The sequence below is a fragment of the Vibrio sp. Vb1574 genome (assembly GCF_033338675.1).
The window spans coordinates 1-55,852 of record NZ_JAWOTC010000029.1; the positions used below are offsets into that span (position 1 = coordinate 1).

Genomic DNA, 55,852 nt, shown 5'->3' on the forward strand with positions numbered 1-55,852 from the left:
AAACACCAACAAAAATGCGCTAAAAATAGCAACACCCATCAACCTAAGTTCATGCTTTACCAACTGCTTTTTCATTACGGCTCCTAACCTAAATGGTTGTCTGCCCATGATTGAAACACAGCTTCGGTATCGTCCACTGATACAGTTTGAGCAAAAAACAGGTAAACAGTTGGCTAATGAAGTAATTCTCCGACCGTCTTCACGGCTTGTTCTAATTCATCATTTACAGGTAACGATGTATTAAGCCTCAGGTAGTTCTCATAATTTGGAGCGATAGAAAACAACTGACCAAATGCTACAGTGATGTTCGCTTCCAATAACTTCTGATAAATCGCTTTTCCGCACTTTGTTTTCGGCAGTTCTATCCAAAGAAAATAGCCGCCTTCCGGTTGCGTGTAACGAATCGATTGGGGAAAGTACTTATCAACCAGTTCAATAAACGCCAATTGCCGCTGCTCAAGATTCTTTCGCAGTTTTCTAAGATGGCTATTATAACTATCGTTTTGCAAGTAATGCGCGATACCCTGCTGGATTGGTGCACTGCCTGACAACGTCGAGATAAGTTGCAGCTTTTGAAGTTGCTCATTGAAGCGTTTGTTTACCACCCAGCCCAGCCTATAGCCAGGGCAAAGGCTTTTTGAAAATGATCCACAATGCAACACGCGCTCTTGTGTATCAAAAGCTTTAAGTGAGCTTGGCTTTTTTTCAGAAAAATAAAGCTCTGAATACACATCATCTTCGATCAAGTACACATCGTATTTGTCAGCCAGTTCGACGATACGTTGCTTCTGCCCGTCACTTAATAAGGTTCCTGTTGGATTGTGAAAGTTAGTCATTAACCAACATGCGCGAACATCATTGCCGGCAAAAGTCGCTTCAATTTGATCCACTGAATGTCCAGTTAACGGATCCACCGTTATTTCTATCGCCTTTAGACCTAAACGTTCAATCGCTTGAAGTGCGCCATAAAACGTCGGTGATTCAACTACAACAGTATCTCCAGGCTGGGTCACGGCCTGAAGGCTCAAATTCAATGCTTCTAATGCGCCAGAAGTAACGACAATATCATCATGGGTAAACACCATACCTTGTTGGATGTACCGTTGAGCAATCAAACGGCGTAGAGACTCACAGCCCGGCGGCAAGTTATCCAATAACGTCTCTGCCCCCATCTTCCTGCCTGAGCTGGCTAGGTTGCGGTTTAGCGCTTCTAATGGGAACAATGCAGGGTCTGGAAACGCGGAGCCAAACTTCACCGCATTCGGTGAGGCCTGATTTTTGAGGTAGTCGTAAAGTTCATCGTTGATGCTGGAGCGATAAACGGAAGTGGCTGGAGAACTCGGTTCGAAGCGGTCCAACTCCGCAGTCACAAAGTATCCAGACTGAGGTTTCGCTGCGACCCAACCTTGTGCTTCGAGCAACTGATAAGCTTGTAATACCGTACCTGCGCTGACAGAATGGTTTCGGCTTGTTACACGCACTGATGGCAGCTTTTCCCCTGCTCTCCATGTATTTTGCTGAATCTGCGTTTTGAACAGCTCAGCCAGTTGACGGTATCGGTTCATGTTTCCCTCATTTCACTTACAGCCGCACCATAGCATACTTCGCGCCAGCATTCTGATATGGGAGTATTCAATTTAGCAACGTAATTTATCAAGCTTATCAATAGATATTTCAGCCACGAAGTGAGCGTTTATATCCCATACTTTGACTGTTACACACATATTGCCTCACATCTTTGCAATACCTAAAAGCCAAGGTTTTACGTTGGACTGAGTGCGTTAAACTCACTTCGAGCTACGGTCTTTAAATCAGGAGGAAGCGATGAAAGTTTTTACAATGGACGATCTCTCGTATCGCGGAAAACATAAAGGTGTACATAGTTGGGACCATCCTGGCAGTACCACCCCTTATTATTGGCATCCTGATTGGCTGCATATCGCTGAAGATGCTTTGGGTGAACACAAAAAGGCTGACCTTGAAGTCCCTGATGGAGAAACAGCGACAGAAGAGCATGCAAAAGCGGCGATTCTCAAACACTTGAATGACGAGTAGTTTAGGCTCTATCACCGTTCATGAATAGCATTAGGTAGGCGAATCCATCGTTGTATGCTTTAAACACAAATAAAGCTAAAACCTGCCAAATAGTAAATTCTTCTGAATGAGAAGTACGCATCTTCTATAGCGTTCAAAGGGCAAAATAAGTCGATTGTTATCACATTAATTTTCATTACATCTGTTACATTTAAATAGTAATGGTGATGCACACCTCAACTCATGGATTATGAGAGAAAACAATAATGGCGAAATACAACGAAGAAGATATTAAATACAAAGGTGAATCCAACGGCGTACATTCTTGGAGCTCTCCTTCCGGCCAACCTTATTACTGGCATCCAGATTGGTTACACGTTGCAGAAGATGCGACGGGTACGCATCCGAAGCAAAAACTTGAAGTTGAAAAGACAGAAGTACCAACCGAAAAGCACGCGTTAAAAGCGATCTTAAAGCATATGAACGACTGGGCGACTGAAAAACTTTCTTCTAACCCTGACATCGAAACCAATGCGGTTGAGTCGGAAATCAATCTGAAGAAATAACCCCAACCGATATCCATACTCTAACAGTAAACGCTCCACCTTTGGTGGGGCGTTTTTGTCTCAACAAATCCTCACTAGACAATTATAAACGTGTTAACGCAAAGCACTGAATTGAAACGATTGGGATGTGTGCAAAACTTCTCCAACCATGGCATAAATGCCCTTCAAACTCTGTGCCTACCAAACGTTTTCATGGCAAAAACTTTAGTTATGTTAGAATTCTGTTTCAAATCGCAACTTTTTTAGGTTTTCTTTTCAGTAACGGTTGTAACCAATATTGCTGAAAGGTATAAATGTTAGCACACCCCTTCGATTAACATGGATGAAGATTATGTTTGAAAAAGTAGTTGCCGCTCCGGCTGACCCTATTCTTGGCCTTACTGAAGAGTTTAAAAAAGATGCTCGCGCAGACAAAATTAACCTTGGCGTAGGTATTTACAAAAACGAGCAAGGCGAAACTCCCGTTCTTGCGACAGTAAAGAAAGCTGAAGCAGCACTTGTTGAAACTGAAAAAACCAAATCTTACCTAACCATCGAAGGCACAGCAGAGTACGGCATTGCAGTGCAAAAACTGCTTTTCGGCTCTGATGCAGAAATTGTAAACGAAAAACGCGCTAAAACAGCTCAAGCTCCGGGTGGTACTGGTGCACTACGTGTTGCCGGCGAGTTTATTAAACGTCAACTAGGCGATGTAAAGATCTGGATCAGCAACCCAACATGGGCGAACCACAACGGCGTATTTACTGCTGCTGGTATCGAAACGGCACAATACAGCTACTACAATGCTGAAACAAAAGACAAAGACTTCGATGCGATGCTAAATGATCTGCAATCTGCATCTGAAGGCGACATCGTGCTTCTACACGGCTGCTGTCACAACCCTACAGGGATCGATCCTACGGCTGAAGAATGGGAAACATTGGCGAAACTTGTCGCAGAGAAGAAATTGCTTCCTCTGTTCGACTTCGCCTACCAAGGCTTTGCTAAAGGTGTGGAAGAAGATGCTGCAGGTCTTCGTACTTTTGCTAAATACAACAAAGAAATCCTAGTCGCGAGCTCTTTCTCGAAAAACTTTGGCCTATACAATGAACGCGTAGGTGCCTTCACGTTAGTAGCTGAGTCAGAAGAAGTCGCAACAACCGCTTTTTCTCAAGTTAAAGCCATTATTCGCTCTATCTACTCTAACCCACCTGCACACGGCAGCGCTGTCGTGACTCACATTCTTGGCAACGCCGAAATGCGTGCGGAATGGGAAGCTGAAGTAGCAGAAATGCGTGACCGCATTCAAGAAATGCGTGAACTGTTTGTAGCGACACTAAAAGCAGAGGGTGTGGACGCAGACTTTAGTTTCATCGAACGTCAAAATGGTATGTTCTCTTTCTCTGGTCTTTCTAAAGAGCAAGTTAACCGCCTTAAAGAAGAGTTCGGTATTTACATTGTCGGTTCTGGCCGAATCAGTGTTGCTGGTATGACGAAGTCAAATATGGGCCCTCTATGTAAAGGCATTGCAGCGGTTTTATAATCGACTGTCGCATACTTTATTAAAAGGAAAGGTCAGCATAAGCTGACCTTTTTTGTTTTAACTTAACGCCAAAAACGAACCCGTCCGATCTAGTAGACAAACTTCAAACTCAGCCCTACTTCATTGACGTAATCTGAGCTTTCACCGCTGTAATCAGTATCTCTAAACTGATAAAAAAGACCAGTGCCGATGACTTTATGCCATTGGTAGTTAAGACCGATCTTAAAATTGTTCTCATCAACGATATCACTACGGTTCAACTCCACTTCAGCTGTCGCAATAAGCTTTTCACTGAGCAAGTAATTCACCCCAACAGTTACAGCTTGAATCAATTCGCTATCGGAAGACAACGTATTATCCGTTTTGTCGTCCGTCGCTTTCGCTTTGATTGCGCCTATTCCATATAGCCCGTAGATATCGAATTGCTCTGTAACTCCATAACGGTAACCACCACCAAACAAAAGGCGGTCAATGCGAAGAGTAAAATCATCCGGATGGAAAAACTGCGCTGAGTAATCAACATTAAACAACCAGTTCTCAGTAAACAAATAGTTACCACCGAGTCCAACTGTGGTCGCATTAGAGTTATCTAACCATTCTTCGTTTGTCGTTCCGGCACCAACATCCAAATGAATGTGTTCGTACCCAAATTTTTCTGCTTGGTGCATGACCGCTGCGCTTGATATCGCCGGCAAAGCAGCTAAAGAAACAAGCAATAAATTTCTCACCATTCGACTTCCTTTCATGAGAATTATCTAAACACTGTATTCCATCGCCTGAGCTACTTGGCTCAAGAAGAATAGCTTAATCTAAAGACGTGATAACGATCTGAAACAGCCAAAGAGCTAATCAGTCATCACGAAGAAAACATATCGACGACGTCTTTTTCAATTGAGGTGACCATATAGTAGTAAAAATGAAGCTCCCTTATCGTGCGATATGTCAGAATCTTATGACTGAGCACGAAAATCGCGGTTCAGATAAGACTCTGTTTTAAAACTAAGTTAAGATTACTTTATTATTTGCGAACTAAAAGGCGCCTTCGATGGATGCAGAACTTCTCGAGATTTACAACTTTCTCGCCAAGTATCCCCCGTTCAATGAACTCCCTGAAGAAACACTAAACAAGGTGACAGAGAGTGTCGAAATCTCGTACTACCGAGAAGATACCCCCATCATCCATTTTGGAGACTATATCCAAGATTTATACGTGGTGCGAAGCGGTGTTGTTGAAGTTTATCGACGCAAAGGTGAGCTGTATAACCGCCTTGACGAAGGTGACCTATTTGGCCAGATGGGCATGCTCACCAATAACAAAGTCCGCTTTCCGGTAAAAGCCATTGAGGATACCCTGCTCTACTGTATTCCTGGTGACATTTTCCAAGAAATTTACGATAACTTTGATTCCTTTGCGGATTTTGTTGAAGTTGAAAATAGCGCTCGTTTACGCCAAGCCATTTCAGAAAACAAAGACGCCAATGACCTGACGACGTCGAAAGTGAAAACCTTGCTGACTGGCGATGCTCATACGATTGATCGTGGTCAGACAATCCAGCAAGCCGCGCAGCAAATGGCGAATGACAACGTATCGGCTTTACTTATCGTCGACCCAGATTTCGTTCGTGACGAAGACGATCCACAGTCCCCAGTACTTGGTATCATTACTGACCGTGACTTGTGTACCCGTGTGTTAGCTGAAGGTTTGTCCCCACAGGACGATGTGTCCAATGTGATGACCACGGAGGTCATGTCTCTTGACCACAACGCTTACATCTATGAAGCAATGTTAACGATGCTGCGTTACAACGTACATCACCTACCAGTGGTAAAAAACCAATTACCAATCGGTATTATCGAAACAACCGACATTGTTCGTTATGAATCTCAGAATTCGTTGTTGTTGGTGAGTAGTATTTTCCAACAACAGACTATCGAAGATTTAGCCGTTGTTGCCGAAGAAGTGAAAAGCAGCTTCGTGCGTCTGGTCAATGAAGATGCCAACTCTCACATGGTGGGTAGCGCGATGTCGGTCATTGGCCGAAGCTTCAAACAGCGTCTGCTAGAAATGGCAGAAGAAGAGCTTGGCCCACCGCCAATTCCTTATTGTTTCCTTGCACTTGGCTCAATGGGGCGAGATGAGCAACTGTTGGTGACTGACCAAGATAACGCCATCATTCTAGATGAGACCTATCAAGAAGAGAAACATGGTAAATACTTCGAAGCCCTAGCAAAATACGTCAGCGATGGGTTAGATGCCTGTGGCTACAAATATTGCACAGGTGATATTATGGCAACCAACCCACTATGGCGCATGACTCGTTCAGAGTGGGAAGAGTGTTTTGCTGACTGGATTGATAACCCGAACCCGAAAGCACTACTCAACGCCTCCATCTTTTTCGACTTGGATGGTGTCTATGGCCGCTTAAAATGGGCAGAACAGTTAACTAGCTTTATTGTTCGTCGCGCTCGAAAGAACAACCGCTTCTTAGCGTGTTTGGCTCGTAACGCACTAAACAGAACACCACCTCTAGGCTTCTTTAAAGACTTCGTGATGGAAAAAGATGGCAGACACAACAACTCCATCAACCTCAAACGTCGCGGTACTGCTCCTCTGGTCGACTTAATTCGTGTTCACTCTCTGGCAGTTGGCTCACGTGCACAGAACTCGTTTGAGCGTCTCGACGACATCATTGACGCTGGCATTTTGCCAAAAGGTCGAGCACAAGACTTAAAAGACGCGTTAGAGTTTATTTCCATGGTGCGTATTCGTCACCAAGCGACGGATGTGGAACTAGGCATTGATCCTGATAACAATATCGAACCAGAAAACCTCTCTGAGTTTGAACGTCGCAACCTAAAGGATGCATTCCAGATCCTAAGCAATGGTCAAAATTTCCTTAAGTTCCGCTACCAAGCGAACAAGAGCTTTAAGTGAGGTTTAGCATGATTAAAAAGCTCTTTCAGAGGCCAACCATTCAGTGGCCAACGAAGTTTGAACAAAAGCTGGAGATGGCGAAGGATGAGAATTTAATTGCGTTTTATAGCAACAAGCCGCCTGCTCCAGAAACACCGTTATCTGAGGTGGAGTTCGTGGCGTTAGATTTCGAAACGACGGGTTTGAATCCTGAAAAACATGACATCATTACTATTGGTTTGGTGCCGTTTAACCTGAAGCGAATTTTCCTACGTAACTCGCGTCATTGGAAGGTACGTCCACAGCGTGCACTCGATGAAGATTCAGTCATTATACACGGTATTACTCACAGCGAATTGATCGATGCACCTGACTTAGGCGATATCTTAAGCGAGCTGCTACCATGCTTAAGCGGGAAAATCATTGTTGTTCATTACCGTCGTATCGAGAGAGAGTTTCTGGATAAAGCGCTCAAAAGCCGTTTAGGGGAAGGTATTGAGTTTCCTGTTTTAGATACGCTGCACCTTGAAGAAACGATTCAACAGAAACGTTCAGGCTCTCTCTGGGAGCGTTTAAAAGGGAAAAAACCAGAATCGGTTCGGCTAGCGCAATCTCGACGCCGTTATGGGCTGCCAGACTATACGCCTCACCATGCATTAACCGATGCAATTGCTACCGCAGAGCTACTGCAAGCGCAAATCGCCCATCATTACAGTGAAGAGCAACCCATCAGTGAGTTCTGGCTGTAGTATACTTCACGCTTAATAGCGATCAAAAAAGGAGCCAGATGGCTCCTTTTTACTTAGGTTGAGACAAGATTACAGCTTAAAGCGTTGAATCTCTTGTTCAAGTTCGTGTGATAGCTCAGACAGGTGAGCAGCTTGTTCTGCTGCTTGATGAGCTTCGACTGACAACTCGTTAGACACGTCACGAATACCTTCAGTGTTACGAGTGATCTCAGTGGTTACCGATGCTTGCTCTTCTGCTGCTGAAGCAATCTGCGTTGCCATATCACTGATACGCTCAACAGCAGTGTGGATTTGCGTCAAGCTCGCTGCAGCCGCATTGGCATCATCAACACTGGTATCAGCTAGACGACGACTGTCACCCATAATACCGACCGCTTTGGCTGTTGTGCCTTGTAGCATCTCGATAGTTTCTTGAATCTCTTGCGTTGAAGCATGAGTACGTTGGCTCAATACGCGGACTTCATCTGCAACCACAGCAAAACCACGGCCTTGCTCACCTGCACGTGCCGCTTCGATCGCCGCGTTAAGTGCAAGTAGGTTCGTTTGCTCTGCAATGCCTTGAATCGTTGATAGAATCGTATTGATGCTATTTCCGTGTGCTTCTAGCTCTTGAATCACATCAGTAGCAACTTGAACTTCTTGCGCTAAGTTCTGAATAGAGCCTTGCGTTTGAGTTACTTGGCTAGAACCATGTGAACAAGCTTGAACCGCTTCTTCTGAGTTACTTGCCGTGCTATCAGCATTACCTGCAATTTCTTGTGTCGCTGCTGCCATTTCGTTCACAGCCGTCGCCACCATGTTGATTTCATCTTGCTGGTAAGAGATACGCTGACTACGCTCCTCAGCTTGCTGTGCTGTCGTGCGTGCTTGCTCTGAAAGCGCAGAAGATACGTGGCTAAGCTTAGTAACCATTGTGTGCATGTTGCCAACAAAACGGTTGAAGTTTTCCGCCAGTTTACCTACTTCATCATCACTGCGTGGCTCTAGGCGTTGCGTTAAGTCACCTTCGCCAGATGCAATTTCTTCCAGTGCATTTGATACGCGGTTCAAGTCACGGAACAAGAAACCAACTAGCCAAGAAACTGCAAGAATAACCACAATCGTGATCGCCACAGCAGTGAACAATAGATCTCGTAGCAATACCGCATGACCTGCTTCTTCTGTTGCGCGATCCATTTCAATCGCAAACATCCAATGCGTACCAGGAACTTTATTGAAGTAGTAAAGCTTCTCTTTTCCTTTGATTACCGTATCTTCGATACGACCTTCATCGGCGGCACGCTCAATTGCCTCTTCTGAAAAATCTTTTAGAACACTGGTGATAGGCTTAAGCGTCAAGCTTTTATCTGGATGCGCTAAGAAGGTGCCTTCATTCATGTCGATTAGCATCGCATGCGCGTTTTCACCTGCATCTAAGTTAATCACATCGCTGATAAGCTGATCGATCAGCACGTCCGCACCAACAACACCAACAAACTGACCATTTTTCATTACTGGCTCAGCAATGGTCACAAGTAGTGCATTCGTGATTGCGTCTTGATATGCGGCTGTGATGATTTGCTTACCCGCGGCATCAGCATCCTTGTACCAAGGACGTGTGCGAGGGTCATAATCAGCACGGTTACGCTCCGGATGAGAGCGGTACATATCACCGTTTGGTGTACCAAGGAAGATGTCATCGAAGCCACCAGCCTTGCGAGCTTGTTGTAGGAAAGGAACAACGTCTTGCTCGGTCGAGTAGTCGTTGAACGCAGTGGCAATATCTTTACGGATATTGACCCAATCAGAAATTCCCTCTGACGCAGTAGTACTAAGACTTTGCGCACGTGAATAGACACCTGAACGAGTCTGATCAAATAATTGACCAGCCGACAACCAAGTAAGTGCTGTTGCCATCACAACAACAGCAGAAAGGCTTGCGCCTATAAGCTTTTGTTTTAATGATAATTTCATATTTATAGTTTTTTGAGTTGGGAGAACAGTTAAGGTGCATGAATATTACACACTTTTTTACGACTATTCACTAATTTTTAAAAAACAAAATAGCACATTAACTCTTTGTAAAATATGAACTTTCATGTGTCATTTTTTTGTCTCAAGCGTCATAAAAACCGCACAAAAAAAGCCAGCAAATTGCTGGCCTTTTGATTAATTGTTAGTCAGACGGTTTTATAAAATGCCGAATTACTGACGCTCAGTTCGCATACCCATCAATAAGCTCACACACATTGCAAGCAGAATGAAGGTAAATGGCAGTGCTGTAGAAATGGCACCGGCCTGAAGAGCTTGAACAGCCTCGGAGCCACCAATCCATAGCAGAGCAACCGCAATTGCACCTTCCATGAATGCCCAGAAGACACGTTGAAGTACAGGTGCATCGACTTTACCACCTGCCGTGATACTGTCGATAACAAGTGAACCAGAGTCAGAAGACGTAATGAAGAACACAAGTACCAGCACAACAGCGATGATAGAAAGCATGCTACCAAATGGAAGAACATCAAACATTTGGAACATAGCAAGTGATACGTCAGTCAAGCCATTTGTGCCCAGCTCACCTACTTTATCAACAACTTGCTCGATCGCAAGGCCACCAAATACAGACATCCAAACAACGGTAACCGCAGTTGGAACCAGCAGAACTGCTGTGATGAACTCGCGAACGGTACGGCCACGAGAAACACGCGCGATGAACATGCCTACGAATGGCGACCATGAAATCCACCAAGCCCAGTAGAACACTGTCCAGCCTTGGAACCAAGCTTCGTCCGTACGACCAAACGGGTTACTTAGTGGGATGATATTCTCTACATATGCCATAAGTGTGGTTGGAATCGAACCTAGGCTCGCCGCCCAACCGATAAGACCAACAAGGAGAAGTAGCAAGAACGCCACAACCATGTTGATGTTACTAATGACTTTAACACCACCATCGATGCCGCGTACGACTGAAACAACAGCAAGTAAAGTCACCACGGTAATAACGACGATTTGCAGACCTAGGCCTGGCTCAACACCAAATACGTGATGAATACCACTTGCTGCTTGCTGCGCACCTAGACCTAGGGATGTAGCAAGACCAAATAAAGTCGCAAGCACAGCCAGAATGTCCACAATGTGGCCAGCCCAACCCCATGCACGATCACCCAGAAGTGGGTAGAAGATCGAACGCATAGATAGCGGTAAACCTTTGTTGTAGGCAAAGAATGCTAAAGAAAGTGCTACAACACCGTAAATTGCCCATGGGTGAAGGCCCCAGTGGAACATCGTTGCACCCAGTGCCAATCTCGCGGCTTCTGGTGTATTTGCCTCAACACCAAGTGGCGTTTCATACCAACCGGTGAAGTAAGCGACAGGTTCTGCAACACTCCAGAACATTAAACCGATACCCATACCAGCTGCAAATAGCATTGCAAGCCATGACATAAACGAGTAATCGGCAACAGCGTCTTTACCACCTAGTCGGATCTTACCCATTGGTGAGACGATAAGCGCCAAACAGAAAATAACGAAAATGTTACCTGCAATAATGAACAACCAATCGAATGAACCAATAATTTTCCACTTCAGCCCATCAAGTGCCGTCTTTGCGGTATGTGCATCTAGAACTAATGCAGCGACAAGAAACAGCGCAATTAAACCTGCACTAATACCAAAAACTGGGTTATGAACATCAAAACCCCATTTTTGAACGTTGTCCTGACCTACCGTATAGTCGGTACTATCGATACTGTACTTATCTATACCCTTTGTCATCGTTCCTCTCTATTTTTGTAGTGTTTTTACGTACCAAACAAAAAAATCTTTCGAACACGATACGTTTTGCATTCCGTGAAGGCGCAAGATCCTATCATTTGACACGTTTTTGTCTATCTTTTTGCTATTAAAAAATCCAATAACTTACTTTTCACTACGTGGTTACGGCCTTTGATAGAACAAATCACTACTACAATAGTTAGACCACAAACATTTATTGCTATAATAATTTTAGCTCCTCTTATTTTGTCGAAAAGGCGCGACAAAATGGTATTGAGGACACGGCGTAAAATTGTAGAGGTAATTTTTGATTTCCCCCCTTTAAATAAGGGCGCATTTAAGTTAGTGTCGCCTCGATAAATGTTCCCTACAGACTGGATGAATAAATTGGAAAAGTACGAAGAAGTATTGGTCTCGATTCGTCAGATCATCCGCGCTATTGATTTACATTCTAAAAAGCTGAGCAAAGAGTCTGGATTGACTGCTCCACAGTTGATTTTGATGCGCGCTATCAATGACTTAGATAACGTGACGATTAAACAGTTGTCTAGCCACACTAACATGAGCCAAGCGACCGCAACGACCATTCTAGATAGACTAGAACGAGGCCAGTTTGTTGAGCGTCAGCGCAGTGTTCAAGACAAGCGTAAAGTGCATGCTGTACTTACGAGCAAGGGCCAAGAAGCCTTAAAACAAGCACCAACGCCGCTGCAAGAGCACTTCATTAATCGATTCCAAAAATTGGAAGAATGGGAGCAATCCCTTCTACTATCTTCCGTTCAACGCATCTCGACGATGATGAATGCAGAGGACATCGATGTTGCTCCAATGCTAGAGCTTGGTAGCATTACCAAAGCCGATTAGTTTCGCTCCCACGTGCTCGCTTTTTGCGGGCACTACTCTCCTACTCAGTCAACCCAGTTTCAAACGCATATTTTGCTAACTCTGCCGTCGAATGTAAGTCCAACTTGTGCTTAATGTTATGGCGATGCGTCTCTACCGTTCGATAACTAATATTGAGTAAAGTGGCGATTTTCTTGCTGCTGTTTCCTTGAGCAACTAATTTAAGTACCGCTTCTTCCCTGCGGCTGAGAGGATTCGTTTTTTGCGTGGCAGGCACCACTTCTTGGGTAAAGAGTGTTTGTGTGACGGATTCACAGAAATACGTCGAGCCTTGGTTCACCGTTTTTATTGCTTGCACCATTTTCTCGGCCGAGATTTCCTTGAGCATATATCCTACGGCACCAGCTTGCATGACCTTCATGATGTACTCGCGATTATCGTGCATGGTCAACATAAGTATTTTGCTCTCTGGGCGAGCTTCTTTAATTACACCAGTCGCTTCAATACCGTTCATTATTGGCATGCTGATATCCATCAATATGACGTCCGGTTGCAAGTGTTTTGCGACCTCTATCGCTTCCAAGCCATTACTTGCTGTACCCACCACTTCGATGTCAGGCTCTAACTCCAAACGAGCCATGAAGCCATCCAATACTACTTGATGATCATCGACAATCACTACACTAATCGGTTTATCCATAAACTATTTCATCCAAATTAAGCAGCACAGTAATCTCTGTTCCCAAGCCAAGCTCACTCATTAGCTCAAATTCACCACCGATGAACTCTACACGCTCTTGCATGTTCCTTAACCCAATCCCTTGTTGGTGCACTGCATGGTTAACCACAAATCCAACCCCATCGTCACGTATGAGTAATTGCAGCATATTGCCCATTTTTTGCAAAGTAACCGTTACTTTTTTCGCTCGCGCATGTTTTTCAATGTTATTCAAAGACTCCTGAGCGACGCGATATAGCGTCGTTGCGACTTCCGAAGTCAGTTTGTGCTGCTGAGTATCGAAATTGCTCTCGATATCAATCCCAGAATGGGAATGAAAATCCTGTAGCAAGGTCGTCAGTGCTGCTTCTAAACCGATATCATCGAGGGCGCTTGGACGGAGCTGATGAGAAATATGCCGCACCTCATTTATCGCGGTGACGAGCGATCGTTGTGATTTATCTAAGTGGGATTTGAGTTTTTCGTCTTCAAGTCTATGACTCATTAAGTCTAAATGACATTTACTGGAGACTAACAACTGATTGATTCCATCGTGCAGTTCTCGCGCTAAATGCTTTTTCTCATCTTCTTGGAACATCACGGTTTTATGTGCCAATTCTTTCAGGTTCTTATCAGCGAGGCGATGCTCGTGCAGATTGATCGCCAAAGTGAGAACAATGATTACAGCAACGGTCACCGCTAAGATCACGACGACTGAGAAAAATGTCGTTTCGATATTTTTGTTCACTGCCGCGCGCATATTGGCGACTTCTCGGCTGACATCCTCAATATACAGCCCAGTCCCTATCATCCATTCCCACTTATCGAGCCATGCAGCGTAACTAAGCTTAGGGACAACTTCACCTGTAGATGGCTTTTGCCACAGGTACTGATGAAATCCACCACCTGATTGCGCTTGATACAATAAAGCTTCGATTAAGCGATCGCCATTTTCGTCTTCAAGATAGAGTAAGTTTTCCCCGACAAGCTCCGGAAGAACTGGGTGTACAAGGTTGGTACCATATTTATCATAAGCAAAAAAATAGCCGTCAGACCCATAACTCAAACGATTTAAAATCGCTTTCACACGCGTTTTGGCAACACTCTCTTCTAATGTCGGATCGTTGTAGATGTAAGAAATGGAGTCAAAAGCGACGTCGACCGTATCTTTCAGCGCCGCTTCTTTTGATTGGATCAGGTTTTGATGAAAGATCTCTACCTCCCTTTTGCCAAGGGTCTTGGTTTGATAGATAGAGATCCAGCTGATACTCGCTGACACCAATACCACGGGTATCAGTGTCAGCAGAATTAACTTTGCTTTGAGAGGCATCCCTTCCCTCCATGAAACGCTGCCTTTACAGCTTACTATCTTAGCAGTACAAACTAATCGATTGTGTCTGCATAGACATAATTAACAGCTTAACAACTTGTCTCAAAAGGTAAAAACTCTCAGTTCACAAAATCTCTTTATTATCGAGTGATTAACTCATACCGTAAAAACCTGGGAAAAACAGCAAAGACGTCAACACAACAATCTGAATCGCGATGAATGGCATCACACCTTTGTAGATATCACGCGTAGTAACCCCTGCTGGAGCGACACCTTTTAGATAGAACAAACTAAAGCCAAATGGCGGTGTGAGGAACGACGTCTGCAAGTTCATCGCAATAAGAATCGCAAACCACGTCATATTAATGCCCATCAATTCAGCGACTGGCGCAATAATTGGCACGATGATAAAACAGATTTCAACGAAGTCGATAAAGAAACCTAAAATCAGAATCACCACCATGGTAATAATAAGGAATCCCCACTTTTCACCCGGCAGTTCTAACATCCACTCTTCAACTAAATAATCACCACCAGTGTAGGTAAATGCCATTGAAAAGGCGGTCGCACCAAGTAAGATCGCAAAGACCATTGCGGTTACTTTAACTGTCTCTTTTGATGCATCATAAATCATCGACCAACTAAACTGTTTATACAATAGTGATAAAATAATCGCACCTGCACCCCCCAGTGCCGCTGACTCTGTTGGTGTTGCAATCCCTGCAAAGATGGAGCCCAATACCACGATGATCAATGCTAAAGGTGGCAATACAGCTTTCAGTGCGGTGAGCACTTCTTGTTTACGACTGATCGACTCATCGCGCTCTATCGCCTGTGCGGCTTGAGGGTTCAACTTCGCGTAGATGAGAATGTAGATCACATAGGCGCCAACAAGTGTAATACCGGGCCAGATCGCAGCTTGAAATAGGTCCCCTACCGGTACGCCAAGTACATCACCCAACAAGATCAACACGATAGAAGGTGGGATAATTTGGCCCAACGTGCCAGACGCACAAATAGTCCCACACGCTAAACCTTTGTCGTAATTGTACTTGAGCATCACAGGAAGAGATATTAAGCCCATCGCAACAACTGATGCGCCTACCACACCCGTTGAAGCTGCAAGCAATGCGCCAACTAACACGGTAGAAATAGCGATACCACCGCGAACGCCACCGAACAAACGCCCCATTGATTCTAGTAGCTGTTCAGCAAGCTTCGTTTTCTGTAGCACTAGCCCCATAAAAACGAACAGCGGTACGGCCATTAGCACCGTATTTTCCATAATGGACTGAATTCGATATGGCATAAAAGCAAACATCTCGATGCCTTCAGCCCAAACACCAAAAATCAGCGCGATACCACCAAAAGTAAAGGCAACGGGAAATCCCAATAGAAGCGCAAAGAGCGCAACAAAAAACATCACTATACCGATCATAATGACTTCCTTTTACGACTTACCGTTATTACCGGCATAGATGAGATGAGGGTTGACAATTTTGTTGATTGAATGAAGTAATAATCCAATACCACTCACCGCCATAAAGAAAAATGACAGCGGAATCATCGCTTTGATAATCCAACGATATGGTAAGCCACCTGGGTCACCAGACGTCTCGCCTAACGCGTAACTTTCCTTGGCGAAATCAATACCAAACCAAGCTACCAGTAGGCAAAAAGGGAATAAGAAAAATAGTGTGCCTATGATGTCGATGATGGATTGTGCTTTGTAAGATAAGCGTTCATAAAAAATGTCGACGCGAACATGGCCACCGGACTTAATTGCGTAAGGCACACCAAGCAAGAACACGGCAGAGAATAGATGCCATTCCATTTCTTGGAATGCGATAGACACATCATTAAACACGTAACGCATGACAACGTCGTACACAACGTTTGCTAACAACAAAATAAACAGGATGCTGGATAACCATCCGAGAAAATCGCTAAAGCGGTTAAATAATCGCTCAATATAAATAAGACTTCTCATTCCGAACTCCGTGGAACGTTTAGATGCGCTCCGCTATGGTGCGGAGCATTCATTATGAAGTTTTCTTGGGCTTCGATAGCAGGCTAAACCTCTTGGCATCGCCTGCTTCATAACGTTATTGTTGAGCTTGACTGTTTAAGTACGCTCGGTGCGAAATATCTGACCATGGTCGAACTTGATTCATATAGTTCGCTTGCGACTCTTGAATCTCTTTCGCCAAAGCATCTTTTTCTGCATGTTCTTTCAACAAACGATCGTTTGCTTCTCGCAACGCAGCTACGACTTCAGGTGGGAAATCTTTTACTTCAACATTTGGGTATTCAGACTTAATAGATGCCCAGTTTTTGCCGCTTTCGTGTTTCGATTGCGTGTACATATCGTAAGCGGCCGTTTTCATGGCTACTTGCAAAATCGCTTTTAGATCATCAGGTAGACGGTTCCAGGTGCGCTTGTTAACGAGGAACTGAAGCTCAGTCGCTGGCTCATGCCAACCTGTGTAGTAGTAAGGCGCGATTTTGTGGAAGCCCATACGTAGATCCAGCGATGGACCAACCCATTCCAAGGCATCAATTGTGCGACGCTCTAGAGAAGTATATAGCTCACCAGGGGCGATATTCGTTGGCTTGGCACCTAACTCAGCCAAAATCTCACCAGCAAATCCTGGGATACGCATTTTCAAACCCTGTAAGTCCTCGACGGACTTGATCTCTTTTTGGAACCACCCGCCCATCTGAGTATCGGTATTACCGCCAGGGAAAGACATCAAGTTATGTGGAGAGTACACTTTTTCCATCAGCTCCATACCACCGCCGTAGTAAAACCATGCATACTGCTCAGTTGGCAACATACCGAAGGGCATAGAAGTGAAGTAAAGTGTGTTTGGAACCTTACCCTTCCAGTAATAAGACGCTGAGTGACCCATGTCATACTGACCCGACTTAACCATATCAAACACCCCAAAAGGCGCTTTATGCTTGTTTGCGGAATCAATGCGGATTTGCAAACGTCCGTTGGACATCTCTTCCGCCATTTTGGCCATGTTTTTTGTGGTATCACCAAAAATTGGGAAATTAGGCCCCCAAGTTTCAGCAAGCTTTAAACGATAGACTTTTTCAGCAGCGTTTACAGAAGTCGCTGCGAGTGCCATCGCGGCAGCGACAGCGGTTGTTTTGAGCACTCGTTTTAAAGATTTTTGGATTAGACTCATCGTTCACGTCCTTTATCACCAAGGTTATTGTTGTCATCCATTTCATTAGGATTGGCTGTATTCGGTATAAAAGATGTAACAATGTTGTCTAATGCGAAATGGGCATGAACACGGAAGCGAGTGATTCATCAATAAGGCATTAGCCTAAGGTATTACGTACAAGTACGTAGGAAAACCGTCATGACAAAAGACTAATAATAGCAAAATCAATAAATTATATTTTTATCTATGAATAAAAATAAAAGACAATACTTACGTATTTTTCTGCCAAAAAATTTACATAGTATTTAAGAAAATGTGACAAACCACTTATTGGTAGTGTTAAAGTCAGAACTTAATGCATTATTTCCAATACCAAGATAAAAAAATACCTCGGCATCGGCCGAGGTATTCAATCTAGAACGGTAGCGGTAATTAAACTGCTTTGTAGATAACTTTGTTACCTGCTAACTGCTCTTTTTGAACTAGGTTTTCTTCAAGAAGCTTCTTTAGTGCGCCAGTAGCCCATGATGCCGCTTTAGTATCTTCTTGACCTGCAGCTAGACCGATGCCTTTAGGGTTAATACCTTCAGCATTCGCCATAACGATGTCTAATACTTGTTGTTGCTTAGGAGTAAGGGCAACATCAACTGTTTTCACTGCAGCTACTTTTTTATCAGCTACTACTTTCTCCGCAACAGCTTTTTCAGCAACAGAAGGTGCTACTGCTTTTTCCGCAACAGGCTTCACTGCTTTAGGTGCTGCAGCTAAGTTTGCTACTGTCGCTTTAATGCGTTTTTGCAGTTTCATCTGCACTTTACGCTTATGAGCAAGTCTCATTGAATATTTCTCCAGTTCACTGCATCTCAGCAGGGATGAAAATTTGAAGCGCGTTTTATACCAAAATTCACAAGCAATTTGTAGGTTTTAGCGGCGAAACGCGATGAAAAATGCGCTCAAAGCATAGAACGTCTACTATTTAATCAGATATTTTATGAACGGATTTATTGAATACTGGGTATAAAAACAGAGGTTTGTTTTATTTTAAATGCAAGTCAATGCACATAAAGCTGCCCACTCATTTTTGAACAAGTATTCGATGAGGTTATAAGCATGGAAACGCTGCACCTAACAAATTCACATTTCAAACCCGACTCCCCTATCAACAGAATACTTTTGTTGCTCGTTGCACTCATCACTTTGTTTTTGGTTGCCATTTCTCCGGGATGGAAGCAAGCCATGTTGTCGGTCATTTTGATGTCTGCAATCGTTGGTTTCGCCATCTTGATGATTAAGAAAAGCCAAGTCACTTTTACGCTGACAGCTTCTCACTTTCAGCAACACCTTTTTAAAGGAGGTTGGGTCGTCAGATGGCGAAATATTGAGTCAATCGGTATTTGTAGCTACCAACAGGAAGGCTGGCACCAACCGCTACCTTGGATCGGTATTCGTCTAAAACACTACTCACCCTACTTAAATTCAATCTGCCCTCGTATAGCGACTGAAATTCTCCTCAGCCAGCGAGCACTGCTTTACTTAGGCGCGAAACAAAATCAGTGTGAAGATAAGTTTGAGGATATGGTGCTTGACCCTAAACCGTATATAAACAGAGATGGGATTGAGTACAAAGGTTTGTTAGCGATGCTCGCCAACCGGATGAAGTATCAGAGAGGCTTTTATGGCTACGATCTATTTATATCAGCAAGTGATCTAGATCGTGAGGCTGAGGATTTTGTGGGACTGACTCGGCGATACTTAGCTGCCGCCGAGCCAGAATAATGCTTAGTACACGCACTTTTAGTAAAGCGGCATCTCGTCAGCAACGAACGGGTTAGTTTTACGCTCATGACCGAAAGTCGATTGAGGGCCGTGACCAGGGACAAACGTGACATCATTGCCTAAAGGCCACAATTTCTCTTTGATAGAGCTAATCAACGTATTGAAATCGCCTTGTGGGAAGTCAGTTCGACCAATGCTACCGTTAAACAAAACGTCACCCACAAACGCTAAACGCGCTTCTTCACTGTAAAGCACAACGTGACCAGGTGTATGACCAGGTGTGTGGAATACGTTCAGCACTTGATTACCAAAAGTGACAGTGTCACCCTCATTTAGCCATTGGTGCGGTTCAAACGCTTCTGTCAGTGGGAAACCAAACATTTGGCTCTGACCTTCCAAACCTTGCAACCAGAAGTTATCTGCCTTGTGAGGACCAACAATCTCTGTACCGCCAAGCAGTGCAGACAGCGGCTCCGTGCCACCTACGTGGTCCAAGTGACCGTGAGTTAGCACTAGGTTTACCACGTCAACACCCAGCTCTTTGATAAGCATAGCGAGCTGCTTTTCATCGCCGCCTGGGTCAACCACAATGCCTTTCATGGTTTCGTCACACCAGACAATAGAACAGTTTTGAGAGAAAGATGTTACTGGAACAACTTGGTATTTCAGAGCCATAGATAACCTATACCGAATAAATTTGCGTGAAAACTGCCGCAACTATGACACTAAGGCCTAGCGACTTCAAGCTTTGAACTGTGGGTAATCGACGACGTTCTGAGACTAGAAACCTTGTCTCAACTGGCACTACCAGGAACGAACAGCACCCGTATCGATATGAACAAAGTTACTGCCTGGATAATAACCCACGCCACCGGCTTTTAGGCTTAATGCAGCATCACGAACCGTTGAAAGCTTCACGCCGTCTAAACGGAAATCAATGGCCTTTCCTTCCATGTGCATGCTCTTTTTCGCTACACGAGAAGACCCGTTGCGCAGCGAGGCGTTAGTGGCAGGAGAACGGTAACCTGAAATGACGATCACCTCTGCTTCTGTACCAATTAACTTTTGAATTTGACTTATTTGATCGAACAAGCGTCGATCCATGGGATGAACCTCATTTCGTCGATGGTCTCGACAAAACTCATTCAGCCTTTGAAGTTCATCATTAATGTATCGTTTTCCATCGAAATAGCATGTTTCGAGGATCTCTCCAGTATTAAGATTGTTCATCGCCAGCGCACGTGGCTCGTCAGGGAGTGAAGCCCAAGAAAATGATGGCAGGGCAGACGCCAACACCACACCACCAGCGGTCATTTTAAGGAAATCTCGGCGGGAAAAGTTACGACTTACCATTTCAAAATACAGTGCTCAACAACTAGACAAGTCGTGGACATTAACCAAACACATTTGTCACGTCAAACGCATAAAACACTCCATCTTGATTTTCAGACGCAGTAATTATTGTTTAATTATTGAACGAAAAGAGAATTCTTCGTTTTGTAAATTTTCCTTAAAGATTTCAACTGCGGTGATCGTACTTATAGATATCATCACGGTAGTAAAGCGTTCCCTCTTCCAACCATGCTGTTTGATAAATGATGTGTACTTGAATGCGCTCTCCCAAAGGAACTGACGTGTTAGACCGACGAGAACTTTCTCGCTTTTTCGCTAAACGTTCTTCCAACCCCTGAGTTTTGAACAGAAGTTCTGCTAACTGGTCTGCATGTTCTACACGAACACATCCTGAGCTGAATGCGCGTCTGTCCTGTTCAAACAAGTTTTTACTTGGCGTGTCATGCAAATAAATAGCTTGTGGGTTAGGCATATTGAACTTGTACAATCCCAGTGCATTTTGTAAGCCCGACGCCTGTCGCATACGATAAGGAAATGTTCTCGGATTCACCGTTGCCCAATTGATGGTTGTAGGATCAATAATTTCGTTCGAAGTCCAAGACCGAATGATTTGAATGTTATGGTTAATCAAATACATCGGATTACGTTTTACTTTAGGAATAATGTCTTTAACCATGATAGTCCAAGGCACGTTCCAAGTTGGGTTGAGAATAACTGAATCCAGTGCTACCGACATGATGGGCGTTTTTCTTGATGCTCTCCCTACCACGACTTTAGACTCAAACAAGGGTTGACCGTCATGCCAATACGTGACTTCGTATCCAGGCACGTTAACAAAGACAACATTATCCCTTTCTTTCGACCAAATTCTTGAACGCTCAGAATTCAACGCCAACAGATGCAATCGCTCTTGAGGAGAAAAGTTGATCCATCGAATGGTATTCGGGCCGATAACGCCATCTTCTTTCAAACCATGAATACGCTGGAACTCTTTTATCGCAAGCTCTAATTGTTCGTCATATTCTTCAGTGACTAAATCCAAGTAAGAAACATCTACGCCTACGATCTCCATTCGCTCAATCAATAGGGGTCTGTTTTCTAATATATCGCCAACACGTGCTAGCCCAGTTTGTTGATAGGCAGGATATTGGTACTGAGAATGTTCCGATAGCGAAGAATAGGCGGAGTAGAAAGCATCATCTGTTTGTAATGGAGACCGGAGACTTGCCAAAAACTGACCAAGTTTGCCAACCGTAATCTCATTACTCAGAACCGATAAAGTATCGATGCTAGGAGCGGGTAACGTAACATGGGCTTTGTCTGTAAATAGCCAATTAATCCCTTCTTCGGGGAGTTGCTCAAGATAACTAAGGTACATCAAGAGTGAATCTGTCATCACTAAATCGAAGTCGAGATTATCTCCCTGCCACCTTACTTGGTTTATCCGGTGAAGTTGATTTTCGAATTCATCGGTGACATCCGCAAGTGCAACCAGGTTTACTTGAAAAAGAAACTGCTCAATATCACTTTCATTTTCCCAGTTCAAACGGTAATTGGTGCTTTGATACAGTTGATCAATCACCTCTGGATAATGGATCATTTTTTCTACAGACAGCTTTTGTACCGCTCCCTCTTGCTCGACTTGCGCTGAAGCTTCGAGAGAAACGACGGTGGAAAAGCTGCAAAACGGCACCAGAAGTGCCGTCATGATTAAAACCCTAGCAAACACTGAAATGATCCTTGCGCTACTTGCCATAATAAAAAGTATGGCAAATATCTCACAGCTTGCAGGTTTAAAATTAAGAATCTGATGCCGAAAACGACAACAAAACTCTCTATAAGTAATTACTCAATGATCTTTCTAGATAATTCTCGACCAATGGTTGTCCCATTGCACTCCGCTTGCGAAGGTACTTTTTGACTCCTCTGGTCTTTGCTCTACCACTTTTCCCGCCCCAGAGCTGACTCGGAACTCATCGCCATAGACCACAACACCAGAGGCGTCTGGTAACGCACTTAGCTCTACCAATTTGCCCGTAGATTTAGACCACATACCATAACAACTGCCCGGAGGGGAAGTGGCTAAGATCCATTCATCGGTTGCTGCAATACTCGCAACGTAGTGATTGAAACGCGCCCACTCTTCAGGCTCAGCTTGAAGATCTTGCATTTCACCACCACGCGTGTGCATGGCGATCAAGGCTGGATACTCGTCCGGCTCACCACGATATTGCTGACCACAAAGCACGGTTTCCGCACCATCATGAGCTAAATGGCGAATACTCAACTTATGATCCGGTAAAGACACTTGATCCAATAGCTCCCCTTCCTGTGAAAGGTAACTCAGACTCGGTCTCATGCTATCAAGATTGAGAGGTTCACGGCCGTTGGTGTGTACGCCACCGACGCCAATCGCTAATGCGCCATCAGGCATCATGATCACTTCATGAGGACCAAGACCAAAACCCGTTAACTCATCGATTTTTTGATATTGCTTCTGCACATCATAAACACCAATGATCCCACGACTTGTCCCCCTCTCCCCTTCTGTGGCAAATAGCAACGTGCCATCGTGGGAGTAAACGCCATGCCCATAGAAATGACGATTTGACTTTGCTAGTTGCAGTTTGATCATCTGCCCTGAGCGATAATCAAATACCATGAAGAAAGTACCTGGTCGACGACCAAAAACTACGGCGTGGCCTTGTTGGTTGGTTGCCACACCGTGACCACGCTCAGGAATCGGCAATGAAGATAGCGGCATACCATGCTCATCCGCCACCACCGCTGCATATTTATCTCGGCCAATGATAGAGCAGCCGATCAACGCAGGCTCACGTGAGCTTGTTGAAGAACAACCAAATGGCATCATAGGTGTAGCCGCACCGAATAGAGCGGCTTTCAGCAAAGTTCGGCGGGTTTGATCAGTCACCATCGGTTGCATTAAATCCTATAACTACGCCAAGCTCGATCGCCACTTCTTCGTGAATCAGGTACTTCAATTGCTCTAGCTTGTTGTATTGAGCGAGCACCATGCGATAGCCTTCTTTTGTTTGTAGTGCAGCAAACAAGCTCTTATCCTCTGGCCAAGTTTCTAACGCCATTTCAAACTGATGAACAACACGGTCTGCGAGATCTGCATGGCCTTGCTCTCTAAGTAGCGCATCTAGACCATTCCCGTTAGCAAAGTACAACGCTTCCATCCCTTGAAGGTTGGCTTTTAAGTTTGAAAGCGAGGTCTCTGAACGCCACGATTCTGAGAAATACGGGCGAGGCTTACCAATCTTCGCTAGCGGTCGGCTCAACTTCTTCATGCTGTATTCAAGCTGATTCGAGAGCAGTGAAATGTACTCAGACTCCCATTCCGTCATCTCTAGCGATTTCCAAGGGTTCTCTGCCCAAGAATCCGCGATGATCTGCGCTTTGTTATCGAGGTTTTCTGCAATCGCTACGCCTGTCACACAAGTATTGCTGTTGCTAGATAAGGTCGACGCTTTATCGTAAAGCAGCCATTCCAGAGCCCCTAAACCTTGCACGGTGACACTTTGGGTGGAGATATCTTCTGCACTCCAAGCTTGGTCAGATTTCGTCAATACAGACATTTTACGACCAGTAGTGTTCTTTTTATCTGGCCAAAACTGAACATTCCAGCTTTGCTCCAGCGCCGTAGCAGGGCCACGTTCTTGACCTTGTAATGCCATCCACGCAAGCATCGTTTGATGCCACTGCTGTTTTACTTGTGCATCATCCTTCGACTCTGATGCGCAGTAATCTGCGAAGCGTTGTTCAAGTTCTGTGGTTTGCGCTAAAAACGTCTGAGCTGATTGAAACTCGACCTCGTACACGCTTTGAGAAATATGACTTGTACTCTCAGGCTTGGCTGAGCTCGAACCGATGGTCGATTGGCAACCAACCAAACTTAACGTTGCGGCAATCGCACTCACTAATAGTGTTTTTTTCATGGTTGCTTCCTTATAGAGAATTCAGAAACGCAATCAATGCGTCACGTTCTTTTTTGTTCAGTGCTAAGACGTTTTGTTTCGCCGTTTCAGCTTCGCCGCCGTGCCACAACACCGCTTCCATCAGGTTACGAGCGCGGCCATCATGTAGAAAGTAAGTGTGTCCGTTTACTTCTTCGGTATAACCAATGCCCCATAGCGGTGCTGTTCGCCACTCGCGGCCGTTTGCTTGATATTCCGGACGGTTATCGGCTAAGCCTTCACCCATGTCATGCAAAAGCATGTCGGTGTATGGGTGGATAAGCTGCTCAGAAAGCGCTGGTAACTCTGGTCGTTTCGCCGTTTTAACACTGGTCTTGTGGCAGCTTTCACAGCCAGACGCAGCAAAGATTTGCTGACCAAGTTTCACGTTAGGGTCATTGACATTACGGCGAATAGGTACAGCTAAGTGCTGGCTGTAAAACTCTACGAAATCGAGAATATTTTCACTCACTTCTGGTTTGCCGCCATTTGGCATGTCGTCACAAATGCTTTGTTTCGAGGTACAGTTTTCATTTGGGAATAAATGGCTCGTAAGACCCACATCACCATTAAATGCTGCTGCATTTTGCTGCATTAGCGTCGGTTGTCCTGCTTTCCAGCCAAAACGACCAATCGAGAAATTGTCCCTCTCAATATCCCACACTTTATTTACTTTGCCTGAGATACCGTCTTTGTCGGCATCTTGTTCATCAGCCCAAGCAAGTAGCGTTTCGTCGGGAATACTCTCTAACAAACCAAGGCCGATCATTGGCGGTGCCACGCGTGCTGAGAACTCGGTATCTGGGTGCATATCGCCGTAACCCAGCTCGGTAATGTTCAAATGAGGTTTTCTTAGTGTCACCGTCGTACCGTCTTTAAATTTCACTGGGACATCGGTGTAAGTGATTTCGATTTTGCCTTCTGGCGTTTGATCTTGCAGGGCGAAATCTTGAAGCTGGCCACCATAAGTCGGCTCAGGTATGCCACCGTCTTTGATGTAGGCTTTCTTTTGTTCTGGCGTCATCGCAGGAATGCTTAAGCGCACTAACATAGACACGGCATGTAAATCATCTTTCTCTGGCGGATGACCACGACCGTCTTTGATGTGACAATTCTGACAACCATTGGTGTTAAAAAGCGGGCCTAAGCCATCACGAGCGTCTGTTGACGCTGGCGCTTGTACCCAAGGGTTGCGGAAAAAGCTGTTACCGACGCTAAAATCGAGGCGTTTGCTCATTGGCAAGTTAGCAGCAGGAAGAGAATAGGCATTCGCGCCGTCTTTTTTAACACTGGTTTTGCCTCCAGACTTAACATCGTAAGCCATGGCAGAAGAAGAAAGGATCGCGGCTAGCGCAGAAATTAGGTATGGCTTCATATCATTGCTCTACATAAACAACAAGGGTGATAACAACGAGCTCAAACGTCAAAAGGGCTCACAAAGAGCCCTTATTTATTATGGTTTTCTTATTAAAACTCGTGGTCAGCAGTATCAGGGCTTAGGCTGTCGATGCCGACAATGTTTGCCGCTCGCTCAATCGCACCAGTTTGCGCTACCAACGACATGATGGTGTCGTTTACCAGCGCGTTGCCTTGTGCGTTACCCGCCGCAATAAGTTGGTCAAAATGCTGGTTATTCTTCTCTGCAGAAGTCACTAGCTCACCAACTTGGCTAAGTGTTGTATCAAACTGCTTTTGAATGTCGGTCGCGGCTTTCTTATCTTTTTGAGCAACAAGATCAGCAATACTTGGACCAGATAGCTCTTTGCCGTTTACACCTTTGTATGTACCTGTGTAAACGTTGTAGATGCCTTGCTCGTTGTAGTAGTGAGAATTATGCGTGTTGTCTGAGAAACAATCGTGCTCGTCTTCAGTTGAGTTCGCTTCTAGTGCCACTTTCATGCGCTCACCCGCTAGCTCACCTAGAGAAAGAGAACCCATGCCGAATAGCATCTTACGTAGACCATTGTCCGCTGAGTCGTTCAGTAGCTCTTCACGGTAGTTACCTTTTACTTCAGCAGACCACTGCTTTTCCATCCACTCAAGGTCTTGAACCAGTAGATCAGCGGCTGCTTTTAGGTACTCTCCACGACGCTCACAATGGCCATTCGTACACTCAGAACCCACAACGAAATCAGTGTAAGCGCGTTGACCTGCGCCTGCGTTAGTGCCGTTTAGGTCTTGGCCCCAAAGCAAGAATTCAATCGCGTGGTAACCTGATGCAACGTTTGCCTCAGAACCACCTACTTCGTTTAAATCTGCTAGTAATTCTGGCGTAATTTTTGAAACGTCCAGTTTAGAAGCACCAATCTGCAGACTTGTGTTTGCGATGATGTTTGCAGCCGCACCTTCGTTACCCAATTCGTATTGGTAGTCCGCTGCTACGTAGTCGATCAGACCTTCATCAAGTGGCCACGCGTTTAACTGACCTTCCCAATCGTCAACAATCGCGTTACCAAAACGGAAAACTTCAGACTGTTGGTAAGGAACGCGAGAATCTAGCCAAGCTTGTTTTACTTCTTCAAGCTTTTTCGCTGATGGTGATTTTAGAAATTCGTCGATTTTTACATCAAGCGCTTTCGCTGTTGTTACTGAATCAGCAAACACAGCATGGGCAACGTCCGCGTAATGTTCGACTACTTGTTGTTTAGTTACTGTGGCAGCAACGGTAGAACCACTGGCAATGAGGAGTGATGCAGCAATAGATTGGACTAAAACTTTTTTTGCGTTCATCTGAAGCATCCTTGTTGAGCTTTTCAATTATCGTATTGGTAGTGCTAATTATTCTTATTTGCACTTTAGTCTCGAGATAATACAAATTTACAATTTATTTGCAACTCCAGATACAAAAAAACCTCATAAAAATGAGGTTTTTCACAGGCTTTATTGTCAGTTTTGTCTTTAGGATTAAACCTTTAGGTCATGTTTTCCGTGAGAGACTTTTGCCTTCAGATAATTTTCGTTGCCATCTTTGATATGTGCAGAGGTGTTGACAACCTCGCCAATTTCAATTCCGTACTCAGATAACTCACGGATTTTCTTAGGGTTGTTCGTCACAAGGCGGATCTTATTCACGCCTAAAGCTTCTAGCATTTGTGCTGCTTCTGTGAAATCACGCAGGTCATCATCAAAGCCCAAATGGTTGTTAGCTTCGTACGTGTTCATGCCCTGGCTTTGTAAGCGGTATGCATCGATCTTATTGTACAAACCAATACCACGACCTTCCTGACGGAGATACAAGATGATACCACCGGACTCGCCCATGCGATTGATCGTCTCTTCTAGTTGCTCACCACAGTCACAGCGTGAAGAGTGGAACACATCGCCTGTCAAACACTCAGAGTGCATACGAACTAAAGGCATGTCCTGAGTTTGGTCCGCTTGTTTAAAGATAATAGCAACATGCTCTTTGTCTGTCTTCAGACCATGGAAAGACAGAATTTCGGCATCAATGTTACTTTTTGCCCCGACTTTAAAATCTACTCTGGCACGTACTTCCGCCATATCTATACTCACTCGATTTATTGCTTGATGCGTTTTCGTTATTGCATTCATGGGATTTACTCGTTGCTCTTCAACTATGGGGACTGATACCGCATTTTGCAATATAGAGATCACAATTGAGGGCAGTTATCCACTCAAGACAGCAAAAGAGAACCACTCTCCAACTGAACAATTGTTATATTATAACAATTTAAAAAAACTACAATAAAAAACCCCAGACAAATTTTGTCTGGGGTTTCAAGAAGGTCGTTTGGTCTATCTTTTAATGGGTCTGACTGCGCTTCCAAACGGCGAGTTCAATCCAAACTGCTTCGAGTTCTTGGATTTCCTCGTCGGTCAACACGGCGAGCGTTGAAGTAACTTGAGGCAGGTTCGGTGATTGCAATGCACGAATCTGCGAATAGAAGTCTTTTTTAAGTTGTAATATAACTGAATCCACTGCGTGCACCTATTTCGTTCTTTTATTACTTATCCAGCTCAAAATTTTTATTTTCTTTATACTGGAAACTTCATAAATTCGGAAAAATGATAACATTCTGCTTGTTAAGTGCACAATTTATTTTTAATAGTGGAATAACGGTCACATTAAATACGCTTCACCATTCGGATCGAATATAAGACAAAAAAGATCAAAAATAGCACAGGAAAGATCCACAACAGCGCCGTGGAATAATTTAATGGTGGTTGATACAGAACAATATTCCCATAACGAGCAACTAGATAGTCCTTTATTTCTTGATCTGAGCTGCCTTCATTGGCCATCGTATACACTTTCAACCTCAGGTCTTTAGCCGCTTGTGCATTAGACTCGACAAGGTTTTGGTTTTGACACTGCGGGCAGCGTAATGTCTTGGCTAACGAGGTTGCACGCTGTTGCACTTCAACAGAATGAAATTCAAACAGATCAACATTCTGTTCTATATCCGCACTTCTCGTGAAAGGAGAAAATAGTATAAATAGGATTAAAGTGAGGAGAAGATTATTAAATCGAAACATTCAAGTATCCTGAAAATATATCGTTCCATTTATCTGCCGTTAGCTCTCCACGATATTTGATCAATATACGACCATTTGGATCAATCAAGTAAGTTTCCGGCGTTCCGATAACACCTAGCTCCACAGCGAGCTTTCCATTAGGGTCACTAATTACTTCAATATATGGATTTCGTTTAGAGCTCAAATATTCACGAGCGGCTTGTTTTTGATCTCTATAATTCAGCCCAATAATAGGCACACCGAGTTCTGCTAACTGCAATAATTCTTCATGCTCTCGTTTGCATACTCCGCACCAAGATGCCCAAACATTCAATAATTTATATCCGTCGCTTTTGAACAACTGCTCAGAAACCATGTCATCAGAGATCAGAGAAGTAGAGCGAAAATTAGGTGTCTCTAAATTTCGTTGTGGGGACAATTCAACATGTGGTCGCTCAGACAAAGCCACCGCAGTTACTACAGCAAACACGGCAACAGCCACAACGAGACCTGCGAGTTTAAGCGTATTTCTCGATCGCATTGATAGCCTCTCTCCTTTTCTTTAGGCCGGTTAATAGCGCACCAAACACAGCTAGTAGCCCGCCAGACCATATCCACCAAATACCTGCGCGGTACTGAACTTTAATCGCATAAGCATGAGTATCGACTTTGTCACCCAATGTCACGTAATAATCGCCATGCCATAGTGAACGAATCGCAGGCTCGGTCATATTCATCACTCGCACAGGGTAATGACGCTTTTGCGGGTTGAAATTGAGCATGCGGCCATCTTCCAAGTGCAAGGTGATCTGTCCTTGTTCCGCGGTGTAGTTTGGCCCCACCAGCCATTCGATACCATGATAATCGATAGTGATCCCCGCCCTTTGTTGAGAACTGCCGGGTTCGACACGTAAATTATGTTCATATGAGTAGTGACTGTTGAATACAGCTCCACTCACCGCCAGCGCAAAACCGATATGTGCCATCACGATTGGCATGAGTTTGCGCTTATTGGAACAACGAAACAGCATAACGAGATGCGCCACAATCACCCAAGTAGCCAATATTATGGTTAGCAATACTTCGAAATGCAGTACGTTCACTGAGAACATAAACCCGATCCCAGAGACTATAGATAACGCAATACTAATCGCGATATCAGTGCTTACACTCGGCACTGTGCCTTTTGTCCATTTCAGCAGCGGCATGAAAGCTAAGGCAATCAGAGCCAGTATGCTTAATGGCAAGATCAGACTATTAAAATAAGGTGCGCCAACTGAAATGTTTCCTAAACCGAGCAGTTGATAAACCATCGGATAAAAAGTGCCAAGAAAAACGATAGCAGTCGCAATAACCAGCAGCCCTTTGGCGATGTAAGCAGTGTAAGCTCGGCTCGCTAGAGATTGAAGTTTGAAGCGAGGGAGTTGTTCTCCTCGCAAAATCAATACGCCAAAAGTGATAATGACAAGCAAGCTCAATACACCAATCAGCACCAAACCTTTAGTTGGGTCCACCGCAAAAGCGTGCACTGAAGTCAGCACGCCAGAGCGCACCACAAATGTCCCTAAAATGCTTAGGCTGAACGTAGCAAACGCCAGTGCATAGGTGCTCCAAATTGCGCCTCTGTTACGTGTTGCGACAACACCGCTGTGCAACAAAGCAGTACCAGTAAGCCAAGGGAGTAGAGAAGCGTTCTCCACAGGGTCCCAAAACCACCAGCCGCCCCACCCTAGCTCATTGTACGCCCACCATGATCCCACCAAGATACCCAACGTGAGCGTTCCCCATGCAAAAAACGCTGCGCTTCGAGCAACCACATACCAATCGCTCATCGGTTGTTTACCCAATAGCGCTGCTAATGCAAAAGCTAATATTGCTGCGTAACCGACATAACCGAGATAAAGCAATGGTGGATGAATGATAAGCCCAACATCTTGCAACATTGGGTTTAGATCTCGCCCTTCCGACGCCAATACTTGGGCATACTCGAACGGGTTAAAGGTCATTAACGTGAACCAAGCAAATGTCGCAATAAGAAGGTTCATGATTCCTAAACAGTCACAAGTATATTGGGCGTTGAGCGGTGACTTAAATGCAATAAACGACGCCCATAAACTCAAGGTGACGACCCAAAACAACATGGAGCCTTGGTGCCCGCCCCAAGCGGCAGCAATCTTGAATGCTACGGGAAGTTGACTGTTGGAATGCGTAACAACATATTCCAACGCGAAGTTGTCTTGCACGAAGCAGACGATCAGAAGTGCTAAACAAATGAAGGAAGCTAAGCTAATGATGTGGGACATCGCGACTTGATGTGGCAATGTCGCCTTCTTACTCATAGCACGACGTAGCCAATGCAGCAACGATGCACAAGTCGATGTTACAGCCACCAATATCAGTAAGAAGAACCCTAGCTCAGCTTCCATTTATCCCCCTTACACTATGGTCATTTGACCGGCATATAGAATGAAAGTACGCAGCATAAGTACGCCAACCAAGCTCAACGTCGTGACCACAAAAACGTAACTGCCTTTGTGGCGCACTTCAGAAGGCGCCAACCAATTGAGAGTCAAAGGCGTTATCATGCCGATGAACACTACCCCACCCCAGAACCATTGAGCCCAGAATCCACTCGAAATAGCATTCCAAGCCGCGACTTCGTTCTGACCACCGCTGAAGATCAGTCCAGTAAAGAAAGTCACTAAGACAAACAGCTCAAACAATACTACTGGGCGTTCAAATCCGTGTACCCAAGACACACTTGGGCTGCTGGTCGACTCTTTAAACACCAAGATGCCGAACATCAAGCATGCCGCTGCACCCGAGGACAAACTAGAGAACAGGAACAAGATTGGCAGTACTGGATTGTTTAGCATTGGGTAAGTCTTCAATGCAGACAATAGAAAGCCAGTGTACGCTGCAAGCACGATGGCTAAGAAGCCCAAGAACAATTCAATTGCGTTGTTGGCTTTCCCCGCCTTAATCAAAATGCCATCGGCAAAATCCAACAGTTTGCTCGGTAACTTACCCTCACAAAAGCTGATGATTTGATGGCGGAAGATAACGCCGATCCAAACAAACAGCACCAGCATGTACACTTGGAACAAGATCACGCCCATCGACATCACAGACGTTGGGTTGTAGTAGATCATGATCTTCCAAAACTCTAAAGGCTTGGTTAAATGGAAAATCAAAATTGCCAACCCAGCAATGATGCCAAATGGCGCAAGCCAAGCCATAGCTTTCATGATGCCGTTGTTTGCGGGATCACCTTCAATCACTTTGCGTTTTAAATAGATAGAAATCATCACCGCACCTGCTGACATCCCAGCAAGGAATAAGTAAATCGCGATGATCCAATCCCAGACTAACGAGTCAAAGTGGAATGCACTTTCGAAGCCGTTCATGATGACACCTCTCCTTTGCTATGCGGAATTTTGTACAGTTTAGGTTGCGTACCTAAATGCGATTTATCGCGATAGACAACATGGCTTTCGATAGCTTTGCTCACCTCGCTAGTTGGGTCATTCAAATCACCAAAGATGAGTGCTTTTGTTGGGCAAGATTCCACGCAAGCTGGCTGTTTACCTTGCGCTAGGTTGGTATCACGGCAGAAGTTACATTTATCCGCAGAGTGATCGACTGGATTAAAGAAGCGCACTTGGTAAGGGCAAGCGGCAAGGCAATAACCACATCCGACACATTTCTCTTTGTGCACATCCACGATGCCGGTCGCTTCATCTTTGTATGCAGCGCCTGTTGGACAAACGTACACACATGGTGGGTTATCACAGTGCTGACAGGATTCGCGAGTAAACTGGTATTCCACATCTGGAAATTCGCCAATCGGTTCACTGCGATGAATTTTAAGTCGCGTTACGCCTTCAGGGACTTTATTTACTTCGCGACAAGCATCGGTACAAGCGGTACAGCCAATACAGGCATTTTCATCATGAACCATACCCATGCGTTTCGCTTGTTCACTGTTGCTGGCATAGAGAGAGGAGCTAACAACGGAAGTGCCTGCAACGCCTGTAGTTAAAATCAACGCGCCGCTGCCGGCTAAAAAGTTTCTTCTCGAACATTTCATGCTATCTCTCCTCTTCTTTGGCAAGTTCAGGTTCGACGGCAAATTCAGAGTGACAATCCACACACTGCTTGATCAGTTGTTTTCTGTCGTACGACAACGCTTTGGTTTTCGCTGCGTGTACATCGTGGCAATTTGAACAAGTGAGGTTTTTGGCGTGCACATCGTGCGTCCAGTGGCTTTCTCTCAGCTGTGTCGGTGCGTGGCAATCCACACATTGGCCGTTGGCTTTAAGAATCATGCTTGGATCAAGGAACACTTTGTCGTGTACCTCTTTCGATTGCGCGGCAGAAAACTTAATCACATCAGGCGCACCTTCACGATGGTCGGGACCAATGTTGCTATGGCAATTGGTGCAATTAAGTTGCTTCCCTTGGCTGAGTAGAGCTTGCGGGTCATGCGAAAGGTTCAGAGTCTCTTTTGCATCCTTATGACATTGCAGACACTTGTAGTCACGGTCACGGATCAACTCGACTTGATGACGCTCAGCTTGAGCACCTTCAATCGGCTCTGAAGAAGTCGCATGGGCGGCGATGGAGAAACCATAGATGGCAAAGACGAAGAGAAGTTTCAGCATTGTCTCTATGGTCAATTTTATATTGCCCATATTGTTCTTTCCTTAGCTCGATAATAATTGATAACTATTCTCAATTATTTATTTGAGCGACAATTAATTTCCTCTGAAGATATTTTTTAGATCTTCAAATGACATCAATTCTTATTTCGGAAAGCCACAACGCTAAACCTATATTTATAATACCTCTATTATTCATAAGGGGTAGAAACGCCTGCTCAAAAAGCGAACTAAATCACCCTATTTTTAAAAAGGTTAAAACCCAAAGCATTGCAGAACAATGACTTAACAACTACCACTTTAGAGGTATATAAATTCAAACATGACTGAGATCACTGGTGTAAATTGATCTAAAACAAGACAAGATTCACTCACTATTTCATCTATCCAATTAAGCAATATTATTAATCGTAGATCTCCAGTTCTTATTTGGAATAGCTCCTCACAACGCTGCTAATAAAAACGAATATGGAGATAACACTGTGAGCATAAAACACTGGATGAGCGCACCTATTGCGGTTGCGACCTTATTCGCCAGCCAATTATTTTTGGTTGACGCTCCGTTGGCGGCAGAAGAGAAGGATTTTATCGATCCTCGTAACGATGTCTTTGAACAGAACCACCCTGATCAATACCATTCTTGGAAAGCAACATCCGAAAGTGAGCACATTGAAGATGCTCTAAGTGAAGACCCAAACATGGTTATCCTGTGGGCAGGTTATGGCTTCGCGAAAGACTACAACAAAGCGCGCGGTCACTTTTACGCACTTGATGATGTTCGCCAAACCTTACGTACCGGCGCACCAACCGACGAGAAGTCCGGGCCTATGCCGATGGCGTGCTGGAGCTGTAAAAGCCCAGACGTTGCTCGCGTGATTGATGAACGTGGTGAAGACGGTTATTTCGAAGGTAAATGGGCACGCTTAGGCTCAGAAATCGTCAACCCTATCGGTTGTTCCGATTGCCACAACACAGGCTCTGAAGCCTTCAAGAAAGGCGAACCTGCGCTAGCACTGACTCGCCCATACGTCGAGCGTGCTTTTGATACTATTGGTAAAAACTTTGATGAACAGTCTCGCCTAGATAAGCAAGCATCGGTCTGCGCTCAATGTCACGTTGAATACTACTTCACCGGCCCAACTAAAGCGGTTAAATTCCCATGGGATATGGGCACCACCGTTAATGACATGGAGAAATACTACGACGCGTTGAATTTCAAAGATTGGACGCATGCCGTATCTAAAGCGCCGATGCTAAAAGCGCAACATCCAGGTTTCGAAACTTGGAGAGCGGGTATTCATGGTAAAAACAAAGTGGTGTGTGTGGACTGCCACATGCCTAAAGTGACCAAAGAAGACGGTACGGTGTACACAGACCACAAAGTGGGTAACCCATTTGATCGTTTTGAAGACACCTGTGCGCAATGCCATACCCAAACTAAAGAGCAGCTACAAGGCATCGTCTCGACTCGCAAAGCGCAAGTACTGAACATGAAGCTAACCGCCGAGAAGCAAATCGTAGCGGCACACTTTGAAGCAGGAGCAGCGTGGAAAGCAGGTGCAACAGAAGCAGAGATGGAACCTATCCTACAAGATATTCGCCATGCACAATGGCGTTGGGACTACGCGATTGCTTCTCACGGTGTTCACATGCATGCTCCTGAGGTAGCACTTGAAGTACTAGGTACTGCAGTTGACCGCGCTGCTGACGCCCGTACCAAATTGGTTCGTTTACTGGCAACCAAAGGCATTACTGACCCTGTTCAAATTCCAGATATCTCGACCAAAGCGAAAGCACAACAAGCACTGGGCATGGATATGGATAAGATGAACGCAGACAAGAAACACTTCCTAGAAACAGTAGCGCCAGAGTGGGATAAAGCAGCAGCTGAACGCGAAGCCACGTATTAGTCTAACTGGCAACGGTTAACTTATAGATACAACAAGGGGCGTACTGAACGCCCCTTTTCTTTCTTTATTATCTTTATCTCTTCATCCTGATTCTATCGAGAGACAAAAATCGAATGTACTAGCGACGAGGAAGCCTAGGTCTAGGTTGAATATTTGGACGTGCTTTAGGTATCTGCACATTTGGACGAGCAACTGGACGCTGGATCTTCGTTTCCGGTAATGCTTTTCTTTGTTGAACCTTTTCTTTCACCGCCTTGCCTTGTAAAGTCGCTGGTTCAATATGCTCCGGACGATTCTCCCATTGGGTTCGAATCTCTTGCTTTTGCTCGTCAGGCAGTGATTGCCAATGATCGTCAAGTTGGCGTTTCATGTTATCGATATTGGCGGACATATCGTCGTCTTTCCAATCTTCGATTTTGTCTTTGATGGATTGCTGTTGGTCTTCATCTAAACCATTCCACCACTCTTCCAGTTTCTCTTTGTATTCATCGTCGTTATCGCAACAGCCCGGATAGTAATAAATCCAGTAGTCGTCATGATCGTACCACCACGGGTCGTAGTAACCCGATGAATAATAAACCGTAGAGGAAGAGCCAGAATGATCGGAAGAGCTACAGCCCGCCAGCACAGAGCCGCACAGCAAAACCAATATGCTTAGTGCTTTATTTTTCATTCGTTGCCCACCTTTCCCTCTATTGCTTGTTAAATTGTACGCTTACAACAGCTCTTTTGCTTTGTTAATAGAGTTAATGATTTGCACCCTATCTAAATTTGGATCATTAGAATCTAATAATAGTACCCAGGCATCAATCGCTTCCTGAAATCGGAATGACAGAAAATGATCATTTGCGATCAAAGACAAAGCGGCTTCATTGTGCGGTTCTATCTGCAAAGCTTGCTCCAAAAGCAAGCTAACTTCTTGCGTCATTGATTGCTGGTGAATGTAGTACAAGGTCGTCGCTTTTGCGGCAAGTTGCGTGGCACTGACTGGCTCAGTCAGTTGGATCGCGTAATCAAAACAAATCAGCGCGCCATCAAATTCCCCCTCTAGCAGGTAGCCCTGCCCGAGTTGGAACCACAATTCAGCGTTGTTCGGATCTTCACGCAACTGGTCTTGAATCTCTTTCATGATGTCACGAGCAGTCATCATTCGTGACATTTCCGCTTGTATTGGTTTAGGCGGAGTTTGATGCAGCAATAAGAAACTGGCACTCGTCACGACAAGTACTAACAGGCAAAAGCCAAACCATTGAGCAGGTTTAACTTTTGATGCACTCAGTGATAAGAGTACGATAAACAGCCCCATCAGAGTGATGGCAGCGAAAAACCAAACAGACATAACACGTCCTGTAAACAAAGATAACGTCAGTGTACGCATTTCTTACTTTAAATGCGTTGATACAGATACAAAAAAGCCGAGCAACTAAGGCTCGGCTTTTCATATCAGGATAACGATGTAAGATTACTCTTCGTTACCTTCCTCTGCATCATCAGCAGCTGGAGCGTCTTGCTGCGTATTTTCGTCTGTTGACTCTAACGCTTCTGCATCTTCATCAGCAGGCAGCTCTTCATCATCAACTTCTTCAATACGTTGCAAACCAACAACTGATTCATCTTCCGCAGTACGGATAAGCGTTACACCTTGTGTGTTACGACCAACTTGGCTAACTTCACCCACACGAGTACGTACTAACGTGCCAGCGTCGGTGATCATCATCATTTCATCACCTTCAACAACCTGGATAGCACCAACTACCGGGCCATTTCGCTCAGAAACTTTGATAGAAACTACACCTTGAGTGCCACGACCTTTTGTCGGGTACTCGCTAAGTGCTGTGCGTTTACCATAACCGTTTTCTGTAACCGTTAGGATGTCGCCTTCGTGCGAAGGAACAATAAGTGATACAACTTGGTCATTTTCAGCCAGTTTCATACCACGAACACCAGAGGCGGTACGACCCATAGGACGAACACCTTTAAACTTGATCTCTGGCTGACCATTCTCATCAAGAACTGGTTTACCATTTTCATCAAGTACTGGAATCTCTTCTGCTTCTTTAAAGCGAACCACTTTACCCGCTTTAGAGAACAGCATGATTTCATTTTCGCCGTTAGTGATATCCACACCGATTAACGAATCGTCTTCACGTAGGTTCACAGCGATTAGGCCGTTTGAACGTACGTTTGCAAACTGGTTCAACGGCGTTTTCTTAACCGTACCGTCACCTGTTGCCATGAAGATGAATTTGTCTTCAGAGAATTCATCAACACGTAGAATCGCGGTAATGCGCTCACCTTCTTCGAGTGGAAGGATGTTTACGATTGGCTTACCACGCGCAGTACGGCTCGCTAGAGGCAATTGGTAAACTTTCAGGCGGTATGTTTTACCACGAGTAGAGAAACACAAGATGTTATCGTGGGTATTCGCCACTAGAAGACGCTCGATATGGTCTTCATCTTTCATCTTAGTCGCACTCTTGCCTTTACCACCACGGCGCTGTGACTCGTAGTCGCTCAGTACTTGGTACTTAACGTAACCACCGTGAGATAGAGTAACCACAACGTCTTCACGTGCGATCAGCTCTTCCATGTCAATATCATGGCTCGCAGCTGTGATTTCTGTACGACGAGCGTCACCAAAGCCGTCACGAACCGCTTCAAGTTCTTCACGGATCACTTCCATCAAACGCTCAGTGCTCGCAAGGATATGCATGAGTTCAGCGATTTCTTCTAGAAGTGTTTTGTATTCGCCAAGAATCTTCTCGTGTTCTAGACCTGTTAGTTTATGTAAACGTAGATCTAGGATAGCTTGTGCTTGTTGCTCAGTCAGGAAGTACTGACCATCACGAATACCGTATTCAGGCTCTAGCCATTCAGGGCGCGCAGCATCTGTACCAGCACGCTCTAGCATTGCTGAAACGTTGCCTAAATCCCAACCACGAGCGATAAGACCCGCTTTTGCTTCAGCCGGTGTAGGTGCCTTACGGATAAGCTCAATAATTTCATCAATGTTAGCAAGCGCTAGAGCTAAACCTTCAAGGATATGAGCACGTTCACGCGCTTTACGCAGTTCGAAAATAGTACGGCGTGTCACAACTTCACGACGGTGATCAACAAAGCACTTCAACATATCTTTTAGGTTGAATAGCTGTGGCTGGCCATTGTTTAGGGCCACCATGTTGATACCGAAAGTGGTTTGCAGCTGAGTCTGAGCGTAAAGGTTGTTTAGAACTACTTCGCCCACAGCATCGCGCTTACACTCAATAACAATGCGCATACCGTCTTTATCTGACTCGTCGCGCAGTGCACTGATACCTTCTACTTTCTTATCTTTAACTAGCTCAGCGATCTTTTCGATCAAGCGAGCTTTGTTCACCTGGTAAGGAATTTCAGTGACGATAATGGTCTCTTTACCATTCTTCTCCACTTCGATGTCCGCTTTCGAACGCATGTAGATTTTGCCGCGACCTGTTTTGTACGCGTCTACAATGCCTTTACGACCGCTGATAAGCGCCGCCGTTGGGAAATCAGGACCAGGAATGTAATCCATTAGTTCATCAATAGTGATTTCTTCATTATTGATGTATGCAAGACAGCCATCAATCACTTCGCCAAGGTTATGAGGCGGGATGTTGGTTGCCATACCTACTGCGATACCAGAAGCACCGTTAACCAATAGGTTTGGAATTTTAGTTGGAAGAACCGCTGGGATCTGCTCAGTACCGTCGTAGTTTGGTACGTAGTCTACGGTTTCTTTGTCTAGGTCAGCCAATAGTTCATGGGCAATTTTTGCCATTCGAACTTCGGTGTAACGCATTGCCGCAGCAGAGTCGCCATCGATCGAGCCAAAGTTACCTTGACCATCGACCAGCATGTAACGAAGCGAGAACGGCTGAGCCATACGTACGATTGTGTCGTACACAGCACTATCACCATGTGGGTGATATTTACCGATTACGTCGCCGACAACACGGGCTGATTTTTTATATGGTTTGTTCCAATCGTTGCCTAGTACGTTCATCGCGAATAAAACGCGGCGGTGTACTGGTTTTAGGCCATCACGCACATCTGGAAGAGCACGACCCACGATGACTGACATCGCATAGTCTAGGTATGAACCTCTAAGCTCATCTTCAATGTTTACGGGCGTGATCTCTTTAGCTAAATCGCTCATAGAGCCATTATCCCTCTATTATCTGATCGTAATTACGATACGTGTAAGGTGCAAAAATATAACACACAATTCATCACTTCGGCATCACTTTCCCTCTCCTTTTATCAGGTTGTGAGCTTGGTTATGAATCAAATGTCGAGAATTTGCACACTCATCCCATATCTTTCTGATTAGTGGTTATATTTCGGTCAATATTGAGCAAAATCGGACCCTTTACGCGGAAAAGCGAGGTAAATTCCTTTAACCACACAACGCGAAAATGCAGGTTTTAGAGTTATTATCACTGGCACCAGTTCAAGGATGAACCAAAAACAATAGTTAGCGCTTTACAAATTACAGGCACCTGTCTCGATTGCCGCGCCAGTGAACTCTGTCATTGTCCCTTAACTAAGCACATCGAGGTTGTTTGGGTGTAAAACGTTGGAGTATACTGGCGCCCTCTAAAGGACTCAGATTGAATGCAATAAAACCAATTATGACTAAAGCACAAAACGTCGACCCAAGTGAAATTAAGAAATTCGAGGACATGGCTTCTCGATGGTGGGATTTAGAAGGCGAGTTTAAGCCGCTTCATCAAATTAACCCACTTCGTTTGAACTATGTACTTGAAAAAGCAAATGGCTTGTTTGGCAAGCGAACACTTGATGTCGGCTGTGGTGGTGGCATTCTTGCTGAAAGCATGGCAAAAGAAGGCGCTATTGTGACGGGGCTTGATATGGGTAAAGAACCATTAGAAGTCGCGCGACTACATGCATTAGAAACAGGCACTCAACTGACCTACATTCAGAGCACAATAGAAGACCACGCTATAGAAAACGCAGGAACTTACGATGTCGTGACTTGTATGGAGATGCTTGAACACGTTCCAGATCCTCTCTCCGTTATCCGCTCTTGTGCTGCGCTAGTCAAACCCGGTGGTCACGTGTTTTTCTCAACTTTGAACCGAAACATTAAGTCGTACTTATTTGCTATTGTCGGTGCTGAGAAGCTTCTTAAGATTGTTCCTGAAGGCACTCATGAGCACGATAAGTTTATCAAGCCAGCCGAAATGATGAAGATGATAGACCAAACTGACCTGACGGAAATGGGCATTACTGGGCTTCATTACAACCCTCTAAATGATAGCTACAAACTCGGTCGTAATGTAGATGTAAACTACATCGTTCATACTAAAAAATACTGAACGCTATTAAGTTAAAAAATGAGTTTTGTGATTGACATTTTTTAAAGAAAATGAATCGGAAGCGGTAGCACAAAGTTGCCGCTTTTTTTGTCTTTTTATGGCTAAAATTCGTGCTCTAGATTCCATTTTGACCAAGCCATTTTTCGTAGATAAAAACGGCCAAAGATCAAGGAAAATATTTTTGCATGCGGTTATTTCTAAACCGATCTCGAAACCGTACTTTTAACCATTCAAGTCTGCCCTTTTCTCATCGGTTAGTGTTCACTTACTGTTTTTCTTCATTTTGTCAGTTATCCACAAGTCATCCCCGATCTGTACCTTGATAAATCAGTGTAATAGCACTATCTTGTAACCCGCAAACAAATGAACCCCTATATGTTGTGTTTAAGCGACAATATATAGATAGACTTTGATCACAAAGCCGCCGCAAGCTTTACTCATATTGCACATAAACAAACAAAAATACGGCTTTTATCAGTTTTCTTAGGGAAATAAAGCAGAATGAACCAACAACTTACCGTCACCAAGCGTGATGGCCGTAAAGAAAGTATCGATCTGGATAAAATCCACCGCGTTATCACTTGGGCTGCAGAAGGTCTAGATAATGTTTCGGTTTCTCAAGTAGAACTTCGCGCTCACATCCAGTTTTACGACGGCATCACAACGACAGATATTCACGAGACAATCATCAAGTCTGCGGCAGACCTGATCTCTGAAGAGACTCCGGATTACCAATACCTAGCTGCTCGCCTAGCGGTATTCCATCTGCGTAAAAAAGCGTATGGCCAATACGAGCCACCAACGCTTTATGATCACGTGTCTCGCCTCGTCGATATGGGTAAGTACGATCAACATATTCTAGAAGACTACACAAAAGCAGAACTCGACGAACTTGATGCGTACCTCGACCATAAACGCGACCTAAATTTCTCATACGCGGCAGTTAAGCAGCTAGAGGGTAAGTACTTCGTACAGAACCGTGTTACGGGCCAAATTTACGAAAGTGCTCAGTTCTTATACATCCTTGTAGCAGCGTGCTTATTTGCGAAATATCCAAAAGCGACACGTCTTGATTACATCAAACGTTTCTACGATGCGACATCGACATTTAAGATTTCTCTACCTACGCCAATTATGTCTGGCGTGCGTACCCCTACTCGCCAGTTCAGCTCATGTGTTCTGATCGAGTGTGGAGACAGTCTTGATTCTATTAACGCAACAGCAAGCTCAATTGTTCGTTACGTATCTCAGCGCGCTGGTATTGGTATCAACGCAGGTCGTATCCGTGCATTAGGCTCAGAGATTCGCGGTGGTGAAGCATTCCACACTGGTTGTATTCCGTTCTACAAGTACTTCCAAACAGCAGTAAAATGTTGTTCACAAGGTGGTGTACGTGGTGGCGCAGCTACTGTGTTCTACCCAATGTGGCACGGTGAAGCACGCTCACTAATGGTACTTAAGAACAACCGTGGTGTTGAAGAAAACCGTGTTCGTCACATGGACTACGGTGTTCAGTTAAACAAACTGATGTACCAACGTTTAGTTGAAGGCGGCAATATTACGCTATTCTCACCATCTGATGTACCTGGTCTGTACGACGCATTCTTCGAAAACCAAGAAGAGTTTGAGCGTTTATACGTGAAGTACGAGAACGATCCTTCAATCAAGAAAGAAACGGTTAAAGCGATTGAAATGTTCACTCTGCTAATGCAAGAGCGTGCATCAACGGGTCGTATCTACATCCAGAACGTGGACCATTGTAATACTCACAGCCCATTTGATTCTGAAGTCGCTCCAGTTCGTCAGTCGAACCTATGTTTAGAAATCGCACTGCCAACGAAACCATTAACTAACGTTGAAGATGACTCAGGCGAGATCGCACTGTGTACGCTTTCTGCATTCAACTTAGGTGCTATCAAGTCTCTAGATGATTTCGAAGAGCTATCCGATCTTGTTGTTCGTGCGTTAGATGCACTGCTTGATTACCAAGATTACCCTCTACCAGCGGCATACAAATCGACTATGAACCGTCGTACGCTAGGTGTTGGTGTGATTAACTTTGCTTACTACTTAGCGAAGAATGGCGTGAAATACTCTGACGGTAGCGCGAACGGCCTAACTCACCGTACGTTCGAAGCAATGCAGTACTACCTATTGAAAGCATCTGTAGCACTGGCGAAAGAACAAGGTAAGTGTCCTTCATTCGACGAGACGAACTACGCGAAAGGCTTACTGCCGATTGATACGTATAAGAAAGATATCGACCTAATTTGTGACGAAGCGCTGCACTACGACTGGGACAGCCTACGTAAAGAAATTATGGAGCACGGCCTACGTAACTCAACACTGACTGCACTAATGCCTTCTGAGACTTCTTCTCAGATTTCAAACGCAACTAACGGTATTGAGCCACCACGTGGTTACGTTTCAGTAAAAGCTTCGAAAGACGGTATCCTGAAGCAAGTTGTACCAGAGTTCACAGAACTTAAAGACAGCTATGAACTGCTTTGGAATATCGGTTCGAACGACGGTTATCTGCACCTTGTGGGTATTATGCAGAAGTTTGTTGACCAAGCTATCTCTGCTAATACTAACTACGACCCGTCACGTTACGAGACTGGCAAGGTTCCAATGAAGAAACTACTTCAAGACCTGCTAACAGCGTATAAGTTTGGTGTGAAAACGCTTTACTACCACAACACTCGTGATGGCGCGAAAGATGAACAGAAAGACGCTGTTCAACCACAAGATGACGATTGTGCTGGCGGCGGTTGTAAGATTTAATCTTCCCGTACCTAGCGAACCCGTAAAGACAGACTATCGATAACCTCCCCCTTACGGGGAGGTTTAAAAGGAATTGAGGCATTATGGCTTACAGTACTTTTAACCAAAAAAAGAATGACCAATTGAAGGAACCAATGTTCCTAGGTCAATCAGTAAACGTTGCACGTTACGACCAACAAAAGTTTGAGATTTTCGAAAAACTTATCGAGAAACAACTTTCTTTCTTCTGGCGTCCAGAAGAAGTAGACGTATCTAGCGACCGTATCGATTACAACAAACTGCCAGATCACGAGAAGCACATCTTCATCTCTAACTTGAAGTACCAAACGCTTCTTGACTCTATCCAAGGCCGCAGCCCTAACGTGGCACTGCTGCCGCTTGTGTCTCTACCAGAACTAGAGACTTGGATTGAGACTTGGTCTTTCTCTGAAACGATTCACTCTCGTTCTTACACACACATTATTCGTAACATCGTGAACGACCCTGCTGTAGTGTTTGATGATATCGTTGAGAACGAGCACATTCTGAAGCGTGCAAAAGACATCGCGCACTACTACGACGATTTGATTCAAGCGACGAATGATTACCATCGCTACGGTGAAGGTGAGCATGTCCTTAACGGTGAAACGGTTAAGGTTAGTCTGTACGATCTTAAGAAGAAGCTGTACATCTGTCTGATGTCTGTTAACGCATTAGAAGCTATTCGTTTTTACGTAAGTTTCGCATGTTCTTTCGCTTTCGCAGAACGCGAACTAATGGAAGGTAACGCGAAAATCATCAAGCTGATCGCTCGTGACGAAGCACTTCACTTAAATGGCACGCAGCACATGATCAACCTGCTACGTAACGGTCAAGATGACTTCACTTTCATGCAAATCGCAGAAGAGGCAAAACAGGACTGTTTTGACCTATTCAAAGAAGCGGCTGAGCAAGAAAAAGAGTGGGCAGAGTATCTATTCAAAGATGGCTCTATGATCGGTCTAAACAAAGACATCCTAAGCCAATACGTTGAATACATCACAAATATTCGTATGCAAGCGGTAGGTCTACCAGCAGCGTATCCAGAAGCAACAACTAACCCAATTCCATGGATTAACGCTTGGTTGTCTTCAGATAACGTTCAAGTTGCGCCTCAAGAAGCAGAAATCTCTTCTTACCTTGTGGGTCAAATTGACAATGAAGTTCGCGCAGATGACTTCGAAGGATTCGAGCTGTAATGGCAACACTCAAAATCAACAAACTGATCAGCATTGAATCCAACCCTTCCAATACGATTTTGGAAACAATGGAGCAAGCTGGCCTATTACCAGAATACAACTGCCGTGATGGGCACTGCGGCGCCTGTCGCTGCAAATTGGAGTCTGGTGAAGTGGAGTATGTTGGTTTTGCCATGGCTTACACACAAAGTGATGAAATATTACCTTGTATCTGTAAAGCAAAATCAGATTTGTCACTTAGCGGCGTTAACTACGCGATGAAAGAAAAGCAGCGCGCATAACGTTGACTCGACGGTATAAAATGCAAAAGCCAAGGTAATCACCTTGGCTTTTTTGTCTCTGTGTTTTGTCTCTCAGACTACTGTATAGAGCTTTGGTTATAAAGCACTGCTCGGGAGGTGCATCTCTTTAACTTTCTCTAAAAATGCATAATGCGCAAACATCGGTTTACGTTCTAGGTAGCGACGCAACAAGTCTAGTGCTGCCGTGCTGATCACTTTAACTTGATCATTGCGCTGATACTTTTTCGAGAGTTTATATAATGCTCCCCACTCGCCTGACGGTGTCGATAAAGCGACGGAAAAAACACCCTCTTCAATATGGCCAGTAACGAGTGATAAATCCGTCCCACACTTCTCTCGCGTAGCGCCAGCCAGAGCAAACGTCTCTGCTAATGGATCTCCGCTGTTGGCCATCGCTTGAGTCAGGCTCGGTAGTATCCAACCATGCCCTAGTTGCTTTTCAGCGTTTTCATCGCCGTTTAGCCAGTACGTTAAGTATCCTCCGCTACTTTTTTCGGAGGTCGACACCGTTAGTCCTTTATCGACCAACAACTGGCCGACATTTTCAACCATAGGTAAGTCAATACTAACGGTATTACTCTCAAGGTGTTTATTAATTATCTGTACTAGTTTCAAACGCTGTTCAATCTGATCTGAAGGACCAAAAAGTTTCACTTCAATAAAAGGCAAGTAAGAGCGATACCCTAGCTCATAGCCTTGAGGAAGTTTTAGCTGATCTAGCTTATCTGAAATACCGGATTCAGACAGACCAAACGTGTAGATTCGACTACAACATGAGCCTTGAACATCGGGAAACACTCTTCTCAGATCGGGAAGAATTTGCGTCTCTGCCATGAGCTTAAATTCACTTGGTACACCCGGTGTGAAATAAAAAATGGCATCATTAATCAGCATTTTGAAACCGCAAGCAGTGCCTATCGGGTTGTCCAATATCTCTGCCGTTTCTGGCAGCATTGCTTGCTTTAAATTACTGTCCGGCATAGGGATGCCACGTCGAGCATACAAATTTTCTAGATGCTGCAACCACTCTTTGAATAGCACCAGTTTACAATCGGCGGCTCTCGCGGCGGCGGCAGCACTCATGTCATCCGTTGTAGGGCCTAAACCACCATTAACAATAACCACATCGTTGTTAAAGCTGAGCATTAAAAACTCTTCAACCAAACTCGATAGGCTATCACCAACCGTTGAGCGCTTTGTTAAGCCAAATCCATGTTGATAAAACAGGCTAGACAACCATGCCGCATTAGTATCAACAATATCACCGTGGAGGACTTCCTCACCAGTACTAAGCATTGCTATTTTCACAACTGACTCCTGAACGTAAGCACAATCCTATTTTCGTTATAGCGCTTATTTTTCTTTTTATTTGGACAAATCTCGCCGAGGTTTGTTGGGACTAAATAAGGGTCAAGTGTTTAAATGATTGATGTTTTGAGGGATAATTACGAGCCCGAACATACACCATTAACTCGGAGACCTTTGTGTCAAAATCATCCATGTTCAAGACGACTCTAACAGGCCTTTGCTTGGCTTCGTCAGCGCTTGCGCACGCAAGTCACTATGACCTAAGCCGTCATACAGAGTTTTCTTACACACCTGATTGCTTGTCAGGTTACTGCGAAACGACGACTCTGTACACCTTCGAGGCTCAAAATCGCGGTGTTATGTATGAACAGAATAATGATGATTCGCTAAACCTTGACGCAGGGCTTCAGCCTAAACATCTCATCATCCCTCAAGATAAAGACTGGGATTATCTGATGGGTCAAACCTACACCATTCTAGGTCTCAGTATCGCGACCGTAGGCATGATGACTTTTCTTCCAGAAAGTATCACCAAATGGGACGAAGAAGACCGAGACATGAGTAAGTTGGGGCAAAAGTGGAAAGATAATGTCTCTGACGGCCCCGTTTGGGATCGCGATGAACATGTCCTCAACTACATCATGCACCCATATTTTGGCGGCGTTTACTACACGGCAGCACGTCACGCTGGCTATAATGAATTTCAGTCGTTTTTGTACTCCGCAACTATGTCGACGTTCTTTTGGGAGTATGGCGTGGAGGCGTTCGCAGAAGTACCATCTTGGCAGGATATTTTTATCACACCATTCTTTGGTGCTGTTGTTGGTGAAATGATGTTAACGGCTGAGCAAGACATTATTGCAAACGGCGGAGAAGTTATGGGCTCTGAAACCGCAGGTGATGTTTCGCTCTTCTTCTTAAACCCTGTTGGACATATTCATTATTGGGTAACTGATGCATGGGGCGGTAGTGCAGAACTACAATTCAATTCATCACCTTGGTTTGGAAACCAAGATGTTGCAAAATTTGCCATGGACGCAGGCGCAAACTACGACAGTCAATTTTATGGTGTCGAGTTAAAAGTAACCTTCTAATCCTAAGTTGATACTCGGTAAAAAGCAGCCTTACGATGGCTGCTTTTTTGTGCTCTGAACATTGTTTTAATTATTTGCATCACGAATTAGTGTTAAAAATTGACTTTCATCAAACATTACCCGCCCTTAGCACCTACACTAAATAAAAGGATTTATTCCAATAACTTAAGTAGCACGTTTATTCGTACTGCGTCCAAACCTTGATTCCAGGAGGGGACATTATGAACACCGTATTTATTGTTAATTTTGTCGGACAAGCGTCACCCGCCACGATTAAAGAGCTCGCTGCAATCACACACGAAAACGGCGGGAAATGGCTGATCAGCAAAGTAAACTTTATCGAAGACCAAGTTGCAGGTGTCATCAAAGTAGAGCTTCCAAGAGAAAATGCCGACATCGTTAAACAAGCGTTCTCTTCTTGTCAGACTCTTGTTGTTAGGTTCGTCGACTCTGAGCCTCACTCATATCGTGAAGACACTATCTTCCAACTTCGTTTAGATGCCAACGATAGAGCGGGTATTGTGAATGAAATTACTCACGTTCTCGATAATCAAGGTATCTCAATTTTAGATATGGATTGTCAGCGTGTATTCATTGCAGGAGGCGGAGGGGTAAGCTCTAGCTTATTCAGCGCTAAAATGGCGATAAAACTACCTAGCGAGCTAGAAATTGAAGACATAGCCAATGAGTTAGAATCTCTGAGTGAAGACACTCGTGTAATTGTAGAAAGCTAACTGCATACCTTTAACGCTTCCCCAATAAAAAGAGCAGCAATTCAGCTGCTCTTTGTCGTTCTAATACTCAATACGTTTTATTTCACTGACCACTGAGACAGTGAACGTTTGAAATCAGAGTAGTCAAATTCATTCAGTTTTTGAATGTCACCATTCGAGCGTTCACAGTAGACCGACGGCATACGTAGACCGTTAAACCAGTTCAGTTTCACCATGGTGTAACCGGCACTATCTAGAATATGCAGACGCTGTCCTATCTCTAGAGGCTGTTCGAAGTTCGCCACGCAGAACTGGTCTCCAGCCAAACAAGAGCACGAGCCGATCACATACTCGTGTTCACCATTTTCAGATGCTTCAAGAATTGACGCTGGCTCATTGTAGATCAACGTATCTAAGCGGTGAGCTTCTGTGGCTGAATCGACAATCGCCGTCTTCTTTACGTTCTCAACGATATCAACCACAGTGACCACTAGGTCAGTCGTCTTGGTAATGATCGCTTCGCCCGGCTCTAAATACATTTGTACGCCGTGTTTCTCTGAGAACGCTTTAAGTGCTAACCCTAACTTCTCGATATCGTACCCCGGCCATGTGAAGAACACGCCGCCGCCCATGCTTACCCAGTCCAGCTTATCTAGGTACTCGCCAAACTGATCTGAAATAGCATCGAGTAAGCCGATAAACGCATCCACGTCTTTGTTCTCACAGTTCATGTGGAACATTACGCCATCAATACCATCAAAAATTTCCGGTTTGATGTGATCAGCCTGAACACCAAGACGAGAGAATTGACGCGCTGGGTTTGCTAAGTCTTGCCCTGCATAGCTCACACCTGGGTTTAGGCGCAAGCCAATCGATGCTTTGCCTTCGACAATATGACGATAAGCCGCTAGCTGTGACTGAGAGTTAAAGATCATCTTGTCACAGATGTCCGCCACATCGCGAACGTCATCTTCGCTGTAACCCACGCTGTATGCGTGTGTCTCACCACCAAACGTTTCGTAGCCAAGCTTCACTTCAAACGGGCCAGAACTTGTTGTTCCGTCTAGGTAAGGCTTGATGATGTCGAATACACCCCATGTTGAGAAGCACTTCAGTGCTAATACAAGCTTCACACCAGAGATGTCTTTTAGCTGTTTTGCTTTCTCTAGATTCTCAATCAGCTTGTCTTCATTGATCATGAAGTATGGCGTTTTTAGTTCGTTTTGTTGCATTTTGATACCTTACGTCCCTTCGCCTTAGCAAAGGCACTATAAAATCGAACAAAGCCGACGCAAGTGCATCGGCTTAAACGTACAAATAAGAGTCGCTAAATTCTTACTTCAATTTATGGATAACAGGTTGCCCTGGCTCCAGTTCTTGAACATGCCAATCTAGACCAATAGATGGCATGGTTTCTAGGAATGGGTCTGGATCTAGTTGTTCCATGTTGAACACTCCTTTGTCTGCCCACTTGCCACGGAAGAACTGCAAAGCCGCAGTGATCGCTGGTACGCCAGTGGTATATGAGATAGCTTGGTGTTCAACATCTTCGTATGCGACTTCGTGATCAGCGTTGTTGTAAATGAATACACTGCGCTCTTTACCATCTTTCTTACCTTGAACCCAAGTACCGATACACGTTAGGCCAGTGTAGCCTGGCGCGAGTGATGTTGGATCTGGTAGTAGTGCTTTTAGCACGTGCAAAGGTTGAACAACCGTACCGTCGTGAAGCGTTAGTGGATCTGGGCTGAGTAGACCGATGTCGCGCATCACATTGAAGTAGTTTAGGTAACGGTCACCAAAGCCCATCCAGAATTCGATGCGTTTCGCCGGGATGAACTCTTGCATAGATCGAACTTCGTCGTGCGCCATTGAGTACACTTTGTGTGAACCACAATTCGGGAATTCAAACTCAAGCATACGTGAGTGACAAGGTACTTGTTTCCACTCGCCGTTTTCCCAGTAGAACGAATCGCCTTGAATCTCAAGCATGTTCGTTTCTGGATCAAAGTTAGTTGCGAACTTCTTACCGTGGTCGCCTGCGTTTACATCCATTACGTCGATAGTATCGATTTCATCGAACAGATGCTTCACTGCGTATGCGGCAAACACCGATACTACTCCCGGATCGAAACCAGCACCAAGAATACCTGTAATGCCCGCTTCTTCAAACTTCTCACGGTAACCCCACTGCCAATCGTAAGCTTGAGGTACTTGTTGGCCTTCAGAGCACAAATCAACCGCAACAGATGTATCAAGGTATGACACTTTAGCTTGGTAACATGCTTCCATAATAGACATGTTCACCCAAGGAGGACCTGCGTTGATCACTAAGTCAGGTTGTACTTCTTTAATTAAAGCAACTAAAGAATCTACGTCGTCCGCGTTTACCGCTCGCGCTTCTAATTTCTTAGTTGAATCTTTCAGATTGTTTTTCTTCTGAATCGATTCGATGATTTTCTCACACTTACCTACGGTACGTGATGCGATTGTGATATCACCCAGAACGTCGTTGTTTTGTGCTGCTTTATGTGCAACTACCCAGCCAACGCCGCCTGCACCAATCTGTAGAATTGCCATAGTTTTCCGTTACCTTTGTTAAACTAGCTCTGCCGCTAGCGTATTGATTTTTGAGAGCAAAGATTCAAAGTCCGCCGTCGTCAGACACGGGTTCAAAATCGTAAATTTCAATGCAGTTTTATCGTCGACAATGGTTTCACCCAATACCGCAATACCGCGTGTTAACGCTTCTAAGCGCAACGTTTTGTTCAGTTCATCAAGATCCGCTGATTCATGTGTCGCGCGGAACAGAACCGTAGATAGTGATGGTTCAGCCAACAACTCAAAGTGTTTGTTATCTCGAATCATGTCCGCCACTTCAAGCGTCTGCTCAAGCAAATGATCATACATATCGCCTAGGGCTTTTGGCCCTACGCTTTGCATCGTCATAAACACTTTGAGCGCATCAAAACGCTTAGTTGTCGCAATAGACTTATCCACCAAGTTCGGTAGTTCGTCGTGTTCGCGGTTCAAATAGTCTGCATGGTGAAGCAGGAATTTAAAGTTAGACTTGTTATTTACCAATAGCGCACCACAACTGATGGTTTGGTAAAACAGCTTATGGAAGTCTACGCTGATGGAATGTGCACGCTCACAACCTTTCAGACGCGCTTTTTGGCTACTTAGAATCAGAGCTCCACCGTATGCACCGTCGACGTGCATCCACATGTCATGTTTCGCTGCAATATCGGCGATAAAGTCTAAGTCATCAATAGCACCGTGGTCCGTTGTACCCGCTGTACCAACAATGGCAAATGGGATCAAACCTTCTGCTTTGGCCTGATTGAGAACTTCGTCTAATTTAGTGACATCCATCGTTCCATCGGCATTAGCATCGACGGTCATGACCGCTTTTTCACCCAATCCCATCCAAGACGCTGATTTTTGAACCGTGAAGTGGGATTTTTTCGAACATACAATACGTAGCTTGTCTGCGTATTCAGGAAGGCCAAGCTTTTGAATTGAGTGTGCACTGAGTTTGTCAGCAATCCAATCTCGCGCAAGCATCAAACCCATTTGGTTACTTTGCGTGCCGCCGCTTGTGAAGATACCGTCCGCTTTTTCACCTAACTCATATTTATCGCATAGCCAGTTCACAACTTTCTGTTCAACATAAGTCGCTGATGAAGCTTGATCCCATGAATCCATAGACTGGTTCAAAGCCGCAATCATTGCCTCTGCCGCAATCGCTGGCATCAAAGGTGGAGTATGCAGGTGAGCAATACAATCTGGATGTTGAGTAAAAATTGCGTTTTTCGCGACCAGCTCAGCAGCATCGTCGATAACGGTTTTAAGAGGCGCATTTCCATTATCAAGATCAACGTCGTGAATCGCTGCTTCCAATGCTTTTGGATCCATACCTGAATACGGTGCAGTCACTTGTTCAAACACTGACTTCATTGCCGTAGTAGTGTGATTCATCACCGAAGCAAATTCATTGCTGCCCATCTCTCCAGTGTGGATGAAATGCTTCTTCCATTCATCTTGTGGCTGAGTTTCGATGTGACTACCGCCAGCGGCTAAAATCGCGTCTTCAAATACACGTAAAGCAAAGTCGATTTGCTCAAACGAGATGGTAAGAGGAGGAAGGAAACGAATTACTGCGCCTTCGCGTCCACCTTTCTCAACGATCAAGCCACGCTCGAGTGCTGCGCGTTGAATAGAAAGTGTGAGTTCACTATCCGCTTGAGGTTCACCAAATTTATTGAGCTCACCGTTTGGAGTTTTAATCTCCACGCCTAGCATCAAACCTTTGCCACGAACCTCTGCGATACAGTTCACACGCTTTTGAATACTTTCAAGGCCGTAGCGCAAGTACTGACCCGCAATATTGGCATGCTCAACAAGATTATCACGTTGGATAATTTCTAATGCTTTCGCACCAGAGACCATGGCTAACTGGTTACCACGAAATGTACCTGTGTGCTCGCCCGGCTTCCATGTATCATGTTGCTTGTTGATAACCAATAGCGACATTGGTAATCCACCGCCAATTGCTTTTGATAAACACAGAATATCTGGAACAATGCCCGACTCTTCGAACGCGAAATTGTAGCCAGTTTTACCAACACCACACTGGATCTCATCGAAGATCAGTAAGATACCGTGTTCATCACAAATACGACGTAACTCTCGTAGCCAGAATGCTGGCGCAGGAACAACACCACCCTCACCTTGCACTGGCTCCACGATAATCGCGGCAGGCTTCATAATGCCTGACTCATCATCGTTTAAAAGACGATCGATATAGCGAATACTTGCTTTCGCACCTTCATCACCGCCAAGCCCAAAAGGACAACGCAGGTTGTATGGGAAAGGCATAAAGTGCACATCCGACATCAAACCAGTTCGACGAGCTTTCGTGCCTAAGTTACCCATCATCCCCATCGTACCATTAGTCATACCATGGTATGCGCCACGGAAGGCAAACATAGTGTTGCGACCGGTAGTCTGTTTCGCGAGCTTGATAGCAGCTTCAACCGCATCAGCTCCAGACGGGCCACAAAATTGGATAACGCTGTTCTCGCTTAACTCTTGAGGAAGAAAAGACTTAACAGATTGAATAAACGTCGTTTTTGCTGATGTTGCAATATCTAGCGTCTGATATGGCAGTCCTGAATCTAATTGCTCTTTCAGAGCTTGGTTTATTTCAGGATGGTTATACCCCAAAGCTAGAGTGCCTGCCCCCGCAAGGCAGTCTAGAAAGATCTGTCCACGCGTATCTTCAACCAAGCACCCAAAGGCTTGTTTAATTGCGATCGGCAAACGACGTGGATAAGAACGTACTTCAGATTCATGCTCAGCCTGATCAATCAATACTTGATCTGGCGTTAAGTCATACGTTCCCTCAACGATAGGAACTTGAGACGAAAAAATGTTTGCGATATTGCTATCGACTTCAAAGGCAGTGCTCATACTACATAATCCCTTGAATTATAATAATTCTGTATCCTGTATTAATAATCATTAGAATGAAATTACAGGAGGTGTGAATACCCCTCCGCATTTGTCAGTGCATAAATGACAAATACAGATCATCCGCCACGATACTCGCGACTTTATATGTAAAAGGGATTAATCAAGGTTCTGTAATGCACCCGTTTTGTAAAACAGGACATTTCGGCAGTATGAAGCTGATTAGTGTGTGTTTATTCAAAGGTTTCAATGTTGGGTTTCCCATTAATATGCCGCGTTTACAGCATTAGTATCCCGTCTATCGACAAAAGGCTTTGCCGATACCTACCCTACGCAGTGTCACAATCAGCTTGAATGGTCACTACGCGTATCCCCCAGAGATCAAACGTTGTTAATTACGCTCCGAGATTGCGCGCGAATTTATCACAAAATAAAATCTTCTGGCAACGATTTTTCATATTAGTAACAGTGATGTAAATCACAACAAAACATACCCCATCGTAACTCGCATGTTCATATTCATGAGCTATGCTTTTCTGCTTCTCTCAAACAGCTGTTATTTAAACAAATATTCTTGAGATATCATCACCTCATCTAACAGAGGTTTAAGGTTGTGCTGCTTAATCGTAAAACATTCCTTTCTATATCCGGAACATTTAAAAAGATAGCATTCTCGTCACAGCTTTGCCTGGAGCAAGAGTGGTTATTCTCCACAAGTGATGGTTTAAACATAGACTAGTAGGAATGGCTAAGATGTTTTGCAGTGGCAGAATGAACAATCACTTGAGTCAATGAGACAAAGGGTTCGTTACTTAACGAAGTCTGTGACAGAAAAGAAGTTTGAGATTTTCAAAAAATACGAAAAAGGCCTAACATTTTCATGTTAGGCCTTAAATCTGGAGCGACACACGAGGTTCGAACTCGTGACCTCAACCTTGGCAAGGTTGCGCTCTACCAACTGAGCTAGTGTCGCATTTAATATGAGATGGTGCCCCGGGCCGGACTTGAACCGGCACAACGCGAACGTCGAGGGATTTTAAATCCCTTGTGTCTACCAATTCCACCACCAGGGCACACAAATATTCTTTGTGATGCCTTTACAGAAAAGTAAAACACCATCTGATACCGCTAAATGCCATATCAATAAAATTTGGAGCGACACACGAGGTTCGAACTCGTGACCTCAACCTTGGCAAGGTTGCGCTCTACCAACTGAGCTAGTGTCGCATTTTTTCTCGAAAGCCATTCGCTCTCAAAAGAATAATGGAGGCGCCTCCCGGAGTCGAACCGAGGTCCACGGATTTGCAATCCGCTGCATAGCCACTCTGCCAAGGCGCCTCATTTGTGAATAAAGCTAAGCTTTTTCACCACCCTTTCGAGCCGTGCTCTCTTGGGTACGGGATGCATTCTACGGATTCGAGCGATCGAGTCAACACTATTTTTATTTTTTTAAATCGTTTGACTAGAATTTGTGCGAAAGACGATGGATTGCTTAGTTTTAATACTAAAAATCGCTTAAATACACTTGTTTATCATAAAACTTTGGCTACGCCTTACACTGCTGGCCGTGCGTTGCGTGCATTGAAGTATTAATAATCAGAAGACTCGCCTCTCTAAGACTCTCCAAGGACAAAAACAAGACTTAGATCACAAATGGAACTCTATCGAAGCAAAAGCCCCAGATACAAGTTGCAAGCATGGCCGTTAACAAGCATTGAAAAGCGAGAGAAGCAAAAAATGCTGTAGATTGCCTTAGATGTAAATTACCACCTTCTAAAGAAGGTGGCTTTGTGTGAGCCCCCTAAAAGGGGGCCTTTGTTTAGTCCAGCGCCAAT

The 55,852-nt window shown here is 44.6% G+C and carries 46 protein-coding genes and 4 tRNA genes; 14 read left to right on the forward strand and 36 right to left on the reverse strand.

Annotation, left to right across the window (positions count from 1 at the left end):
- Nucleotides 1–173 precede the first annotated feature (173 nt).
- Complete coding sequence (locus tag R7O12_RS16450) at nucleotides 174–1,565, reverse strand: PLP-dependent aminotransferase family protein (RefSeq protein WP_318105876.1); 1,392 nt, start codon at nucleotides 1,563–1,565, stop codon at nucleotides 174–176.
- Nucleotides 1,566–1,824: 259 nt separating this feature from the next.
- On the opposite strand from R7O12_RS16450, the gene R7O12_RS16455 reads away from it, so the two are divergent.
- From R7O12_RS16455 to R7O12_RS16465, 3 genes are all read left to right on the forward strand, one after another.
- Nucleotides 1,825–2,055: a hypothetical protein gene (locus R7O12_RS16455; protein ID WP_017636104.1), complete on the forward strand. Its 231-nt coding sequence runs from the start codon at nucleotides 1,825–1,827 to the stop codon at nucleotides 2,053–2,055.
- 245 nt (nucleotides 2,056–2,300) lie between these two features.
- Entirely contained in the window at nucleotides 2,301–2,600 is a 300-nt protein-coding gene (locus tag R7O12_RS16460; RefSeq protein ID WP_005376885.1) for a hypothetical protein, read from the forward strand.
- Nucleotides 2,601–2,931: 331 nt separating this feature from the next.
- Nucleotides 2,932–4,122: an amino acid aminotransferase gene (locus R7O12_RS16465; protein WP_017636105.1), complete on the forward strand. Its 1,191-nt coding sequence runs from the start codon at nucleotides 2,932–2,934 to the stop codon at nucleotides 4,120–4,122.
- Between the two features lie 89 nt (nucleotides 4,123–4,211).
- Here R7O12_RS16465 and R7O12_RS16470 read toward each other — a convergent pair whose 3' ends face one another.
- Entirely contained in the window at nucleotides 4,212–4,853 is a 642-nt protein-coding gene (locus tag R7O12_RS16470; protein WP_042522781.1) for an outer membrane beta-barrel protein, read from the reverse strand.
- Between the two features lie 314 nt (nucleotides 4,854–5,167).
- Here R7O12_RS16470 and R7O12_RS16475 point away from each other — a divergent pair, with 314 nt between their 5' ends.
- Together R7O12_RS16475 and R7O12_RS16480 are read left to right on the forward strand one after the other, a co-directional pair.
- On the forward strand, nucleotides 5,168–7,057 hold the full coding sequence (locus R7O12_RS16475) for a DUF294 nucleotidyltransferase-like domain-containing protein (protein WP_318105879.1): 1,890 nt from the start codon (nucleotides 5,168–5,170) through the stop codon (nucleotides 7,055–7,057).
- 8 nt (nucleotides 7,058–7,065) lie between these two features.
- Nucleotides 7,066–7,785, forward strand: coding sequence for a 3'-5' exonuclease (locus tag R7O12_RS16480; protein ID WP_318105881.1), 720 nt, complete (start codon nucleotides 7,066–7,068; stop codon nucleotides 7,783–7,785).
- A gap of 69 nt (nucleotides 7,786–7,854) precedes the next feature.
- Here the strand turns inward: R7O12_RS16480 and R7O12_RS16485 are convergent, their stop codons facing one another.
- Together R7O12_RS16485 and R7O12_RS16490 are read right to left on the reverse strand one after the other, a co-directional pair.
- Entirely contained in the window at nucleotides 7,855–9,738 is a 1,884-nt protein-coding gene (locus tag R7O12_RS16485; RefSeq protein ID WP_005376880.1) for a methyl-accepting chemotaxis protein, read from the reverse strand.
- Nucleotides 9,739–9,969: 231 nt separating this feature from the next.
- On the reverse strand, nucleotides 9,970–11,541 hold the full coding sequence (locus tag R7O12_RS16490; protein WP_005376879.1) for a BCCT family transporter: 1,572 nt from the start codon (nucleotides 11,539–11,541) through the stop codon (nucleotides 9,970–9,972).
- 387 nt (nucleotides 11,542–11,928) lie between these two features.
- Between R7O12_RS16490 and R7O12_RS16495 the strand changes: the two genes are divergently transcribed.
- Nucleotides 11,929–12,405 (forward strand): MarR family winged helix-turn-helix transcriptional regulator, encoded by a 477-nt coding sequence (locus tag R7O12_RS16495; RefSeq protein ID WP_005376877.1) that lies wholly within the window; start codon nucleotides 11,929–11,931, stop codon nucleotides 12,403–12,405.
- A 40-nt stretch (nucleotides 12,406–12,445) separates the two neighbouring features.
- Here the strand turns inward: R7O12_RS16495 and R7O12_RS16500 are convergent, their stop codons facing one another.
- The 6 genes from R7O12_RS16500 to R7O12_RS16525 form a co-directional block, all read right to left on the reverse strand.
- A complete protein-coding gene (locus R7O12_RS16500) occupies nucleotides 12,446–13,084 on the reverse strand; it encodes a response regulator (protein WP_005376875.1) in 639 nt (212 codons plus the stop codon).
- Nucleotides 13,077–14,432: a cache domain-containing protein gene (locus tag R7O12_RS16505; RefSeq protein WP_005376873.1), complete on the reverse strand. Its 1,356-nt coding sequence runs from the start codon at nucleotides 14,430–14,432 to the stop codon at nucleotides 13,077–13,079. Before R7O12_RS16505 ends, R7O12_RS16500 begins: the two co-directional genes overlap by 8 nt.
- A 151-nt stretch (nucleotides 14,433–14,583) precedes the next feature.
- Nucleotides 14,584–15,870 carry a TRAP transporter large permease subunit gene (locus R7O12_RS16510; RefSeq protein WP_017636111.1) on the reverse strand — a complete coding sequence of 429 codons (1,287 nt, stop codon included), beginning with the start codon at nucleotides 15,868–15,870 and terminating at the stop codon, nucleotides 14,584–14,586.
- Between the two features lie 12 nt (nucleotides 15,871–15,882).
- Nucleotides 15,883–16,422 carry a TRAP transporter small permease subunit gene (locus R7O12_RS16515; protein WP_005376869.1) on the reverse strand — a complete coding sequence of 180 codons (540 nt, stop codon included), beginning with the start codon at nucleotides 16,420–16,422 and terminating at the stop codon, nucleotides 15,883–15,885.
- Nucleotides 16,423–16,537: 115 nt separating this feature from the next.
- Complete coding sequence (locus R7O12_RS16520; RefSeq protein ID WP_017636112.1) at nucleotides 16,538–17,629, reverse strand: TRAP transporter substrate-binding protein; 1,092 nt, start codon at nucleotides 17,627–17,629, stop codon at nucleotides 16,538–16,540.
- Between the two features lie 414 nt (nucleotides 17,630–18,043).
- Nucleotides 18,044–18,448: a hypothetical protein gene (locus R7O12_RS16525; protein WP_005376863.1), complete on the reverse strand. Its 405-nt coding sequence runs from the start codon at nucleotides 18,446–18,448 to the stop codon at nucleotides 18,044–18,046.
- Between the two features lie 273 nt (nucleotides 18,449–18,721).
- Here R7O12_RS16525 and R7O12_RS16530 point away from each other — a divergent pair, with 273 nt between their 5' ends.
- Nucleotides 18,722–19,387 (forward strand): DUF2982 domain-containing protein, encoded by a 666-nt coding sequence (locus R7O12_RS16530; protein WP_005376857.1) that lies wholly within the window; start codon nucleotides 18,722–18,724, stop codon nucleotides 19,385–19,387.
- Between the two features lie 18 nt (nucleotides 19,388–19,405).
- Here the strand turns inward: R7O12_RS16530 and R7O12_RS16535 are convergent, their stop codons facing one another.
- From R7O12_RS16535 to nrfB, 15 genes are all read right to left on the reverse strand, one after another.
- On the reverse strand, nucleotides 19,406–20,062 hold the full coding sequence (locus R7O12_RS16535; RefSeq protein ID WP_005376855.1) for an MBL fold metallo-hydrolase: 657 nt from the start codon (nucleotides 20,060–20,062) through the stop codon (nucleotides 19,406–19,408).
- 129 nt (nucleotides 20,063–20,191) lie between these two features.
- Nucleotides 20,192–20,740, reverse strand: coding sequence for a DUF882 domain-containing protein (locus R7O12_RS16540; RefSeq protein ID WP_031778936.1), 549 nt, complete (start codon nucleotides 20,738–20,740; stop codon nucleotides 20,192–20,194).
- A gap of 166 nt (nucleotides 20,741–20,906) precedes the next feature.
- Nucleotides 20,907–22,448 (reverse strand): murein L,D-transpeptidase, encoded by a 1,542-nt coding sequence (locus tag R7O12_RS16545; protein ID WP_005376852.1) that lies wholly within the window; start codon nucleotides 22,446–22,448, stop codon nucleotides 20,907–20,909.
- 153 nt (nucleotides 22,449–22,601) lie between these two features.
- Nucleotides 22,602–23,684 (reverse strand): DUF1513 domain-containing protein, encoded by a 1,083-nt coding sequence (locus tag R7O12_RS16550; protein WP_256902908.1) that lies wholly within the window; start codon nucleotides 23,682–23,684, stop codon nucleotides 22,602–22,604.
- Entirely contained in the window at nucleotides 23,665–24,702 is a 1,038-nt protein-coding gene (locus tag R7O12_RS16555) for an imelysin family protein (protein ID WP_033905647.1), read from the reverse strand. Before R7O12_RS16555 ends, R7O12_RS16550 begins: the two co-directional genes overlap by 20 nt.
- Nucleotides 24,703–24,712: 10 nt before the next feature.
- A complete protein-coding gene (locus R7O12_RS16560) occupies nucleotides 24,713–26,095 on the reverse strand; it encodes a di-heme oxidoredictase family protein (RefSeq protein ID WP_318105890.1) in 1,383 nt (460 codons plus the stop codon).
- Between the two features lie 92 nt (nucleotides 26,096–26,187).
- Complete coding sequence (locus tag R7O12_RS16565) at nucleotides 26,188–27,450, reverse strand: imelysin family protein (protein ID WP_199266795.1); 1,263 nt, start codon at nucleotides 27,448–27,450, stop codon at nucleotides 26,188–26,190.
- A 174-nt stretch (nucleotides 27,451–27,624) separates the two neighbouring features.
- The gene (locus tag R7O12_RS16570; protein ID WP_170893460.1) at nucleotides 27,625–28,272 is read right to left on the reverse strand and encodes a GTP cyclohydrolase II; all 648 of its coding nucleotides are present in this window, start codon (nucleotides 28,270–28,272) and stop codon (nucleotides 27,625–27,627) included.
- Nucleotides 28,273–28,483: 211 nt separating this feature from the next.
- Nucleotides 28,484–28,660: a hypothetical protein gene (locus R7O12_RS16575; RefSeq protein WP_020480909.1), complete on the reverse strand. Its 177-nt coding sequence runs from the start codon at nucleotides 28,658–28,660 to the stop codon at nucleotides 28,484–28,486.
- Between the two features lie 146 nt (nucleotides 28,661–28,806).
- Entirely contained in the window at nucleotides 28,807–29,217 is a 411-nt protein-coding gene (nrfF, locus tag R7O12_RS16580; protein ID WP_318105895.1) for a heme lyase NrfEFG subunit NrfF, read from the reverse strand.
- Entirely contained in the window at nucleotides 29,204–29,737 is a 534-nt protein-coding gene (locus R7O12_RS16585; protein WP_054574739.1) for a DsbE family thiol:disulfide interchange protein, read from the reverse strand. The genes nrfF and R7O12_RS16585 overlap by 14 nt, the downstream gene beginning before the upstream one ends.
- Nucleotides 29,715–31,622, reverse strand: coding sequence for a heme lyase NrfEFG subunit NrfE (locus R7O12_RS16590; RefSeq protein WP_318105898.1), 1,908 nt, complete (start codon nucleotides 31,620–31,622; stop codon nucleotides 29,715–29,717). Before R7O12_RS16590 ends, R7O12_RS16585 begins: the two co-directional genes overlap by 23 nt.
- Before the next feature lie 9 nt (nucleotides 31,623–31,631).
- Complete coding sequence (gene nrfD, locus R7O12_RS16595) at nucleotides 31,632–32,603, reverse strand: cytochrome c nitrite reductase subunit NrfD (protein WP_318105900.1); 972 nt, start codon at nucleotides 32,601–32,603, stop codon at nucleotides 31,632–31,634.
- On the reverse strand, nucleotides 32,600–33,286 hold the full coding sequence (nrfC, locus tag R7O12_RS16600) for a cytochrome c nitrite reductase Fe-S protein (RefSeq protein ID WP_017636123.1): 687 nt from the start codon (nucleotides 33,284–33,286) through the stop codon (nucleotides 32,600–32,602). Before nrfC ends, nrfD begins: the two co-directional genes overlap by 4 nt.
- A gap of 1 nt (nucleotide 33,287) precedes the next feature.
- Nucleotides 33,288–33,890, reverse strand: a complete 603-nt coding sequence (gene nrfB, locus R7O12_RS16605; RefSeq protein WP_053306575.1) for a cytochrome c nitrite reductase pentaheme subunit — start codon at nucleotides 33,888–33,890, stop codon at nucleotides 33,288–33,290.
- Between the two features lie 449 nt (nucleotides 33,891–34,339).
- Between nrfB and nrfA the strand changes: the two genes are divergently transcribed.
- The gene (gene nrfA / locus R7O12_RS16610; RefSeq protein WP_025998734.1) at nucleotides 34,340–35,767 is read left to right on the forward strand and encodes an ammonia-forming nitrite reductase cytochrome c552 subunit; all 1,428 of its coding nucleotides are present in this window, start codon (nucleotides 34,340–34,342) and stop codon (nucleotides 35,765–35,767) included.
- A 118-nt stretch (nucleotides 35,768–35,885) separates the two neighbouring features.
- Here the strand turns inward: nrfA and R7O12_RS16615 are convergent, their stop codons facing one another.
- The 3 genes from R7O12_RS16615 to gyrA all read right to left on the reverse strand — a co-directional run bounded on the left by R7O12_RS16615 (nucleotide 35,886) and on the right by gyrA (nucleotide 39,941).
- A complete protein-coding gene (locus R7O12_RS16615) occupies nucleotides 35,886–36,440 on the reverse strand; it encodes a hypothetical protein (RefSeq protein ID WP_017636126.1) in 555 nt (184 codons plus the stop codon).
- Nucleotides 36,441–36,482: 42 nt separating this feature from the next.
- Entirely contained in the window at nucleotides 36,483–37,106 is a 624-nt protein-coding gene (locus R7O12_RS16620; RefSeq protein ID WP_054701274.1) for a tetratricopeptide repeat protein, read from the reverse strand.
- A gap of 123 nt (nucleotides 37,107–37,229) precedes the next feature.
- The gene (gene gyrA / locus R7O12_RS16625; protein ID WP_017636128.1) at nucleotides 37,230–39,941 is read right to left on the reverse strand and encodes a DNA topoisomerase (ATP-hydrolyzing) subunit A; all 2,712 of its coding nucleotides are present in this window, start codon (nucleotides 39,939–39,941) and stop codon (nucleotides 37,230–37,232) included.
- A gap of 475 nt (nucleotides 39,942–40,416) precedes the next feature.
- On the opposite strand from gyrA, the gene ubiG reads away from it, so the two are divergent.
- From ubiG to yfaE, 4 genes are all read left to right on the forward strand, one after another.
- Nucleotides 40,417–41,124, forward strand: a complete 708-nt coding sequence (gene ubiG / locus R7O12_RS16630; RefSeq protein WP_017636129.1) for a bifunctional 2-polyprenyl-6-hydroxyphenol methylase/3-demethylubiquinol 3-O-methyltransferase UbiG — start codon at nucleotides 40,417–40,419, stop codon at nucleotides 41,122–41,124.
- Between the two features lie 501 nt (nucleotides 41,125–41,625).
- Nucleotides 41,626–43,908, forward strand: coding sequence for a class 1a ribonucleoside-diphosphate reductase subunit alpha (nrdA, locus tag R7O12_RS16635; RefSeq protein WP_005376819.1), 2,283 nt, complete (start codon nucleotides 41,626–41,628; stop codon nucleotides 43,906–43,908).
- Between the two features lie 83 nt (nucleotides 43,909–43,991).
- On the forward strand, nucleotides 43,992–45,125 hold the full coding sequence (gene nrdB / locus R7O12_RS16640) for a class Ia ribonucleoside-diphosphate reductase subunit beta (RefSeq protein WP_005376818.1): 1,134 nt from the start codon (nucleotides 43,992–43,994) through the stop codon (nucleotides 45,123–45,125).
- The gene (yfaE, locus tag R7O12_RS16645; RefSeq protein ID WP_005376817.1) at nucleotides 45,125–45,406 is read left to right on the forward strand and encodes a class I ribonucleotide reductase maintenance protein YfaE; all 282 of its coding nucleotides are present in this window, start codon (nucleotides 45,125–45,127) and stop codon (nucleotides 45,404–45,406) included. Before nrdB ends, yfaE begins: the two co-directional genes overlap by 1 nt.
- Before the next feature lie 96 nt (nucleotides 45,407–45,502).
- On the opposite strand, the gene R7O12_RS16650 is transcribed toward yfaE, so the two are convergent.
- Complete coding sequence (locus R7O12_RS16650; protein ID WP_318126134.1) at nucleotides 45,503–46,735, reverse strand: CinA family nicotinamide mononucleotide deamidase-related protein; 1,233 nt, start codon at nucleotides 46,733–46,735, stop codon at nucleotides 45,503–45,505.
- Between the two features lie 191 nt (nucleotides 46,736–46,926).
- On the opposite strand from R7O12_RS16650, the gene R7O12_RS16655 reads away from it, so the two are divergent.
- Nucleotides 46,927–47,829, forward strand: coding sequence for a DUF3943 domain-containing protein (locus R7O12_RS16655; protein WP_005376815.1), 903 nt, complete (start codon nucleotides 46,927–46,929; stop codon nucleotides 47,827–47,829).
- Between the two features lie 221 nt (nucleotides 47,830–48,050).
- Entirely contained in the window at nucleotides 48,051–48,563 is a 513-nt protein-coding gene (locus R7O12_RS16660) for a glycine cleavage system protein R (RefSeq protein WP_005376814.1), read from the forward strand.
- A 77-nt stretch (nucleotides 48,564–48,640) separates the two neighbouring features.
- Here R7O12_RS16660 and nspC read toward each other — a convergent pair whose 3' ends face one another.
- The 7 genes from nspC to R7O12_RS16695 all read right to left on the reverse strand — a co-directional run bounded on the left by nspC (nucleotide 48,641) and on the right by R7O12_RS16695 (nucleotide 55,355).
- Complete coding sequence (gene nspC / locus R7O12_RS16665) at nucleotides 48,641–49,774, reverse strand: carboxynorspermidine decarboxylase (RefSeq protein ID WP_025767273.1); 1,134 nt, start codon at nucleotides 49,772–49,774, stop codon at nucleotides 48,641–48,643.
- A gap of 103 nt (nucleotides 49,775–49,877) precedes the next feature.
- The gene (locus tag R7O12_RS16670) at nucleotides 49,878–51,122 is read right to left on the reverse strand and encodes a carboxynorspermidine synthase (RefSeq protein ID WP_012841628.1); all 1,245 of its coding nucleotides are present in this window, start codon (nucleotides 51,120–51,122) and stop codon (nucleotides 49,878–49,880) included.
- An 18-nt stretch (nucleotides 51,123–51,140) separates the two neighbouring features.
- Nucleotides 51,141–54,017 carry a pyridoxal phosphate-dependent class III aminotransferase gene (locus tag R7O12_RS16675; protein ID WP_318105903.1) on the reverse strand — a complete coding sequence of 959 codons (2,877 nt, stop codon included), beginning with the start codon at nucleotides 54,015–54,017 and terminating at the stop codon, nucleotides 51,141–51,143.
- Between the two features lie 897 nt (nucleotides 54,018–54,914).
- Nucleotides 54,915–54,990, reverse strand: a tRNA-Gly gene (locus tag R7O12_RS16680).
- A gap of 13 nt (nucleotides 54,991–55,003) precedes the next feature.
- Nucleotides 55,004–55,090 (reverse strand) — tRNA-Leu (locus R7O12_RS16685).
- A 78-nt stretch (nucleotides 55,091–55,168) separates the two neighbouring features.
- Nucleotides 55,169–55,244, reverse strand: a tRNA-Gly gene (locus R7O12_RS16690).
- A gap of 37 nt (nucleotides 55,245–55,281) precedes the next feature.
- Nucleotides 55,282–55,355, reverse strand: a tRNA-Cys gene (locus R7O12_RS16695).
- Nucleotides 55,356–55,852 lie beyond the last annotated feature (497 nt).

Coding starts and splice junctions, on each gene's coding strand:
- R7O12_RS16615 (WP_017636126.1), bottom strand. CDS start 36,440: ATGAAAAATAAAGCACTAAGCATATTGGTTTTGCTGTGCGGCTCTGTG.
- R7O12_RS16565 (WP_199266795.1), bottom strand. CDS start 27,450: ATGAACGCAAAAAAAGTTTTAGTCCAATCTATTGCTGCATCACTCCTC.
- R7O12_RS16570 (WP_170893460.1), bottom strand. CDS start 28,272: ATGAATGCAATAACGAAAACGCATCAAGCAATAAATCGAGTGAGTATA.
- R7O12_RS16535 (WP_005376855.1), bottom strand. CDS start 20,062: ATGGCTCTGAAATACCAAGTTGTTCCAGTAACATCTTTCTCTCAAAAC.
- R7O12_RS16620 (WP_054701274.1), bottom strand. CDS start 37,106: ATGTCTGTTTGGTTTTTCGCTGCCATCACTCTGATGGGGCTGTTTATC.
- R7O12_RS16555 (WP_033905647.1), bottom strand. CDS start 24,702: ATGAAAAAAACACTATTAGTGAGTGCGATTGCCGCAACGTTAAGTTTG.
- R7O12_RS16505 (WP_005376873.1), bottom strand. CDS start 14,432: ATGCCTCTCAAAGCAAAGTTAATTCTGCTGACACTGATACCCGTGGTA.
- R7O12_RS16465 (WP_017636105.1), top strand. CDS start 2,932: ATGTTTGAAAAAGTAGTTGCCGCTCCGGCTGACCCTATTCTTGGCCTT.
- R7O12_RS16585 (WP_054574739.1), bottom strand. CDS start 29,737: ATGCGATCGAGAAATACGCTTAAACTCGCAGGTCTCGTTGTGGCTGTT.
- R7O12_RS16560 (WP_318105890.1), bottom strand. CDS start 26,095: ATGAAGCCATACCTAATTTCTGCGCTAGCCGCGATCCTTTCTTCTTCT.
- R7O12_RS16655 (WP_005376815.1), top strand. CDS start 46,927: ATGTTCAAGACGACTCTAACAGGCCTTTGCTTGGCTTCGTCAGCGCTT.
- R7O12_RS16480 (WP_318105881.1), top strand. CDS start 7,066: ATGATTAAAAAGCTCTTTCAGAGGCCAACCATTCAGTGGCCAACGAAG.
- R7O12_RS16515 (WP_005376869.1), bottom strand. CDS start 16,422: ATGAGAAGTCTTATTTATATTGAGCGATTATTTAACCGCTTTAGCGAT.
- ubiG (WP_017636129.1), top strand. CDS start 40,417: ATGACTAAAGCACAAAACGTCGACCCAAGTGAAATTAAGAAATTCGAG.
- R7O12_RS16490 (WP_005376879.1), bottom strand. CDS start 11,541: ATGACAAAGGGTATAGATAAGTACAGTATCGATAGTACCGACTATACG.
- R7O12_RS16530 (WP_005376857.1), top strand. CDS start 18,722: ATGGAAACGCTGCACCTAACAAATTCACATTTCAAACCCGACTCCCCT.
- nrdB (WP_005376818.1), top strand. CDS start 43,992: ATGGCTTACAGTACTTTTAACCAAAAAAAGAATGACCAATTGAAGGAA.
- R7O12_RS16660 (WP_005376814.1), top strand. CDS start 48,051: ATGAACACCGTATTTATTGTTAATTTTGTCGGACAAGCGTCACCCGCC.
- nrfB (WP_053306575.1), bottom strand. CDS start 33,890: ATGGGCAATATAAAATTGACCATAGAGACAATGCTGAAACTTCTCTTC.
- nrfF (WP_318105895.1), bottom strand. CDS start 29,217: ATGTTTCGATTTAATAATCTTCTCCTCACTTTAATCCTATTTATACTA.
- nrfC (WP_017636123.1), bottom strand. CDS start 33,286: ATGAAATGTTCGAGAAGAAACTTTTTAGCCGGCAGCGGCGCGTTGATT.
- gyrA (WP_017636128.1), bottom strand. CDS start 39,941: ATGAGCGATTTAGCTAAAGAGATCACGCCCGTAAACATTGAAGATGAG.
- R7O12_RS16520 (WP_017636112.1), bottom strand. CDS start 17,629: ATGAGTCTAATCCAAAAATCTTTAAAACGAGTGCTCAAAACAACCGCT.
- R7O12_RS16540 (WP_031778936.1), bottom strand. CDS start 20,740: ATGGTAAGTCGTAACTTTTCCCGCCGAGATTTCCTTAAAATGACCGCT.
- R7O12_RS16510 (WP_017636111.1), bottom strand. CDS start 15,870: ATGATCGGTATAGTGATGTTTTTTGTTGCGCTCTTTGCGCTTCTATTG.
- R7O12_RS16475 (WP_318105879.1), top strand. CDS start 5,168: ATGGATGCAGAACTTCTCGAGATTTACAACTTTCTCGCCAAGTATCCC.
- nspC (WP_025767273.1), bottom strand. CDS start 49,774: ATGCAACAAAACGAACTAAAAACGCCATACTTCATGATCAATGAAGAC.
- R7O12_RS16550 (WP_256902908.1), bottom strand. CDS start 23,684: ATGCAACCGATGGTGACTGATCAAACCCGCCGAACTTTGCTGAAAGCC.
- R7O12_RS16460 (WP_005376885.1), top strand. CDS start 2,301: ATGGCGAAATACAACGAAGAAGATATTAAATACAAAGGTGAATCCAAC.
- nrdA (WP_005376819.1), top strand. CDS start 41,626: ATGAACCAACAACTTACCGTCACCAAGCGTGATGGCCGTAAAGAAAGT.
- nrfD (WP_318105900.1), bottom strand. CDS start 32,603: ATGAACGGCTTCGAAAGTGCATTCCACTTTGACTCGTTAGTCTGGGAT.
- R7O12_RS16545 (WP_005376852.1), bottom strand. CDS start 22,448: ATGACGGCACTTCTGGTGCCGTTTTGCAGCTTTTCCACCGTCGTTTCT.
- R7O12_RS16675 (WP_318105903.1), bottom strand. CDS start 54,017: ATGAGCACTGCCTTTGAAGTCGATAGCAATATCGCAAACATTTTTTCG.
- R7O12_RS16590 (WP_318105898.1), bottom strand. CDS start 31,622: ATGGAAGCTGAGCTAGGGTTCTTCTTACTGATATTGGTGGCTGTAACA.
- R7O12_RS16470 (WP_042522781.1), bottom strand. CDS start 4,853: ATGGTGAGAAATTTATTGCTTGTTTCTTTAGCTGCTTTGCCGGCGATA.
- R7O12_RS16450 (WP_318105876.1), bottom strand. CDS start 1,565: ATGAACCGATACCGTCAACTGGCTGAGCTGTTCAAAACGCAGATTCAG.
- R7O12_RS16485 (WP_005376880.1), bottom strand. CDS start 9,738: ATGAAATTATCATTAAAACAAAAGCTTATAGGCGCAAGCCTTTCTGCT.
- yfaE (WP_005376817.1), top strand. CDS start 45,125: ATGGCAACACTCAAAATCAACAAACTGATCAGCATTGAATCCAACCCT.
- R7O12_RS16525 (WP_005376863.1), bottom strand. CDS start 18,448: ATGAGACTTGCTCATAAGCGTAAAGTGCAGATGAAACTGCAAAAACGC.
- R7O12_RS16500 (WP_005376875.1), bottom strand. CDS start 13,084: ATGGATAAACCGATTAGTGTAGTGATTGTCGATGATCATCAAGTAGTA.
- R7O12_RS16455 (WP_017636104.1), top strand. CDS start 1,825: ATGAAAGTTTTTACAATGGACGATCTCTCGTATCGCGGAAAACATAAA.
- R7O12_RS16670 (WP_012841628.1), bottom strand. CDS start 51,122: ATGGCAATTCTACAGATTGGTGCAGGCGGCGTTGGCTGGGTAGTTGCA.